Genomic DNA, 41,774 nt, shown 5'->3' on the forward strand with positions numbered 1-41,774 from the left:
TCGGCCGGGTGTCGCTAACGCACCTAGCCCTAGTTTTACCGTCCCGAACGGAGCGTTCGCGACACGCGCCCCGGGCCCACCGCATGCCGTGAAGGCCCCCTTCACCGCGCTCAACGCCGCGAAGGACCCCTTCACCACACCATCAAGCCCCGGGGAAAAGACCCACCAGCAAAGCCGCACCTCCGCACCTACCGAGAAAACCTCATTAGGGCGCATGAGCCACCCGCGGCCAGTAGCGTCGGGTCCTGACCCTATCCGGCGAACTCGCCCGGATCTTGAGCCGCGAATGCGGTTCTACAGCTTGAGTTTTCGCGCATGTGCGGAAATGGCTTCACTGCTGAAGAGTTCGGGACTTGTCCCCGCGCAGACGGCGTAGCACGCTCACGTGTGAGCCCGATCACCAGCGTGTGTGGCCGGACTTGGCCGTTCCCGAACCGGCCCGCCAGCCTCGCGCCCCGGCGGGCATTTTCTCTTGGAGGCCTGATGCGCATCACCGTCCATGTCGACGGCACGAGCTACACCGACGACGTCGAGCCACGCACCCTGCTCGTACATCACCTGCGTGAACGGCTCGGCAAGGTAGGGACCGTGGTCGGCTGCGACACCAGCAACTGCGGCGCCTGCACCGTCCATCTCGACGGGCACAGCGTGAAGTCCTGTTCGGTGCTCGCGGTCCAGGCGGACGGCTGCGAGGTCACCACCATCGAAGGACTGGCCCGTGACGGGCAGCTGCACCCGGTCCAGCAGGCGTTCCACGACAACCACGCCCTGCAGTGCGGGTTCTGCACGCCCGGCATGATCATGCAGTCGATCGACCTGCTCGCCGACAATCCCGACCCCGACGAGAAAGCCGTCCGCGAAGGCCTCGAAGGCAACCTCTGCCGTTGCACCGGTTACCAGAACATCGTCCGCGCGGTCCGCGACGCCGCCCACCACATGCGGCCCGGTGCCGGGCCGGAGGCCGAGCAGATCGCCGACGAGGCCGCACAGAGCGAAAAGTCCGCTCCGCACGTCGGCGTCGGTGGTGAATGATGACCGCCACGATCGAACCCGAGGTAGGAAAAGCGCGCCGCCGCAAGGAGGACGAGCGGCTCATCACCGGACGTACCCGCTGGACCGACAACATCACGCTGCCCGGCCTGCTGCACCTCGCCGTGCTGCGCAGCCCGCTGGCTCACGCGAGGATCGTCTCCATCGACACGTCCGAGGCGAAGAACTCTTCGGGCGTCATCGCCGTGTACACCGCGAAGGACCTGGACCCGGACGGCACGATCGGCATGCCCTGCGCGTGGCCGATCACCCCGGACATGGCCACTCCGCGGCGTCCGGTCCTGGCCGATGGCCAGGTGAACTTCGCCGGTGAAGGCGTCGCGGTCGTCGTCGCGCGCAGCGCCGCCGAAGCACGCGACGCGCTCGAGAAGATCGACGTCGACTACGACGAATTACCGGTCGTGCTCGACATGGAGGCCGCGCTCGCCGAGGGCGCTCCGCTCGTCCACGAGGATCTCGGCAGCAACCGCAACGCCGTCTGGGTCTTCGACTCGGCCGAGGCCGGCACCGGTGGCGACGTCGAGGAAGCACTGTCCACTTCGGACGTCGTGCTGAAGCGCCGGTTCCGCCAGCAACGCCTCGTCCCGGCGTTCATGGAACCCCGCGCGTGCGTGGTCGACCCGACCGGCCCGCACATCACGATGTGGTCGGCGACCCAGATCCCGCACATCCTCAAGACGATGTCGGCGCTGACGCTGGGCTTGCCCGAGCACAAGCTGCGGGTCATCGCCCCCGACGTCGGCGGCGGGTTCGGCGGCAAGATCGGCGTGCTGCCCGAAGAGATGATGGCCCTGCTCATCGCGAACAAGCTCGGGAAACCGGTGAAGTGGAACGAAACCCGGTCCGAGACGATGCTGGCCGCGCACCACGGCCGCGACCAGATCCAGGACATCACGATCAGCGCGAAGTCCGACGGCACCGTCACCGGGCTCAAGGTCGAGCTGCTCGCCGATCTCGGCGCGTACAACGGGCTCGTCGGGCCCGGCGTGCCGATCCTCGGCGCGTTCATGTTCAACGCGATCTACAAGATCCCGGCCTACCACTTCGCCTGCACCAACGTGTACACGAACACGACGCTGACCGACGCCTACCGCGGTGCCGGGCGGCCGGAGGCGACCTTCGCCATCGAGCGGATGATGGACGAGCTGGCCGCCGAACTGCGCATGGATCCCCTCGCCATCAGGGAAAAGAACTGGATCACCCACGAGGAGTTCCCGTACACCACGGTCGCCGGGCTGACCTACGATTCCGGTGACTACGAGGCCGCCACCGCGAAGGCGAAGGAGCTGTTCGACTACGACGGCCTGCGCGCCGAGCAGGAAAAGCGCCGTGCGGCAGGGGAAACCGTGCAGCTCGGCATCGGGATCTCGACGTTCACCGAGATGTGCGGGCTCGCGCCGTCCCGGGTGCTCGGCTCGCTGTCCTACGGGGCGGGCGGCTGGGAGCACGCGGCCATCCGGATGCTGCCCACCGGCAAGGTCGAGGTCATCACCGGCGCGTCCGCGCACGGCCAGGGGCACGAGACGGCGTGGAGCCAGATCGTCGCCGACCAGCTGGGCGTGGCGTTCGAGGACGTCGAGGTCGTGCACGGGGACACCCAGTCCTCGCACAAGGGTCTCGACACCTACGGTTCGCGGTCGCTGGTCGTCGGCGGGATCGCGATCGTCAAGGCCGCCGAGAAGGTGATCGCCAAGGCCCGGCCGGTCGCGGCGCACCTGCTCGAATGCGCCGAGGACGACCTCGAGTTCGCCGCGGGCAAGTTCACCGTGAAGGGCACGGACACCTCGACGTCCATTCAGGACATCGCGCTCGCCGTGTTCGCCGCGCACAATCTGCCCGACGGTATGGAACCTTCGCTCGACGCGGACGCGACGTTCGATCCGGAGAACTTCTCGTTCCCGCACGGGACCCACCTGTGCGCGGCCGAGGTGGACACCGAGACCGGGCAGGTCCGGCTGCGTTCCTACGTCTGCGTCGACGACGTCGGCGTCGCGGTCAACCCGCTGATCGTCGAAGGCCAGGTGCACGGCGGGCTCGCGCAGGGCATCGCCCAGGCGCTGTTCGAGGAGGCCGTGCACGACGAGGGCGGCACGCTCACCACCGGCACGTTCGCCGACTACCTGCTGCCATCGGCGGCGGACCTGCCCTCGTTCACCACCGCGCGGACCGAAACACCGTCGACGACGAATCCCTTGGGCGCCAAGGGGGTCGGCGAGGCGGGCACGATCGCCTCGACCCCGGCGGTGGTCAACGCCGTGGTCGACGCGGTGCGCCACCTCGGAGTGACCGACGTCGAAATGCCCATGAGCCCGATGCGGGTGTGGAGTGCCATCCAGGGAGGTGCCCAGTGATCCCGGCCCCGTTCGACTACGTCGCTCCGTCCACTGTGGATGAAGCGATCCGTGCCCTGTCCGAAGCGGGCGAGGACGCCAAGGTGCTGGCGGGCGGGCAGAGCCTGCTGCCGGTGCTGCGGATGCGGCTGGCCGCACCGTCCACAGTGGTCGATCTCGGGAAGATCGCCGAGCTCCGGGGAGTCCGTGAGGACGGCGGCTCACTCGTGGTCGGCGCCATGACCACGCACTACGACGTGCAGCGCGATCACCTGATCGCCGAGCACGCCGCGCTGGTCAAGGCCGCGACCGACACCGTCGCCGATCCGCAGATCCGGCACCGCGGCACGTTCGGCGGCGCGATCGCGCACGCCGATCCGGCGGGGGACCTGCTCGCCCCGGTGCTCGCGCTGGACTGCGAACTCGTCATCGCCGGTCCGAACGGGCGGCGGACGGTGCCCGCGGGCGAGTTCTTCCAGGACCTGTTCACCACCGCGCTGGCCCCGGACGAACTGCTCGTCGAGGTCCGCGTGCCCAAGCACACCGGCTGGCACGCGCACTACGCGAAGTTCAACCGGGTCGCGCAGGCCTGGTCGATGGTCGCGGTGGCGGTCACCGTCCGTGTCGACGGCGGCGGCATCGCCGAGGCCAGGGTGGCGCTCACCAACATGGGCGCGACCCCGGTGCGGGCCACCGCGGTCGAAGCGGCGCTCGTCGGCTCTCCGGCGACCGCCGACACGTTCCGGGCGGCGGCCGAGCACGCGGCCGAAGGCACGAACCCGGCATCGGACGGCAACGCCGACGCCGAGTTCCGGCGGCATCTCGCCCGCGTCCTGACCGGCCGGGCACTGGCCGCCGCGGTCGGCTGATGACGCACGTCGGGGCCACCTGCCCGTAAGGTGGCCTCGACGGCTCATCACAGCGGAACACGCAGAAGGAGGTCGGCTCGTGCGGCTCGACCACGAGTTCACCGTCCCGGCACCGATCGGGGAGGTCTGGCAGGCGGTCGTCGACCCGGAGCGGGTCGCCCCGTGCATGCCCGGCGCGACGCTCACGAAGGTCGAAGGGGACACCTTCAGCGGCACGGTGAAGGTCAAGCTCGGCCCGATCTCCTTGCTGTACAAGGGGACCGGCGAGTTCCTGGAGAAGGACGAGGCCGCGCGCAAGGTGGTCATCAAGGCCTCCGGCAAGGACTCCCGCGGCGCGGGCACGGCGGCCGCGACGGTCACGCTCACCCTCACCGAGGCCGAGGGCGGCACACACGGCGCCGTCGCCACCGACCTGGCCATCACCGGGAAGCCCGCGCAGTTCGGCCGCGGCATGATCGCCGAGGTCGGCGGCAAGATCCTGGACACCTTCGCCGGTTGTCTCGCGGAGAAGCTGGCCCCGGCCGCCGGGGACGCGGCCGAGAAGCCCGAAATCAAGGCCGTCCCCGATCCGGTGGCCGACCCCAAGACCGACGGCGCCAAGGCGGAGGCGCCGAAATCCGAGGCCCCGAAGGCCGCCACGGCCACCGCCGAGAAGCCGAAGCTGCACAGCGTCCCGCCCGCCGCCGAGACCGAGGCCATCGACCTGCTCGACTACGCGGGCCAGTCGGTGCTGAAGCGGCTCGCGCCGGTGCTCGCGGCCGTGGTGGCGTTCGTCGGGGTGTTCGCGATCGTGCGGCGCCTGCGGCGAAAGTCATCGTCTCGGTAGGTCTATACCCGCCGCCGATTCGGACACTTCACCCGTACCGGCGACGCTCCCGACATCGACCGGCTACGCTGGGCGACCTCGCCGGCCTATCTTGCGCAGGGGGAGCGTCGCGATGCAGGGAGCCGTCTCCCAGGGAACGCGGTCCGCGTGGCCCGGCTGGCCAGGCCGGTGGGCGATGTGGTCGGCCGCGCGGCCCCGCTGGATCGCCTACGCGGTGACCTGCGAAACCGTGGCCGCGGGCGCGATGGTGCTCGCGCTGGTGACCGGATTCGGCGGTGCGGTCCGGCCGGTGTGGTTCGCGGCGCTGGTGGCGCTCGGGATCGCGCAGGCGGAGATGTCCCGCCGGATCGAGCGGCTGCGCCGGTGGATGAGCGGCCAGACGCACATCAACGTGACCTCCGTCTGGTACCTCGCCGGCGCGGTACTGCTCCCGCCCGGCTGGGTCGCGTTGCTGGCCGTGGCGCTGTACGTGCACTTGTGGCTGCGGGTGTGGCGGCACGTACGCAGCCGCCCGGCGCATCGGTTCGCGGCCAGCACGGCGTGGGCGATGCTGTCGTGCTTCGCCGCCTCCGCCTCGTTGACGGTGACCGGACTCGACAGCGCACCGCTGGAAACCTGGCGAGGCGTCGGCGCGCTCGTGCTCGCGGCCGTGGTGTTCGAGCTCGTCAACATCGCGCTGGTGGCGGCGGGCATCTACCTCTACACCAGCAAACCGTCGCTGGCCGATCTCATCGGCACTCGCGAGGACAACGCCTTCGAGCTCGCGACGCTGTGCCTCGGCGGGCTCGTCGCGCTCGCGCTCGTCGTGCAGCCCGTGCTGATCGTGTGCGCCATCGCCCCGCTGCTGTTGCTGCACCGGTATCTGCTGCTCAAACAACAGCTTCAGGTCGCCGCGGTCACCGACGAGAAGACCGGCCTGCTGAACACGGCGGGCTGGCACAAACGTGCCACCCGTGAGTTCGCCAGGGCCCGGCGGCGCGGGGCGAGCGGGGGTTTCGCGGTCCTCATGATCGATCTGGACCACTTCAAACGGATCAACGACACCTACGGCCACCTCACCGGGGACGACGTCCTCGCCGAGGTGGCCGTCGCGATCACGGGATCGGTGCGGGCGAGCGACACCGTCGGCCGTTTCGGTGGCGAGGAGTTCGTCGTGTTGCTGCCCGCGGTCGGCGGCGTCGACGTGCTCGGCATCGCCGAACGGATACGGGCCACCATTGGCGCGCTGAACGTGGTGATCTCCAGCGGCGCCGGGACGATCCACATCGGCGAGCTGTCCGTCTCCGTCGGCGTCGCCTACTATCCCGGCGCCGGGGACACGCTCGACTGCGTCCTCCGCGCCGCCGACGAAGCGCTCTACCGGGCCAAAGACGCGGGCCGCAACCGCGTCGCCCTCTGACCGCCGGTGTGACCCCCGACTCGAAATACCGCGCGATCCCGGCCGTTGAACCGGATATGACGGAGCACGAGACGGACGTGGTGGTCATCGGGGCCGGACAGGCCGGGCTTTCCGCCGCGTATCACCTCCATCGCTCCGGATTCCGCAACGAGAGCGGGTTCGTCGTCCTCGACCACGGCGACCGCGCGGGCGGTGCCTGGCAGTACCGCTGGCCGTCGCTCGTTCTCGGCAAGGTGCACGGCCTCTACGACCTGCCGGGCATGACGCTCGGCGTCCCGGATCGCTCGCGGCCCGCGTCCGAGGTCGTGTCCGAGTACTTCGAGCGTTTCGAGAAGACCTTCGATCTGCCCGTGCGGCGCCCCGTCGACGTCCAGTCGGTGACCCGGGACCGCGAACGGCTCGTCGTCGCCAGTGCCACCGAGACCTGGGCCGCCCGTGCCGTCATCAACGCGACCGGCACCTGGGACAAGCCGTTCTGGCCGCACTATCCGGGCCAGGAGACGTTCGCCGGGCGTCAGCTGCACACCGCGGACTACACCGGCGCCGAGGACTTCCGTGGCAAGCGGGCGCTCGTCGTCGGCGGTGGGGCCTCGGCCGTCCAGCTGCTCATGGAGATCGCCCCGGTCGCCGCCGCGACGCGCTGGGTTACGCGGCGTCCGCCAGTGTGGCGGGACGAACCGTTCAGCGAGGATTGGGGCCGCAACGCCGTTGCCAAGGTCGAACACCGCGTGCGGGCCGGGTTGCCACCGGAGAGCGTCGTCAGCGTGACCGACCTGGCGCTCACCCCCGAGGTCCGCCAGGCGCAGGCTGACGGAATCCTCGACCGGCATCCGATGTTCGACCATCTCACGCCCGGCGGCGCGGTCTGGGCGGACGGCACCCGCTTCGACGCCGACGTCATCCTCTGGGCCACCGGTTTCCGTGCCGCGCTCGACCATCTCGCCCCGTTGCACCTGCGTGCGCCCGGCGGCGGGATCGAGGTCGAGGGCACCCGCGTGGTCGTGGAACCGCGGCTGCATCTGGTCGGGTACGGGCCGTCGGCGAGCACCGTCGGGGCCAACCGCGCGGGCCGCGCGGCTGTCCGCGAAGTGCGGGCGTTACTCGGCCAATCAGCGGTGCCGTCGTTGACACGCAGTGCGTGAAGCTGCGCGAAGACCACCCGTAATGGTCTGTTCCACTCACTGCATTCGGTGTTAACTGGCTCACACAACGTCGTCGATCGACGCATAGGGGGCCAGATGCCGTCCTTCAGATGGGTTATCAGACTCTTTCCGGTGACATCGCTCGCGGTGGCTGCCGCGATGGTCGTGCCCACCCCGGCGGGCGCCGCCGGGGCCGCCGCGGGCCTGGCGAAGGTGTGGCCGACTCCCCAGCAGGTGACGTCGCGGCCGGGCCAGGTCACCATCCCGCGCACCGTCGTCGAGGTCACCGGCCGGGACACCGATCCTTCCGCGCTCGCGGTGGTGGAACAGGTGCTCCGCTCGGCGGGCGCGAGCACCTTCGTCAAGATCACCGACGGTGACCAGGCCGCCCAGACGGCACGCGAGCGCGGCGGGCTCGTGGTGTTCGTCGGCGGTCCCACCGAGAGCAAGGCGACCGCGCAGGCGCTCGCCGCGCTCAAGGTGGACGGGCCGGAAGGCCTGCCGCGCGGGGGCTACGTCCTCGCCGCGGACCGCGGTGTCATCGCACTGTCCGGTGTGGACACCACTGGAACGTTCTACGCCGCGCAGTCGATGCGTCAGCTCTTCGCCGGTGGCAAGAGCGGCGCGTTCACCATGCGGGACTGGCCGGCGGCGCCACTGCGCGGTGTCATCGAGGGCTTCTACGGCGCGCCGTGGTCGCACAACGATCGCTTGGCACAGCTGGATTTCTACGGCCGCACCAAGCAGAACATCTACGTCTACTCGCCCAAGGACGACCCGTATCTGCGGGCCCGCTGGCGTGACCAGTACCCGCCCGACCAGCTCGCCCTGATCTCGCAGCTGGTCTCCCGCGCCACCGCGAACCACGTCGAGTTCACCTACGCGCTCTCGCCGGGGCTCTCGGTGTGTTACTCCTCGGACGCCGACGCGGCGGCGCTCGTCTCGAAATTCCAGTCCCTGTGGGACATCGGGGTCCGCTCGTTCTCGATCCCGCTCGACGACATCTCCTACACGCGCTGGAACTGCGACGCCGACGCCGCGAAGTTCGGCACCGGCGGCGCGGCCGCGGGCGCCGCGCAGTCGTTCCTGCTCAACCGCGTGCAGAAGGACTTCATCGCCACGCATCCCGGCGTCGAGCGGCTGCAGATGGTCCCGACCGAGTACTACGACGTCGACGACTCGCCGTACAAGACCGCGTTGCGTACCCAGCTCGACCCGGCCGTGCTCGTCGAGTGGACCGGGGTCGGCGTGGTCGCCAGCCAGATCACCGAAAAGCAGGCACAGCAGGCGAAAGCGGTGTTCGGGCACGACATCCTGATCTGGGACAACTACCCGGTCAACGACTACATCACCGAGCGGCTGCTCCTCGGCCCGTACATCGGGCGTGAGCCCGGCGTCGCGAAGCTCATGTCCGGCATCACCGCGAACCCGATGGTGCAGGCGGAGGCCTCGAAGATCGCCGAGTTCACCTCGGGGAACTTCCTGTGGAATCCGGCGAGATACGATCCCGACGCCTCGTGGGCGGCGGCCGTCGCCGATCTCGGCGGAGCGGCGGCACCGGCGCTGAAAGTGTTCGCGGAGAACAACTTCTCGAGCCTGCTGGCCCGTCTCGACACCGGGAAACCGGATCTGGACTCGCCGGTGCTGCGCCCGCTGCTGAGCGCGTTCTGGACGGCGCTGGACAACAAGAACCCGTGGGACGCGGCGGCGAAACTCGACCGCTACCTCGCCCTGATGACGGCCAACCCGGCCGATCTGCGGCGCGGGATGGCGTCGAATCCGAAGTTCCTCGCCGAGGTCGGGCCCTGGCTCGACCAGGTCGGGTTCTACGGCCAGGCAGGGCAGCACGCGGTGAAGATGCTGATGGCGCAGTACGTCGGGGACGGCCAGAAGGCGTGGGCCGAACGCGGCGAGCTGGTCGCGGCGCTGCAGAAGGCGCGGGACATCCGCGTCCAGACCGCGCGCGGCCCGCGGAACCCGAGTTCCTGCACCGCGGTGTGCGTCCCGTTCCTGAACTCCGCGCTGGCCGCCGCGGACCGCTGGTTCGGGCTGCCCGGCGTTCGGCCGCTGCCGGTGACGACGCTCGGTACCTACACCGACAACGGGCCCGAGCGCATGGTCGACGGTGACCCCGACACGTACTACTGGAGTGACGGGCCGCCGGGGCTCAACGACGCGGTCGGCGTCGATCTCGGTGCCGCGCAGCCGGTGTCCCATGTGGACGTTCTGATGGGCAAGCCCACCAGTCCCGCCGACTTCGTCCACAGTGGAGTGCTGGAGTACTCGTCCGACGGTGAGCACTGGACGGTGTTGCAGGTCGTCGCGCAGCCGACGCTCTCGGCCGACTTCCCGGCCGGGGCCAAGGCCCGCTTCGTGCGGGTGCGCTCGACCGGGACGCAGATCAACTGGGTTGTGACCCGGGAGTTCACCGTTTCCGTCCCCGGCACGCCGAAGTACACGGTGTCCGGCACCCCGGCGGGGACGAAACTCGAAGCGGCGGCCGACAACAACGCGGATTCGGTGTACACGGCGGGCTCCGCGCCAGTCGCCGGTGACGCGCTCGTGGTCACCGCCGCCTCGGCGAAACCGCTCGTCAAGGTCGTCGTGCTGGCCGTCGAATCCGGCGCCGGTGCGGACGTGCAGGTCGCCGACGCGGCGGCGCCGGGCGGCTGGCGCACGATCGGCAGGCTCGACGGGCGCTACGCCGAACTGCCCGCCCGTGGTGCCGTGACCGACCGGGTCCGTCTCTTGTGGACACCGGGCACGGTCGCCCCGAAGATCGCGGAGGTGGTTCCCGTCTTCGCACGTTAGCCACTTCTTGGCGCTGCTCCCCGCTCATCGGAACATCGATGGGCGGGGAGTCCTGTATACGGAGCGTATCTGGACCGTTTCACCTTCGTTCGCCGGTTGCCAATGTCCGGTAATGACCATTAAGGTTCCGTTTTAGTTAGGAAACTTTCCTAACAGTAAACGCCGCAGGTCCTATCCGCCCAGCTCGTCCGGTATTCCAGGAGCGCGACGTGTCCTCTTCCCGATCCCGAACCCTGCTCAGGCTGGCGCCCGCGGCTGCCGCGGTCGTGCTCGTGCCCGCCGCCCTGAGCGCCACCACCTCGTCAGCGGCCGCGGCCGACACCCTGCTCACCAAGGGAAAGCCGACAGCCACCTCCACCATCGAGAGTGCGTCGTACTCCGGCGACAAGGCCGTGGACGGCGACACCAAGACCCGGTGGGCGAGCGTCGAGAGCGCCGATCCGCAGTGGCTGCGCATCGACCTCGGTCAGCCGTCCACAGTGCACCGCGTGCGGTTGAACTGGGAGGCCGCGTACGCGAAGAAGTACCGCATCGAGATGTCCGACGACGGTACGAACTTCCGCACCGTGGCCACGATCGACAACGGCGACGGCAAGATCGACGATCTGCCGGGGCTCACCGGGCACGGCCGTTACCTGCGCTTCGTCGGTGTCCAGCGGGCGACCAGCTACGGCTACTCGCTCTGGGAACTCGAGGCCTTCGGCACTCCGGACTCCACCGGTGACACCCAGGCGCCGAGTACCCCGGCCGGGCTGACCGCGGGGGAGGTCACCACCTCCAGTGCGGCGCTGAATTGGACCGCGTCGACCGACAACGTGGGCGTCGCCGGCTACGACATCCTCCGCGACGGCAAGGTCGTCGCCAGCTCGGAGACCACGTCGTACAACGACACCGGCCTGACACCCGACACGTCCTACACCTACTCCGTGCGGGCACGCGACGCCGCGGGCAACACCTCGGCGGCGAGCGCCGGCGTCACGGTGCGGACGAAGACGGGCAGCGCGTCGGGATTCGTCCTCGCCGCGGCGGGCGACATCGCCGAGCAGTGCACCGCGTCGAGTTCGAGCTGTGTGCACCCGAAGACCGCCAAGCTGGTCGAGCAGATGAACCCGGCCGCGGTGATCACCATGGGCGACAACCAGTACGACGACGCGCACCTGTCGGACTTCCAGAACTACTTCGACAAGACCTGGGGCAGGTTCAAGGACAAGATCCACCCGATCCCGGGCAACCACGAGGGCTACGACAGCCCGAAGAACCAGGGCTACAAGGACTACTTCGGCAAGATCGCGACCCCGAACGGCAAGACGTACTACAGCTGGGAAATGGGGAACTGGCACTTCATCGCGCTGGACTCCAACGAGTTCGCCCCGCCGGACGATCTCGCGGCCAACGCGGAGTCCGCGCAGCTGACCTGGCTCAAGCAGGATCTGGCCAAGAACACCAAGGGCTGCGTCGCCGCGTACTACCACCACCCGCGGTTCAGCTCGGGTGACCACGGTGACCAGAAGGGCAGCGCGGAGCTGTGGAAGCTCCTGGCGGCCAACAAGGTCGACCTGGTGCTCAACGGCCACGACCACCACTACGAGCGGTTCAACCCGCAGAACGCGGACGGCAAGGCCGACCCGGCCGGTCCGGTGGAGATCCTCGGCGGCATGGGCGGGGCGCACCTCTACCCGATCCACTCCGCGCACCCGACCACGGCGAAGCTGATCGGCGGCACCTACGGCGTGCTGAAGCTTTCGATGACCGACACCAGCTTCCAGAGCCAGCTTCTTGGCGTGGACGGCAAGGTCCTCGACAGCAGCCCGACCTACACCTGCCACTGATCGGGGCCGCGGATGTACATCGCGACAAGCCGTAGTTCGGACGCCGCTTCGGGTGTCACCGCCGAGGCCGGCCGCACGCCCGCGCTGCGCAGGGTGTCCGCCAACGTGGTGGCGCTCGGCATGGTCAGCCTGGTCACCGACATCTCCTCGGAGATGGTCACCGCGGTGCTGCCGCTGTACCTGGTGCTCGGGCTCGGGCTCAACCCGCTGCAGTTCGGGTTGCTCGACGGCCTCTACGCCGGGGCGACCGCGGTGGTGCGGTTGCTCGGCGGGCACGTCGCCGACCGATGGCGGCGGCTCAAGGCGGTGGCCGGGTTCGGCTACGGCTTGTCCGCGGTGTGCAAGCTCGGCCTGCTGGCGGCCGGTTCGTCGGTGGCCGCGATCGGCGCGGTGCTGGCCGCGGACCGCACCGGCAAGGGCCTGCGGACGGCACCGAGGGACGCGCTGATCTCACTGAGCAGTGACCCGGCGACGCTGGGCCGGTCGTTCGGGGTGCACCGGGCGATGGACACGGTCGGGGCGTTCCTCGGGCCGCTGGTCGCGATGGCGGTGCTGTGGTTGTCGCTCGGCAACTACCAGGCGGTGTTCTTCACCAGCTTCTGCATCGCCGCCATCGCGGTGCTGCTGCTCGGGTTGTTCGTCCGGGATCGGAAGAGCCCGCCCGAGGTACTCCCTACCGCCGAGGGCACATCAGCGCAGTCCGAGCGGGTCCGTACCTCGGTGCGGGCCGCGTTCGGCCTGCTGCGGGACGCGCCGTTCCGGCGGATCTCGATCTGGGCGGCGCTGCTGGGCCTGGTCACGATCGGCGACTCGTTCGTGTACCTGGTCCTGCAGCGCCGGTGGTCGGTCGAGCCGCAGCTGTTCCCATTGCTGCCGCTGGGCACCGCCGGGGTCTTCCTGCTGCTGGCGGTGCCACTGGGCAGGCTCGCCGACCGGGTCGGCCGGTGGGCGGTGTTCCTGGCCGGGCACGTCGCGCTGGGCGCGGCGTTGCTGATCCTCGCCGGGCCGACCGGCGGGATCTGGATCGCCGTGTGCGCGCTCGCCCTGCACGGCGCGTTCTACGCGGCGACCGACGGGGTGCTGATGGCCGCCGCCGGCCCGTTGTTGCCCACCGGGCTGCGGGCGACCGGGATGGCGGTGATCCAGACCGGGCAGGCGGTGGCCAGGATGGCCTCGTCCGTCCTTTTCGGACTGGCGTGGACGGTGTGGGACCTGCGGCCGGCGGTGTTCGTCGCGGCCGGGGTGTTGCTCGTGGCGGTGCTCGCCGCCGCGGTGGTCAAGCCATGGGCGGTGCGCGCGTGAAGAAGATCCTCCTCGCCGTGGTGGGTGTGCTGGTCCTGGCCGGTGCCGCGGTCGTGTTCGTGGTGAACGCCAGGGCGGGCGACGGCGGCACGAACGCCGTGCCGGTGGTGACCGGCCAGCCGATGACGTTGTCGCCGGGACGGCTGTTGTTCCGCAACACCGCGCCCGGCCCCGACTCGGGGAAGCTGGCGTCGGTACCGCTCGCGACGCCGGACGCGCCTCGTCAGGTCGGTGACCTGCGCTGCGACCGCGTCGCCGTGGCGGCGGGGACCGGCGTGTGCCTCGCCGTGCACCCCGACGTGCTCCCGGCGGTGAGCGACGTGATCGTGCTCGACGACAAACTCGGCGTCAAGCACAAGGAGACGCTGCCGGGCACGCCGAGCCGGGCCCGGGTGTCGCCGGACGGCAAGTTCGTCTACTGGACCCTGTTCGTCACCGGTGACTCCTATGCCGCGCAAGGGTTTTCCACCCGCGCCGGGGTGTACGAGGTCGAGACCGGAACCCTGGTGAAGACGATCGAAGAGCTCGCGGTGTTCGTCGGCGGCCAGCGCTATCTCGCCGCGGACGTCAACTACTGGGGCATCACGTTCGCCCCGGACGGGAACCGGTTCTACGCGACGCTCGGATCCAAGGGGCAGACTCACCTGATCGAGGGCGACTACCAGCGCTATCGCGGGAAGTCGTTGCGGGACAACGTCGAATGCCCATCCCTTTCGCCGGACGGTAAGCGGATCGCGTTCAAGAAGAAGGTGTCCGAAGGCGTATGGCGGCTTTCGGTGCTCGACCTCGCGAGCATGCGGGAGACACCGCTGGCCGAAACCCGCAGCGTCGACGACCAGGCGCTGTGGCAGGACTCCTCGACCATCCTTTATGGACTCGCCAAGCCGGACGGCGGTTCGGACATCTGGTCCGTGCCCGCCGACGGCTCGGGCGCGCCCCGGTTGCTGGTGGCGGGCGGGGCCTCGCCCGCCGTGGTGAGCTGACGGCGAACTCGCGTGATCAGCCGCGTATCTCGCGTGATTGCGTGGAGATCTCGCGTGATCAGGGGCGGAGGTAGCGGATCTGGGCGTCCTTGCCGACGTCGCGGGTGGGGCGGCCGGTGAGGTGGGACGGGACGCCGACCTCCCACCAGGCGCCCGCTTCGGTCCATTTCCGTGGCTGGGTCTTGACCACGACGACGGCGGGGCGTTGCCCGGCGACGGCGGCCTCGCGGGCTTTCGCGTAGGCCGAGCGGACGTCGTCGAGCGAGACCGCCGGGAAGACCGCGCAGCCCAGTGCGGCGGCGTGCGCGGCGAAGTCCACTCGCGGTGGTGCCTCGGCCGAAGACCGGCAGTCGGCGTAGAAGTTGTTGAACGGGGCTCCGCCCTGTCCTTCCTGGAGGCGCGCGATGACGGCGTACCCGTCGTTGTCGCAGACGACGGCGACCAGCGGATGGCCCGCGAACGCGGCCGAGAACAGCTCGGAGTTCAGCATCAGGTACGACCCGTCCCCGAGCAGGGTCGTCACCAGCCCGCCGGTGTGCCCGATCGCGGCGCCCCAGGCGCCGGACAGTTCGTAGCCCATGCACGAGAACCCGTATTCGACGTCCATGCTGACGGTGCCGGATCCGCGCCACCCGCCGATCAGCTCGCCCGGTAACCCGCCGGACGCCGTCATCACGTAGTCCGACGGCGCGGACAGCTCGTTCACCGTGCCGACCACCTGGGCGTAGCTCGGCGCGCCGTCGCCGTCCGGAGTTCGCAGCGTGTCGATGTGCGCGTCCCAGCGTGCGCGTTCCTCCGCCGCCCGCGCTGTCCACTGTGGATCGACCTGCCAGCTTTCCAGCTGCGCCGCCAGATCCGCGAGCCCGGCGTCGGCGTCACCGACGACGGCCAGCGCGCCGTGCTTGACCGCGTCGAACCTCGCCGCGTTCACGGTGATCAGCCGGACGTCGGGGGAGAACAACGTCCACGACGCCGTCGTGAAGTCCTGCAACCGGGTACCCACGGCGAGCACGACGTCGGCTTCGGCCGCGAGGGCGTTCGCCGAAGCCGAGCCGGTGATCCCCAGCGGTCCGGCGTGCAGCGGATGATCGTGCGGGACGAGCGTGCGCCCGGCCGTCGTCTCGGTGACGGGAATGCCGTGCCGCTCGGCGAAGTCCAGTGCCCGCTTCCCGGCGCCGGAGTACCGGACGCCGCCGCCCAGCACCAGCAGCGGCCGCCGGGCCGCGCGCAGTGTCGCGGCGGCGGAGGTGAGGGACCGCCGGTCCGGCCGGGGCCGCAGCGGCCGATGGGTGACCGGTTCGAACAGCGCCTCCGGGAAGTCGTAGGTCTCCGCCTGGACGTCCTGCGGCAGCGCGAGCGTCACCGGACCGCAGTCGGCAGGATCGGTGAGGATCCGCGCGACCTGTGGCAGTGTCGAGAGCAACTGTTCGGGCCGGATGATCCGGTCGAAGTACCGGCTCACCGCGCGGAACGCGTCGTTGACGGTCGCCCCGGGATCGCCGAAGTGCTCGACCTGCTGCAGCACCGGGTCCGGGGCGCGGCTGACGAACGTGTCGCCCGGCAGCAGCAGCAACGGCAGCCGGTTGGCGTGCGCGACCCCCGCCGCGGTGACCATGTTCAGTGCCCCCGGCCCGATCGACGACGTCGCGACGCCGACCTGGCGCCGATGCGTCGCCTTCGCGTAGCCGACCGCAGCGAGCGCCATGCCCTGCTCGTTGTGCCCGCGCCAGATGGGGATCTCGTCGCGATGCTCCTCCAGCGCGGTTCCGAGCCCGAGCACGTTGCCGTGCCCGAAGATCGCGAACACGCCGCCGAACAGCGGAACTTCGCGCCCGTCCAGGGTTTCCGAACGTTGCGCGAGCATCCAGCGCACGAGTGCCTGTGCTGTCGTGAGTTTCACCGGACGATCCCTTCGTGGCTCGTCACCGGGCACCGCGGGTCGAGGTCCTGCGCCGCCCAGGTGTCGCGGACCCAGCCGTGCGCCGGGTCGTCGCAGAACGCCATCGACCGCTCCTCGGCCGGGCCCGCCAGGACGTTCAGGTAGTACATCGGATAGCCCGGCGCGGCGACGCAGGGCCCGTGGTAGCCGCGGGGGATGAGGAAGACGTCGCCGTCGCGCACCGCGACGTCCTCGTCCAGCGCACCGTCCGAAGTGTACGTCCGGTGCAGCCCGAACCCTTCCCGCGAAGGAGTGACCCCGTCCCGCCCAGCGATGCGGAAGTAGTAGATCTCCTCGTTCAGGACCTCGCATTCGGTGGCCTCGTCGTGCTTGTGCGGTGGATACGAGGACCAGTTCCCGCCGGGCGTGATCAGTTCGCACGCGTTGAGCTTGTCCGCGTGCTCCCAGACGCCGGGAACGCCGAAGTTGGTGACCTGCCGCGTCGCCTGCCCCGCCCCGCGGACCTCGACCGGTACGTCCTCCGCCGGGCCGTATCGCGGGGTGAGACGCCGGGTGCACCGAGCCATCGGCAGCGCGACCTCCAATCCGTCTACACTGGACAGCCTTACCTCGGCATCCCGTGGTACGTAAGCGAAATCCGTGACGCGGGTGAATACCGAGTCGCGTCCGGCCAGCTCGAACACCTCGCCGTCGACCCGGACCGTGCCCGAGCCCGCCAGCGGGAGGACGAACGCCTCGAACTCACCGGTGTGCACCACGCGTGACTCACCAGGAGCGAGCGCGAGCACGCGCAGCCCGGTATAGGTCCAGCCCGCCGAATCCGGGGTCAGCCGGACCTGGTCGGCGCCGTCCGAGAGGGTCCCCATCCGGCGGTGGAGTTTGCTCACTTCGCGGCCTCCAAGAGTTTCGCGGCGGCCGCCACGGCGGCGCCGACATCACCATCGGGCGGGTAGAGCAGCGTGCGGCCCACGACGAGACCGCGGACGACCTCGTGCCGCACCGTCCGGCCCCAGGCCGCGAGATCCTCGGCAGGGTCGGGCGAGGGCGCGCCGCCGAGCACGACCACCGGCAGCGTCGTCGCGCCGAGCACCGCGGGGTCGTCGGTCGAGGGCAGCTTCAGCCAGGTGTAGGCCGAGGTCACCCCGATCCCGGACGCCACTGTCACCGCGCGGGCCAGCGACGCGGTGTCGGTCTGCAGCACCAGCCTCCCGGTGTCGCTCTGGCTGTAGGGGAGCGGCTCGACCATGGCCATCAGCCCGTAGGCGGCGAGTTCGGTGACCGCCTCGGCGCAGGCCTGCAGTGTCGGCACGGTGCCGCGGTCGGAATCGACGAGGCGCAGCAGCATCTTGCCGCCGTCGAGCCGGGAGTCCATGAGCGACCGCGCGTCGTACCCGGTGAACCGGTCGTCGATCTCCCATTCCGCGCCCGCCAGTCCGCCCCGGTTCATCGAGCCGATCACGATCTTGTCGTGCAGTGCGCCGAGCAGCAGCAGTTCTTCGACGATGTCCGGGGTGCCGAGGATCCCGTCGACCGCCGGGTTCTCGAGCGCGACGAGCAGGCGTTCCAGCAGCGACCGCCGATCGGCCATCGCGGTGGGGTCACCGCCGACGCCGAGCGCACCGCGCGCCGGGTGATCGGCCGCGACCAGGAACAACGTGCCCCGCTCGGACAGCAGGTTCGGCCGTTTCCGCCGGGCCGCGTACGCCTGGCGTACCGCCTCGGGATCGGTGGCCCGCGTCCGCAGCAGCTCACGCCAGCGTTCGTCGGTCAGCACGGACTCCGCCGACGTACTCCCTTCCGCGGAGGCGGCATCAGAAACAGTCACGACAACAACTCCTCGATCTCGTGCGCGGTAGGCATCGCGTCGGCGCAGGCCAGCCGGGAGGCGACCAGCGCGCCCGCCGCGTTGGCGTAGGTCGCGATACGCACCGGATCCCAGCCGGACAGCAGTCCGTGGATCACCGCCCCGCCGAACCCGTCCCCGGCGCCGAGGCCGCACACGACCTCGACTCGCTGGGGCGGCACGGTCCACCGGCCCTCCGCGGTCGCCACCAGAACCCCGTCGGCACCCTTCTTGATCACCGCCAGCGTGACACCCCTGGCCAGCATGCGCGAGGCCGCTTCGTCGGGGTCGGCGGTCCCGACGGCGACCTCGGCCTCGGCGCGGTTCCCGACCGCGACGCTCACGTGGCTCAGCATCCACCCGATCTCGGCCCGCGCGGTTTCGACGTCGGGCCAGAACATCGGCCGGTAGTCCAGATCCAGCACGGTGTGCTCGCGACGCCCGCGGTGCTCCAGCATCTTGCGCTGCGTCGTCCGCGCCGGTTCGGTGGAGACGCCCGTCCCGGTGACCCACAGCAGCGGCACCGACTCGACGACCTCCCAGGGCACCTCGTCCTCGGTGATCGTGAGATCGGGCGCGATCGGGGAACGGTAGAACAGCAGCGGTGGATCGGCGGGCGGGTTCAGTTCGCAGAACACCACCGGTGTCTGCAGTTCCGGCGACGTCCCGACGTACTCGGGTGAGACGCCGAAACCGGACAACGCTTCTCGCACGTAGCCGCCGAAGCCGTCCGGCCCGACCTTGGTGAGCACGGCGGTGCGGCGGCCGAGCCGGGCGGCCGCGACCGCGACGTTGGTCGCGGTGCCGCCGAGCGACTTGGCGAACGTCGACACCCCCGTCAGCGGCACCCCGCTCTGCTCGGGGTAGAGGTCCACCCCGACCCGGCCGACGGTCAGCGCCTCCAGTCTCATGTGGACTCCACCTGCCGCAGTTCGTGTTCCAGCGCTTCGAGTTCCGCGCCGCCCGCCATCTGCCGCGTCAGCTCCGGCAGGGTGATATCGGCTTTTTCGTACGAACCCAGCGCCGCGCCCCGCTTGAGCAGGAGGAACCGATCGCCGACCGGATAGGCGTGGTGCGGGTTGTGCGTGATCAGCACGACGCCGAGGCCGCGGTCCCGTGCCTGCGCGACGTACTTGAGCACGACCCCGGCCTGTTTGACGCCGAGCGCGGCGGTCGGCTCGTCGAGGATCAGGACCTTCGCGCCGAAGTACACCGCACGGGCGATCGCGACGCACTGCCGTTCGCCGCCGGAGAGCGTGCCCACCGGCTGCTCGACGTCCCGCAGATCGATGCCCATGTCGGCCAGCGCCTTCTTCGTCGTCTCGCGGCCCTTCCTCCGGTCCAGCGCCCGGAACGGGCCGAAGCCGACGGTCGGTTCCGAGCCGAGGAAGAAGTTCCGCCAGACGCTCATCAGCGGGACGACGGCGAGGTCCTGGTAGACCGTCGCGATGCCCCGGTCCAGCGCCTCGCGCGGGGAGGCGAACCGGACCGGCCGGCCCTCCACTGTGTACTCGCCGTGGTCGTGCTGGTGCACCCCGGCGAGGATCTTGATCAGCGTCGACTTGCCGGCGCCGTTGTCGCCGAGCACGCAGGTGACCTCGCCCGCATTGACCACAGTGGACACGTCACGCAGCGCGATGACGCTGCCATAGGTCTTGCCGACGTCGGTGACTTTGATGAGATTCATCGCCGTACCCTCTCCGCGCGACGCCGGAAGGCGTTGTTGACCAGGACCGCGGCGAGCAGCATCACGCCGAGGAAGAGCATGAACCAGTCGCTGTCCCAGCGGGCGAACACGATGCCCTGCCGGGCCATGCCGAAGATCAGCGCGCCGATCGCGGCGCCGATCGCCGAGCCGAAGCCGCCGGTGAGCAGGCAGCCACCGATCACCGCGGCGATGATGTACTGGAACTCCAGCCCGATGCCCTGGTTGGCCTGGACGCTGGCGAAGCGCAGGATGTTGATCGAGCCGACCAGCCAGGCCGCGAGCGCGGTGGTCATGAACAACAGGATCTTCGTGCGCACCACGGGCACGCCGACCGCGCGCGCACTGGCCGCCGACCCGCCGACCGCGAAGATCCAGTTCCCGAACCGGGTGCGGACCAGCAGCCACGCGGCCACCAGCGCGAACCCGATCCACCACACGATGGAGATCTGGAACGGTGTACCGCCGATGTCCACAGTGGACGCGAAGACGAAACCGGAGGACGCGTAGCCGTCGGCCGAGCGCATTCCCGACACCTGCACGGTGCCGGTGACCAGCCGGGTCACGCCGAGGTTGAGGCCCTGCAGGGCGAGGAAAGTGCCGAGCGTGACGATGAAGCTCGGCAGGCCGGTCTTCAGCACCAGCCAGCCGTTGAACGCGCCGACGCCGAGCGCGAACACCAGCGAGACCAGCAGTGCGAGCCAGACGTTCCAGCCCGCCTGCGTCGCGAGGATCGCGGTGACCAGCGAGGTGGACGCCGTCATCACGCCCGCGGACAGGTCGAACTCGCCGCCGACCATGAGCAGCGACACCGCGACGGCCATGATGCCGAGCGTCGACGCGTCGTCGAGCCAGGTCGCTACGCCGCTCGCGCTGAAGAACTGGTCCGTGACGAGCGTGAAGAACAGGAAGACGACGACGGCGCCGAGCAGCGCGCCGATCTCCGGGCGGATCACGAGCCGATCCAGCAGACGTGGCCTGGCCACGCGTTCGTCGAGTGTTGTCGTGGTCATCGGGTGCCCCTTTGCACGTACCGGCCGACCTTGTCCACAGTGGATTTGTCGACCAGGTCGGGGCCGGTGAGCACCGGCTTCCCGCCGCCGACGACATTGGCGTTGTCCCGGTACAGCTTCAGGTACGTCACCGGCAGATAGCCCTGTTCGTACTGCTGCTGGTCGACCGCGAACTGGACCTCGCCCGCCTTGATCGCTGCCACCACGTCGGAGTTGAGGTCGAACGTGCCGACCTGCGCCTTCGAGCCCGCCGACTTGATCGCGCTCACCGCGCGGGCCGCGACCTGGGAGTTCAGCGTGAGCACCGCGTCGAGCGCGGAGTCCGTCTGGACCGCGCCACGGATGCGGGATTCGGCGTCGGCCGGGTTGCTGATGTCCACCTGCAACGTCTGGACGTCGCCGCCGAAGCCGGCTTTCGCGCCGTCACAGCGCTGCGCCTGGCCGACGTTGCCCGCCTCGTGGATCACGCACAGCAGCTTCTTCTTGCCGAGCGCCTTGAACTTCTTCCCCGCCTCCTGCCCGGCGATCGCCTCGTTCTGCCCGACGTGCGTCAGCGCGCCGTAGCCCGCGCTCCTGTCCTCGCCGGAGTTGATGGTGATCACCGGGATGCCCGCGCGCACGGCGGCCTCGATGGACGGCTTGAGCGCCTCGGGGTTGGCCATCGATACCACCAGCCCGCCGACGTGCTGGGCGACCGCGTTGTCGATCAGCTTGGCCTGGTTGCCGGGATCGCCGTCGGAGTTGTATTCGACGCCGACGTTCAGGTCCTTGCCCGCCTGCTCGGCGCCGTTCTTGACCACGTTCCAGAACGCGTCGCCCGCGGTGCCGTGCGTGATGACCGCGACGCGCAGCGGCCCGGTGTCGGCGGGCGCGGGCGCGCCTGTGGCGGCCTTGGGCTCGGCCGCCGGGCCGGTGCAGGCCGACAGCAGCAGCAAACCCGCTGCCGCCATCAGTCCCGCGATGAAGCGATGGGACCTCATCGTCTCTCCTCGCTCTGCTGTCTTCGCTATACCGCTGTCCGGCGGCTGATCACCGCACGCAGGTACGCCAGGCTCGTGGCCACGTCCCGTTTCGGAAGATCCACCGGGCTTTCCTCGCTCAACGCGGTGTCCTGTTCCAGGACGTACCACCCGTCGTAGCCCGCCTCGTGAACGAACCCGACCATCGCGTCGATGTCTACGTCTCCTTCACCGAGCGGAACATACAACCCGGCACCGACAGCTTCGGTGTAGCCGACCCGTCCGGCACGCACGTCCTCGGCGAGTTTTCCGTTGACATCCTTGAGATGCAGGTGCCCGACACGGTCCGGATGACGTTTCGCGAGTTTCACCGGATCGGTGCCTCCGATGAGCAGATGCCCGGTGTCCAGGCACAGCGGAAGATCCGAATCGGCGAGGAACCGTTCGACCTCGCGCTCGGTCTCCACCTGAGTGCCGACGTGCGGATGCAACACGGTCGTGAGGCCGTGTTCCGTTGCGACGTCACGGATTTTCGCGGTGGTGTCGATCAGTGTCGCCCACTCGTCGCCGGACAGCGGTGGCCGTTCGTCGTAGCCCTCGAGCCCGGTCGCGGCGGCGAGCACGAGGACTTCCGCGCCACACGCGGCGAACAACGCGGCGGACTCCTCGGCCTCGGCCAGCGCGGCATCGGCGTCCGCGTGCAGGACGACGGCGAGGAACCCGCCGATGAGGTTCAGCTCGTACTCGCAGAGCAGGGCGCGGAGATCGCCGGGTTCACGAGGAAGGTAGCCGGGCGGGCCGAGCTCGGTGGCACGGATGCCCAGCTCCGCCATCTCGCCCAGCACGGTCGGCGCGTCGAGTACCCGGCCCCAGCCGGGCACTTCGCACACGCCCCACGAGATGGGCGCGGCGGCGATGCGGATCCCGGGCGACGTGGCGGGCATGGACGGCACTGTCATCGACTCTCCAGCCGGTCGGGGTTAGAGCGCTCTATTGATTAGAGCGCTCTAATCTTGTAGCGTCCGTCACAGCGAAGTCAAGGGCCGATTCGGAAGGGGGCGCCGATGACCCGGCCGACCATGGAGGACGTTGCCGAGCGGGCGGGTGTCTCGCGCGCTCTCGTCTCGCTCGTGATGCGGAATTCTCCCAAGGTCTCCGATCAGCGCCGTGCCGCCGTGCTCAAGGCGGCCGAGGAGCTGGGATATCAGCCGCACGTGATGGCGCGGTCACTGGCCAGCCGGACCTCGACCGTGGTCGGCGTGATGGTTTCCGATCTCCGCAACGCCTTCTTCGCCGACGTGGTGGAGGGGCTCGACGCCGCGGCGCAGGCGGCGGGCTTCGACCTGATCCTCAACACCGGCGGCCGCAGCCCGTCCCGTGAACGCGCCGCGCTACGTAGTCTTCTCTCCTTTCGTCCGGCCGGTGTCGTGCTGCTTTCGCCGGTCGCGCCCGCGTCCGCGATCGACGCGGCGGCCGGGCAGTGCCCGGTAGTGCTGGTTTCACGCACCTCCCGCGCATCGGGAGTGGACACCGTGAACGACGACGGCGAGGCGGGCGCCGCGATGGCCGTCGAACATCTCGTCGCACTGGGCCACCGGCGGATCGCGCATCTCGACGGCGGGGGCGCGGCGGGTGCCGCGGCCCGGCGCAAGGGATTCGGCCAGGCCATGCGCGCGCACGGCCTGGAGCCGATCGTCGTACGCAGCGAGCACACCGACACCGCGGGTGAGAAGGCGGTACGGGAGCTGTTGTGCCGGTACCCGAGGGCCGAACTGCCGACGGCGTTGCTGGCGGGCAACGACTTCAACGCGGTCGGCGCGATTTCGGCGCTGGAGGAGGCCGGGTTCACCGTACCGGGGGACGTCTCCGTCGTCGGCTACGACAACACTTCACTCGCCGCGCTCCGGCACGTCTCACTGACCACTGTGGACCAGCCGAGAACCGAAATGGGCAGGCTGGCCTTCGAAGCCCTGCTGGAGCGGGTCCGCGGCGAACGCGCCGAACCGGTCCGGCACCAGCTGCATCCCCGCCTGGTGGTCCGGTCGACCACCACGAGCCCGCAAGGAGAAACCCCGTGACCGAACTCGTCCCGCACTGGATCGACGGCGCCCGCACCCCGGGGGTGTCCACCCGCCGCGGCGAGGTCTTCCAGCCCGCGACCGGGGCCGTCGCCCGCCAGGTCGCGCTGGCCGATGTGTCCGATGTGGACACCGCGGTCGCCTCGGCGGTCAAGGCCGCGCAGGACTGGGCGGAGACGTCGCTGACCACGCGGACCCGGATCCTGTTCAAGTTCCGCGAGCTGGTCGACGCGCACCGCGACGAACTGGCCCGTTTGATCACCGCCGAGCACGGCAAGGTGCTCGCCGACGCGGCGGGCGAGGTCCAGCGCGGCCTCGAAGTCGTCGAGTTCGCCTGCGGTATCGCGCATCTGCTCAAGGGCGAGCATTCCGAGCAGGTCTCGCGCGGCGTCGACGCGTACTCGATCCGCCAGCCGCTCGGCGTCGTCGCCGGGATCACGCCGTTCAACTTCCCGGTCATGGTCCCGATGTGGATGTTCCCGATCGCCATCGCGTGCGGGAACACGTTCGTGCTCAAGCCTTCCGACCGCGATCCGTCGGCGTCGCTGCGGCTGGCCGAGTTGTTCACCGAAGCGGGCCTGCCGCCGGGCGTGCTCAACGTCGTCCAAGGCGACGCCGAGGCGGTGAACGCGCTGCTGGCGCACCCGGACATCGCCGGGGTGTCGTTCGTGGGCTCGACACCGATCGCCCGGCACGTCTACGAGACCGGCACGCGCCACGGCAAGCGGGTCCAAGCGCTGGGCGGGGCGAAGAACCACATGATCGTGCTGCCGGACGCGGACATCGCGGGCGCGGCCGACGCGGCGGTGTCGGCGGGTTACGGCAGCGCGGGCGAGCGTTGCATGGCGATCTCCGTCGTGGTCGCGGTGGGGCGCACCGGCGACGAGCTGGTCGAGGCGATCGCCGAACGCACCCGCGCGCTCACCACCGGCCCCGGCGTCGACGAGGATTCGCAGATGGGCCCGGTGGTCACCGGCGCCGCCCGTGACCGCATTCTGTCCTATGTGGACGCCGGGGAACGGGCGGGCGCGGCACTCGTGGTCGACGGCAGGGGCCTCGCACCGGAAGGCCACGAGGACGGCTTCTGGATCGGACCGACGTTGTTCGACCACGTCACCCCGGAGATGTCCGTCTACACCGACGAAATCTTCGGGCCGGTGCTCGCCGTGGTGCGCGCGGAGTCGTTCGAGGCCGCGCTGGAACTGGTCAACGCCAACCCATATGGCAACGGCACCGCGATCTTCACCACTGACGGCCTTGCCGCGCGGGAGTTCGAGCGCCGCGTCACGGCCGGGATGGTCGGCATCAACGTGCCCATCCCGGTTCCCATGGCGTACTACTCCTTCGGCGGCTGGAAGGACTCGCTCTTCGGTGACACGCACGTCCACGGCGCCGAAGGCGTGCGGTTCTACACCCGGGCCAAGGCGGTCACCTCGCGGTGGCCGCGGCAGGCACACGGCGTCGACCTCGGATTCCCCACACACCGCTGAGCAGCGACTTCAGAACAGTGACTTCAAGGAGGGCAGCAATGAAGCTGGGACTGGCGGGCACCGGCCGGATCGGCACGTCGCACGCGGAAACGTTGAAGGGCTTCGACGAGGTCAGTGAGGTCGTCGTCGCCGATGTCGACGCCGGGCGCGCGCGGGCTGCCGCCGCGAAGCTCGGAGTCACCGCTGTGGAGAGCATCGACGCACTCTTCGGGGCCGGGCTCGACGGCTTGGTCGTCACGGCGGCGACCGATGCGCATCCCGCGCTGATCACCCGGGCCGTCGACGCGGGTCTCCCGGTGTTCTGCGAAAAGCCGGTGGCCGTGGACCTCTCGGGCACGCTGGCCGTAATCGAGCACATCACCGGCTCCGATGTACCGGTGCAGATCGGTTTCCAGCGGCGCTTCGACGCGGGGTACACCGCGGCGCGGGCCGCGGTGGCTTCGGGGGAATTGGGCTGGTTGCACACGGTACGGGCGACGACGCTCGACGCCGCGCCTCCGCCCGCGGAGTACGTTCCGCATTCCGGCGGGTTGTTCCGCGACTGCGGGGTGCACGACTTCGACATCATCCGCTGGGTCACCGGCCGCGCGGTGACGGAGGTGTACGCGCGAGGAGCCAACCGGGGCGAGCGGTTCTTCGCCGACGCGGGAGACGTCGACACCGGCGCGGCGACGTTGACGCTGGACGACGGCACGCTCGTCACGGTGTCGCTGAGCCGGTACAACGGCGCGGGCCACGACGTGCGGCTCGAAGTGCTGGGCTCGGTGGCGAACGTCGTGGTCGGGCTGGACGACCGGGTGCCGTTGCGCTCGGTCGAACCCGGCGTGCCCGCGCTGCCGGGCCCGGTCTATCCGGGGTTCATGGAGCGCTTCCGGCCCGCGTACACCAGCGAGCTGAAGACATTCCTCGACGTCGTCGCACGGCGCGCCGAAAGCCCGTGCGGGGTCCTCGACGCGTTGGAGGCGTTCTACATCGCCGAAGCCTGCGAGCTTTCGCGTCGCGAACGCCGTCCGGTCACCGTGGCCGAAGTCCGCCGTTAGCCTCCCGCGGCGGACGCCGGACTGACAGACTCGGGTGCTGCCGTTCGAGCACTGTCAAGGAGGACCCGGTTTGACGTTCGCCGTGGGCATTTTCGACCTGTTCCTCTACGCGGTCCCCGGCGCGTGCCAGCTCGCGTTCCTGGTCTATCTGGGAGCGCGGCTGCACGTCGTCGACGTCGCCCGCCTGTCCTCGCTGCCCGCCGTGCTGCTGCTGGTGGCCGTCGTGGTCGTCAGTTACGTCCTGGGGCACCTCGTCAACGCGCTGTGGGCGGTGGTGAGCCGGGTGCTGCCGATGCGGAGCGGGCGGCAGACGGCCAAGGAGTCCTTCCTCGCGCGGAACCCGCAGGTCCGGGAGCGTGCCTACATCCACGCCGACCCGGCGTTGCTGCGGCAGGGGGTGGCGGTGCAGGACAAGGAGGCCGCCGCGCAGATCGACCGGCTGATGTCCCAGGGCCTGATGGTGCGGAACCTGACCCTGCCGCTCTCGTTCGGGTTCGTGGCCGCCGTGGTCGAGCTGATCGCCGGCGGGCACCGGATCCTGGCCGCCTGCTGCGCGGTGCTGCTGGCGGCCGCGGTGGCCGGGGCGTACCGGGAAGGGCGCAAACTGGTGCGCTGGGCCGATCTGCGGACCTGGGAGACCTGTTTCTGGATGCCGGAGCTGGACACCGTGCTCGATCCCGCCGACGACGCGAGCTAGGGCCGGAGCAGCTTGCGGACAGTGCGGGCGACGAGATCGGCCGCACGCGGCGGGGGAGTGCGGCCGGCGGACAGATAACGGTGGACCACGGCGCGCGGAATTTCGACCAGCGCCAGCACCACCTCCTCGTCACTGCTTCCGGTGATCCCTGGCAGTTTCGACGTCGCCTTTTTCAACGCCGCCTTGAGTTCTTCGTCCGCCTTGACGGTTTCGGCGACGGCGGTCGCCGACCAGTCCGCCGGGCCGAAGGTGTGCTTGCCCGCGTCCAGCACCCGCGCGGCCGCCGGGTTCTTGCGGCACCACAGGACGACGCCCGAGGCCGCTTCGGCTGCTGCGTCCACGGACTCCGCGTCGCCGAGCGCGGTGACGAACGTGCTCTGGAAGTCGCGCAGCGTGCGGAGCCAGAGTTCGGACAGCAGGGCCGGGCGGTCGGGGAACCGGTGGTAGACCGAGCCGCTCGGCGCGCCGGTGGCCTTCGCGACGGCCGCCATGGTCACCGCGCGGACACCCCCTTCGGCGAACAACGCCGCCGCGGCGTCGAGGAACTGCGCGCTGGTGTGAGTCGGGGGCCTGCCCATGTTGTAGAGACTATGCTCTAATACGTTCTAGAGGAAAGTCTCTAGAACGGAGTTTGCTGCCATGGCGGTCTACAACGTGCATTCCCGGCGGTTCGACGTCCCCGCGGCCCGGGCGGGGAAGCTGCTGGACACCCTGGCCTCCGCGGACGACCGGCTGTGGCCGATCGAGGACTGGCCGCCGATCCGGTTCGACGGCCCGCTCGTGCCCGGGGCGAGGGGTGGGCATTCGTCGGTCCGGTACTTCGTGGAGTCGGCCGTTCCGGGCAGCGCCGTGCGGTTCCGGTTCACCGCGCCACGGGGACTCGACGGCTTCCACGAGTTCGTCGTCCTGCCCCGTGGTGAGGATGCCTGCGAACTGCGGCACGTCCTCGCCGGACGGCTTTCCGGCTCGGCGCTGGTGACCTGGCCGCTGTTCTGGCGCCCGATGCACGACGCCGTTCTGGAGCAGTTGCTGGACAACGCCGAACGGGCGCTGACCGGCGGGATCGCGCGCCCGTCGGTGTGGTCGCCCTACGTCCGCTTCCTGCGGTCGCTCGCGCGCGCGGCTCAAATCCGTTCGCCGCGTTCTTCGCCGGATGCGAAGCTCGGGGTGTGACCGACGTACGCCTGACCCCGCTGGACGAGGAGTCCCTCGCGAGGCTGCTCGACGCGGCCGTGACCGACGCGGACCCGCTGGAGGTGATGTCGCCGATCGAGGGCCCGCCCGGGTGGACCGCCGAGCGGCGTGCCGCGTTCCTCGCCTTCCACCGGCGACGGTCCCTCGACCCGGCCACCGCCGTGGAGACCACCTGGGTGATCGATGTCGACGGCCGCGCCGTGGGGGCCGCCCGGCTGGAGCCGGCGGGCGACGCCGTCGAAGCCGGGATCTGGCTGGGCCGATCAGCCCGGGGCCAGGGCGTCGGACGGCAGGTTGTGACCGCACTGCTCGACGCCGCGCGTACCGGTGGCGCTACCCGCTTCGTCGCCTCGACGACCACGGGCAACGCCGCCGCGCGGCGCCTCCTCACGAACGCGGGCGCCGACCTCGCCGTCCACGGCGGCGACGTCGATGCCACGTTGGACCTCTAGAGCCGGGGAATGACCTCGGCGCGGACATACTCGTCGGCGTCCCGGTCGCCGATGTGCGGGCCCTGGACGATGGTGACGCCCTTGGCGTTTGCGGCGGCCAGCAGCTTCTCTCGCGAGGGCGGTTCGACGCCGCCGCCGAGGATGAGCGCCGAGACATCACCCTCGGCGATGCGGGCCAGCGCGGCCTCGTCGGTGGTCATTCCCTCGGCGGAGTGACCGGCGGCCGAGATCGCCGCCACCACCTTGGTCACGATCCGCGGGTTCCGGCCGAGCAGCAGTACGGTCATGGTTGCCTCCTCTCTACCAGTCTGGGACCTCGAGTTATCTGGAGGTCAAGTCCGGCGCCGCGGGTGCGCTGGTGGCCGCGGGCGTCAGGCGAATCCTTCGTCGCGCATGCGGATCGTGCTGGTGGGGCCGTCGGGGCCGTGGACGCCGAAGTACCACCAGTGTCCGGCGGGCGCGGGTGGGTACTTCCTCTGGATGATCTTCACCAGCGCCTCACCGAGGGTGATGATCGGTGTGGTGCTCAGCTGTTCATGACCGCGCCAGATCACCGTGCGGCCGTCGAGCAGGCGCCGGCCTGATGCTTCCTCGGCGGTGACTGCCATCCGCGCGGCCAGTCGTTCGCAAGCCTTCTCGATCAGGCTGATGAACTCGTTCTCGTGCCCGTCGGCCCACTCGTCGAGGGGAAGCCCGTGCTCGGCTCCGACTATCGCGTGGATGCGCAACTCGCGTGTGAGCGCCGTCAGCCAGCTGTCCGTGTCCTGCGGGGCCGGCTCTTCGGCGGCCTTGGCCATCTCGGCGAGCAGAATCGAAGAACTGACGTCGCAGGCCCAGAAATCGAAGCCGTTGTACTCACCGGCCACTGTGCTGCTCATGCGAACACCTTCTCAGGTGAGCACTCCGACTGTCATCTGAGTTGGGGATCTCATCTTCGGGAGTATTCGGCTTAGGTTCGTAGGTGGATGGTGTTGCGGCGTGGTGTGCGGGTGGCGTCCAGCCAGGTGGGCGGTACGAACTCGGGTAGTCCGTCGGTGGTGATGCGGACTTCCCATTGGGAGTGGTGGATGAGCTTGTGGTGGATGGAACAGAGGAGGACGAGATTGTCTACTTTGGTCTCGCCGTGGTGTGCCCAGTAGGTCACGTGGTGTGGTGTGCAACGGTAGGTGGGGGCATCGCAGCCGGGGAAGGCGCAGCCGCCGTCGCGGCGGGTGAGGGCGCGGCGGATGGCGGGGGTGGCGAGGCGTTGGGCTCGGCCGACGTCGAGGGGTTCGCCGTGCGTGCCCAGGACCATGGGGATGATTTTGGCGTCGCAGGCGAGGCGTCGTGCTTCGGATGCGGTGATCTCGCCGAGCAGATCAAGAGTGGCCTGTCCGATCCCGGTTCGTAGTTCTTTGAGTCCGATGGTGACGACGATGTGGGTGGCTTCTCCGGCCTGCGTGGGCAGGTCGGGATGTTCGGCCCACATCCGCACCAGCTCCGAGAACGCGCACCCGCGTCGTTCCCACTGGGTTCGGGTATCGCGCCCCTCCTCTTCGGTAGCCGGACGGGGTTTCGCCAGGGGATCCAGCATCGCCTGAAGCCGGGCGGAGGTCTCGTCGTCCACCCGGGCCTTGATCTGATGCCCGCCATCCCGATGTGGAGCGATCGAGAACTCCGGCTGGAAGGGTTTCGGTTCCCGGGTTTTGGGTTCGCGTCCGTCGGGATCGAGTTGGGCGAGCAGGCGTCGTCCGGCGGCACGGATTTCTCGGGGTCCGGCGGCGCGGGCGAGTTCGGCGAGGATCTTCTCGGCCTGCTCCCGCTGATCCGCCGGGGCTGTTTTGGGGAGTTTGTCGAGGACGCGGAGGATTTCGTCGATCTGGGCGGCGCCGATCGCGCCCTCGGCGGCGGCCTGCGCAGTGGCAGGCGCGTCAGGTGGCTGTTCGCCGGTGGTGAGATCGCGGGTGCCGTTCAACGCGAGCGCCCGTGCTGCGCGTGCTTTCGCTTCGGCGTAGGGGATGTTCAGCGTCTCCTGCAACAGTCGCACCAGACTCCCGTACCCGGTGGTGTCGCGGATACCGCGTCGTTCCAGCTCGGCCATCACCTCACCCTGCACAGCAGCCTCGCGCCGCTGCACCGACTCGGACTCCAAGAGCCGTGTCAGCAGGCAGCCGACATCGACGCGCCACCACTCGGTGCGCGTTGCGGAGATGTTGCTGTCGACTGCCACAACATCAACGATACGCCGCCCGATCGAACATGTGTGCTATCGATCGGGTGAACCTGTGGGATGTTGTTTTCTTTGTGCAGCAACGAAAACAAGCGATACTCGCTGTGAGCTAACACTGACGCTTCGATCGCGGTGAACATGCGGGTGCCGTGCGCGCCGCATTCTTCGAGATGCGTCGAAGGTAGTGAAGGGAGGGGCCCTTGAGGGCGCTGAGCCCTGAACACGCCGATCGGGGACACGTCCGGAGGGCGTTCTTCGTGCATAGCGAGTCGAAAGTTGGATCCAGGCTGAGTGTTGTGAAGGTTCCCTCGAGGGCCTTCGGCCAACTCGGAATGTGGTGCTCACGGGCTCGCTGTGATGTGGGAGCTGTGGCGGTGACAAGGCGGTAGCGCCGTGATGGATCAGTGTCCATAGAGGACAAACGAGCCCGCCCGGCGCGAAGAAGCCGCTGGGGCGGACATTCCCGCGCTTCGCCTTCGGCGTAAGGCGGCCAACGGCGGCGGCGCAAAGATTCGTGGGTGTCTCCTTGAGGGGCCCAGAGTCCCTCAAGGAGACACCCACGGACCGTCAGCCCCTCAGGAAGCCTGGATTTCCGGGCGATACATGTCGATCCAGTGATACAGGTCGAGCGTGCGGTCGACACCGGCGCGTACGGCCGGGTCCATCGTCGCCGCGTCCAGTTCGGACACTCGCCGCAGCCAGCCGCGGTCCACCAGGTCGAACACCTGGTGTCCCGGCTCGGCGAGCACCTCCTTGGCCTGCTGCTGCAACGCGATCGCGTAGCCGGGGTCCTGTGTGGACGGATACGGGCTCTTCACCCTGTCCCGCACCGAATCCGGCAGGACGTGCTTGGTCGCGTGCCGCAGCAGGCTCTTTTCCCTGCCGTCGAAGGTCTTGAGCGACCACGGCGTGTTGTAGACGTACTCGACCAGCCGGTGGTCGCAGAACGGGACGCGGACCTCCAGCCCGACGGCCATCGACGCGCGGTCCTTGCGGTCGAGCAGCAGTCGCACGAAGCGGGTCAGGTGCAGATGGCAGATCGTGCGCATCCGCGCTTCCTGCTCCGTCTCGCCGTCGAGGTGCTCGACGTTCCCGACCGCGCTCGCGTACTGGTCGGCGATGTAGGCAGGCACGTCCAGTTTCGCCGCGAGGCCCTGATCGAGCATCTGGGTCCGCTCGCTCATCAGCGCGTTCCGGAAGGCCAGCCACGGGAACGTTCCCGACCGTACCGCGGTTTCGTCGTGGAACCAGCGGTAGCCGCCGAACACCTCGTCCGCCGACTCACCGGACAGCGCCACCGTCGACTCGCCGCGGATGGCCTTGAACAACAGGTACAGCGACATGTCGAGGTCGCCCATGCCCGACGGGATGTCCCGCGCGGTGAGCACCGCGCGGCGGATCGCGGGGTCGCTCAGCTCGGCCGGGTTGAGCATGACGTCCTGGTGCGCGGAGCCGACCAGCTTGGCGACATCCCGGATGAAGGGCGAGTCCGGGGTGTCGCGCATCTCGTCCGGCTTGAAGTTCTCCTCCTGGCCGAAGAAGTCGACCGAGAACGTCCGCAGCTGCTCGCCCTGTTCGGCCAGCCGGGCGGCGGCCAGACCGGTGACGGCGCTGGAGTCGAGCCCGCCGGACAGCAGCACGCAGCGCGGGACGTCCGCGACGAGCTGCCGGTTGACGATGTCGGTCATCAGCTCCCGTACGCGGGCGACCGTGGTCTCCTGGTCGTCGGTGTGCGGCCTCGCGTCGAGCTTCCAATACGTCCGCGTGCGCACGCCCTCACGGGAAACCGTGACGATCGTGCCCGGTTCGACCTCGCTCATGCCCTTCCACAGCGACCAGCCGGGTTGCTTGGTGACGCCCATCAGCTCGCGCAGGCCGTCGAGGTCGACGACGCGCGCTGCCAGCGAGTTCGCCAGGATCGCCTTCGGCTCGGAGCCGAACAGCACGCCGTCGCGGGTGGGGTAGAAGTAGAACGGCTTGATGCCCATCCGGTCGCGGATCATCACGAGCTTGTCGTCGCGTTCGTCCCAGATCGCGAAGGCGTACATGCCGTTGAGGTGCTCGGCCACCGCGTCGCCCCACTGCAGGTAGCCGTGCAGGACGACCTCGGTGTCGCTGTCGGTCTCGAAGGTGTGGCCGAGTCCGCTCAGTTCCTCGCGCAGTTCGGTGAAGTTGTAGGCCTCACCGCTGTACACCATGGCCACCGTGCCGTTCGGGGTGGCGACGCTCATCGGCTGCTTCCCGCCGGGGAGGTCGATGATCGCCAGCCGCCGGTGCCCCAGCGCGACGTGCGTGCGGACCCAGGTGCCGGAGTCGTCCGGACCCCGGCAGGACATGGTCTCGGTCATGGCGTCGATGTCGGCCTGGCGCCGGGTCAGGTCGGCGTCGTAGGCGACCCAGCCAGCGATACCGCACATGTGCTACCTCCTACAGTTGCTTAGTAAAGACAACTATTCGTAATGTCGTTGTAACACCCCTCGTGCCGCTTGTCTGCCCGTTATGTCCGCACCGCTGAGAGATCACTCGGTTGCTGACCGTCACTTCGGCTCGTGGCGGCCGTCACGAGCCGTCAAGGGCGCGTAAATGCCCACTTCCGGGGCGTCAAGGAGGCGTCAGGCGGTGTCGATTACCTCCCGCGACGGCCGCACAGTTGCGGCGTCCACTGGTCACCCGCTGGGTGACCTGTCCTGAGAGGTGCCTCGTGGCCGACTTGCTCTACGCCCTTCTGCTGATCGGCGTTTTCGGAGTGCTCGCGCTGACCCTGCGCGGTTTGGAGAAGCTGTGAACGGCGTGGGCGTGGCCGCCAACGTGATCGGCGGGGTGCTCGCACTGGGGTTGATCGTTTATCTCTTCATCGCGCTGATCAAGCCGGAGAAGTTCTGATGCGCTTCGTCGCACGTTGTCCCGCGGAGGAGCGGAATGAGTGACACAGCGGCCGGCTTCCTGCAAGTCGGCCTTCTTCTTGTCGCCTTGGCAGTGGTCTACAAACCACTCGGCGACTACATGGCCAAGGTCTTCTCGACGGAGAAGCACCTGAAGGTCGAAAAAGGCCTCTACAAGGTGGCCCGCGTCGACCCGGACACCGAGCAGCACTGGAAGACCTACGCCTCGGGCGTGCTCGGGTTCTCGTTCGTCGCGATCATCCTGCTGTACCTGCTGCAGCGGCTGCAGTCGATCCTGCCGTGGAACTTCGACCGGGGCGCGGTGTCGCCCGGCGTCGCGTTCAACACGGCCATCAGCTTCGTCACCAACACGAACTGGCAGTCCTACACGCCCGAGTCGACCATGGGCCACTTCGTCCAGATGGCCGGGCTCACGGTGCAGAACTTCCTGTCCGCCGCGGTCGGCCTCGCCGTCGCGATCGCGGTGACCCGCGGGTTCATCCGCTCGAAGACCGATCGGATCGGCAACTTCTGGGTGGACCTGACCCGCGGTACCGTCCGGATCCTGCTGCCGATGGCGTTCGTCTTCGCGATCGTGCTGATCGCACTCGGCGTGGTGCAGAGCCTCAAGTCCGGCATCGACGTCGTCAACCCGGACGGCAGCTCCAGCAGGATCGCGCTGGCCCCGGCCGCGAGCCAGGAGGTCATCAAGGAACTCGGCACCAACGGTGGCGGTGTCTTCAACGGCAACTCCGCGCACCCGTTCGAGAACCCCAACGCGTGGACCAACCTGATCGAGATCTTCCTGATCCTGGTCATCCCGGTCTCGCTGACCCGCACCTTCGGCAAGCTCGTCGGCAAGACGAAGCAGGGCTACGTCCTGCTGAGCGTCATGGGCGCGCTGTGGGGCCTGATGCTCGTCGGGATCTGGTGCGCCGAGGCCTTCACGAAGAGCCCGGCCGCGCTGGCCGCCGGAGCGAACATGGAGGGCAAGGAACAGCGCTTCGGGATCGGCCTGACGTCGATCTTCGCGGACACCACCACCGGGACGTCCACCGGCGCGGTCAACGGCATGCACGACAGCCTGTCCGGCGCGGGCGGCGGTGGCACGTTGCTGAACATGCTGCTCGGCGAGGTCTCGCCGGGTGGTGTCGGCACCGGCCTCTACGGCATCCTGGTGATGGCCGTCATCGCGATGTTCCTGGCCGGGTTGATGGTCGGCCGGACCCCGGAGTACCTGGGCAAGAAGCTCGGCAAGCGCGAGGTCACCTGCGCGGCGATCTCCATGCTGGCGATGCCGACCGTGATGTTGCTCGGCTCGGCGATCGCCCTGCTGCTGCCCGGAACGTCGGGCGCGATGTCCAACAGCGGCCCGCACGGGCTGTCGGAGGTCCTCTACGCCTACGCGTCGGCGAGCAACAACAACGGAAGCGCTTTCGGCGGTCTCACCGTGACCAACGACTGGTTCCAGGCCTCGCTGGGCGTGTGCATGACCCTCGGCAGGTTCATCCCGATCGTCGCCGTGCTGTGCCTGGCCGGATCCCTTGCCGCGCAACGGAAGGTGCCCGAGACCGCGGGCACGCTGCCCACCACCGGGCCGCTCTTCGGCACGATGCTGGCCGGCACCATCGTCCTCGTCGCGGCCCTCACGTTCATCCCGGCGCTCGCGCTCGGGCCCATCGCGGAGGCGTTGGCATGACCACCACAACGGAAACACCCCGGCGGACCCCGGAGGAGGAGACCCAGCACCACGTCGAGAACGCGGGCCGGGTCGGCGCCGGGATCTTCAACCCGCGCCAGCTCTGGACGTCCCTGCCGGACGCCCTGCGCAAGCTGAACCCGAAGCACCAGCTCCGCAACCCGGTGATGTTCGTGGTGTGGGTGGGCTCGGTGCTGGTCACCGTGTTCGCCATCACCGATCCGAGCGTGTTCACCATCCTCATCGCGATCTGGCTGTGGTTCACGGTCCTGTTCGCGAACCTCGCCGAGGCGGTGGCCGAGGGCCGCGGCAAGGCGCAGGCGGAAACGCTGCGCAAGGCCAAGAAGGAAACCGTCGCGCGGCGCCTGAACGAGGACGGCTCCGAGGAGTCCGTCCCCGGCGTGGAGCTGCGCATCGGCGACCTCGTCGTGGTCGAGGCCGGACAGGTGATCCCCGGCGACGGCGACGTCGTCGAGGGCATCGCGACGGTCGACGAATCGGCCATCACCGGTGAGTCGGCCCCGGTCATCCGCGAGTCGGGTGGCGACCGGTGCGCGGTCACCGGCGGCACCACGGTGCTGAGCGACCGGATCGTCGTCAAGGTCACGACCAAGCCCGGCGAGTCCTTTGTGGACCGCATGATCGCGTTGGTGGAAGGCGCTTCCCGGCAGAAGACGCCGAACGAGATCGCGCTGACGATCCTGCTCTCGACGCTGACCATCATCTTCCTGCTCGCCGTCGTGGCGCTGCAGCCGATGGCGGGTTACTCGGGCAGCCAGCAGTCGGTGATCGTGCTGACGGCGTTGCTCGTCTGCCTGATCCCGACGACGATCGGCGCGCTGCTCTCGGCGATCGGTATCGCCGGTATGGACCGGCTGGTGCAGCGCAACGTGCTGGCCACCTCCGGCCGCGCGGTCGAAGCGGCGGGCGACGTCAGCACCCTGCTGCTGGACAAGACCGGCACGATCACCTTCGGCAACCGGCGCGCGACCGAGCTGATCCCGGTCGGTGAATCCACTGTGGACGATCTGGCCGCGGCGGCCCGGCTCTCCAGTCTCGCCGACGGAACGCCCGAGGGACGCAGCATTCTCGAACTCATCGAGGAACGGCACGGGCTCCCGCAGGTCGCGAACGAGGACGAGAAGCTCGGCGAGTTCGTCCCCTTCACCGCGCAGACCCGGATGAGCGGCATCACCTTCGGCGAGCGCGAGGTTCGCAAGGGCGCCACCGGTTCGGTGCGCGAATGGGTGCGCGAGCGCGGCGGCGACATGCCGGACGAGACCGAACGCGTCGTCGACGAGATCTCCCAGCAGGGCGGGACCCCGCTGGTGGTCGCGGAGACGACGGGCGGGAAAGCGTTCGTGCGCGGTGTGATCCGGCTGTCCGATGTGGTCAAGCCGGGGATGAAGGAGCGCTTCGAAGAGCTGCGCGCGATGGGCATCAAGACGGTGATGATCACCGGCGACAACCCGCTCACCGCGAAGGCCATCGCAGAGGACGCGGGCGTCGACGACTACCTCGCCGAGGCCAAGCCCGAGGACAAGATGGCGCTCATCAAGAAGGAGCAGGAGGGCGGTCGCCTGGTCGCGATGACCGGTGACGGCACCAACGACGCTCCCGCACTGGCGCAGTCCGACGTCGGCGTCGCGATGAACACCGGTACCTCCGCCGCGAAGGAGGCGGGGAACATGGTGGACCTCGACTCCGACCCGACGAAGCTGATCGAGATCGTGGAGATCGGCAAGCAGCTGCTGATCACCCGCGGCGCGCTGACGACGTTCAGCGTCGCCAACGACCTCGCGAAGTACTTCGCCATCCTGCCCGCGATGTTCACCGGCATCTTCGCGCAGCTGGGCGCGCTCAACATCATGCACCTGGCGACACCGAAGTCGGCGATCCTCTCGGCGGTCATCTTCAACGCGCTCGTCATCGTCGCGCTGATCCCGCTGGCGCTGCGCGGCGTCCGGTACCGCCCGTCCACCGCGTCCGCGCTGCTGCGGCGCAACCTGCTGATCTACGGCCTCGGCGGCATCGTCACCCCGTTCCTCGGGATCTGGGTGATCGACCTGCTGGTGCGGCTCATTCCCGGGATTGGTTGATTGTCATGAAGGCTCTTCTCAAGCAGACCGGTGCCGGGCTGCGCGTCCTGATCGTGATGACGGTGCTGCTCGGCGTCATCTACCCGCTCGCGGTGTGGGCGGTGTCCCGGATCCCGGGGCTGCAGGACAACGCCGAAGGCTCGGTCGTCACGCAGAACGGCCAGGCGGTCGGCTCCTCGCTCATCGGGATCGACCCGGTGGCCAAGGATCCGGCGAACGACCCGTGGTTCCACACCCGGCCGTCGGCCACCGCGAAGGACGTGCTCGGCCCCGGCGACCCGTCGACCTCCGGCGCGTCCAACAAGGGCCCGTACAACCAGGACCTGGTGGACGCGATCACCAAGCGGAAGGACCTCATCGCCCAGCGAGAGGGCGTCAAACCCGATCAGGTGCCCGCCGACGCGGTGACCGCGGACGCCGCCGGTGTCGACCCGACGATCAGCGTCGCCTACGCGGACCTGCAGATCGCCAGGGTGGCGCGGGTTACAAGGCTGCCCGAGGCGAAGGTCCGCGAGCTGGTCGAACAGAACACCGGCGGTGCCGGGATCGGCGTCCCCGGGGTCAATGTGCTGAAGGTCAACCTGGCCGTGCGGGCCGCGGCCGGAGGGGCACACTGACAGTCGTGGACAACGACAGCACACGCCCGAAGCCGCGCCGGGGAGAACTGCGGATCTACCTCGGCGCGGCGCCGGGCGTCGGCAAGACCTTCGCGATGCTCGGCGAGGCGCGACGGCGGCTCGACCGCGGCACCGACGTCGTCATCGGGCTGGTGGAAACCCACGGCCGCAAGAAGACCGCGGAGCTGATCGAAGGACTGGAACTCGTGCCGCGGCGGCGGTTCACCCACCGCGGGCACGAGTTCACCGAGATGGACGTCGACACGTTGCTGGCGCGCAAGCCCGAGGTCGCCGTCGTCGACGAACTCGCGCACACCAACGTGCCCGGTTCGCGCAACGAGAAGCGCTGGCAGGACATCGAGGAACTCCTCGAGGCCGGGATCGACGTGCTGTCCACGGTCAACGTGCAGCATCTGCAGAGCCTCAACGACGTCGTCCAGCGCATCACCGGCGTGCCCCAGCAGGAAACCGTGCCGGACGAGGTGGTGCGGCGCGCCGAGCAGCTCGAACTGGTCGACATCACGCCCGAGGCGCTGCGACGCCGTCTTGCGCACGGGAACATCTACTCGGCCGAGCGGATCGACGCGGCGCTGGGCAACTACTTCCGGCCGGGCAACCTCACCGCGCTGCGCGAGCTGGCCCTGCTGTGGGTCGCCGACCAGGTCGACGTCGCGCTCCAGCGCTACCGCGCCGAGCAGCGGATCACCGACACCTGGGAAACCCGCGAACGGGTGGTCGTGTCGATCACCGGTGGCCCGGAGAGCGAGACGCTGATCCGGCGCGCGAGCCGGATCGCCACCCGCGCCGGTGCCGAACTCCAGGTCGTGCACATCCTGCGCGGGGACGGGCTGCGCGGGATCAGCCCGACCGCGATGGCCCGCTGCCGCAAGCTGACCGAGGAGGTCGGCGCCACCTTCCACACTGTCGTCGGCGACGACGTGCCGGACGCGCTGCTCGACTTCGCGCGCGGCGTCAACGCCACGCAGCTCGTGATCGGCACGTCCCGGCGATCGCGGGTGGCGCGGCTGTTCGACGAGGGCATCGGCGCCGCGGTGGTCCGGGATTCCGGGCCGATCGACGTGCACATGGTCACGCACGAGGAGGCGGGCGGGAAGCTGCCCGCGCGGCTGGGCAAGAGCCCGCTCAGGCCGACCCGCCGCGTCATGGGCTGGGTGCTTTCGGTGCTCCTGCCCGCGGTCGTGACCTTCGCCGGCGTCCAGTTCCAGCAGGCGCTGGAGTATCCCACGAACGTGATGGACTACGTGCTCGCCACGGTCGTCGTCGCGCTGGTCGGCGGGCTCGGTCCGGCGCTCGTGGCCGCGGTGCTCGGCGCCGGGCTGCTCAACTTCTTCTTCACCCCGCCGCTGTACACGCTCAACGTGCACACGCCGGAAAACGTGGTGACGCTCATTTCGATGATGGTCGTCGCGGTGCTGGTCGCGATCGTCGTCGACTCGGCCGCGCGCCGGGCCACGCAGGCGGCGCAGGCTCGGACCGAGGCGTCGCTGCTCGCCTCGTACGCGCGCACCGTGATGACCCATGCGAACCCGATCGAGCGACTGCTGGAGAAGGTGAAGGAGAACTTCGGCCTGACGTCGGTGACGCTGCTGGAGAAGCAGAAGGGGGAGTGGACGAAGGTCGCGTGCTCGGGCGGCGATCCGTGCAAGGACCCCGACGACGCCGACATCGACATCGCGGTCACCGCGGACGTCCACCTGACGCTGGTGGGCCGGGTGCTGCCCGCCTCGGACCGCCGGGTGCTGGAGGCCGTGGCGGGGCAGTCGCTGCTCGCGCTGCGCCAGCAGCGGACGGCGGCCGCGGCGGCCAAGGCCGAGCGCAAGGCGGCCGCGACCGAGCTGCGCACGACGTTGCTCTCGGCGGTCGGGCACGATCTGCGGACCCCGCTCACCTCGATCAAGGCGTCCATCGGCAGCCTTCGCGCGCCAGACCTGTCACTGTCCGAAGAGGACAACGCGGAGCTGCTGGAGACCATCGAGGAGTCGGCGGACCGGCTGGCCGGGCTGATCGACAACCTGCTCGACTCGTCCCGGCTGGCCACCGGCGCGGTGCGTCCGCATCTGCGGCCGGTCGGCTTCGACGAGGTCGTCAGCCACGCACTGACCAATGTGGACGGTTCGGGCTCGGTGGTCGTCGCTGTCGACGACGCGCGGCTGCCGTCGGTGCTCGCCGATCCGGGGCTGCTGGAGCGGGTAGTGGCGAACGTGCTGGACAACGCGTTGCGCCATGGCGCGAATCCTGCCGGGGAACCGGTCGCGGCCCGGGCCAGCGCGCATTCCGATCACGTCGAGCTGCGCATCGTCGACCACGGCAGGGGGCTGCGGAAGGGCACGGCCGAGTCCGCGTTCGCACCCTTCCAGCGGCTCGGCGGCGACCGTGATTCCACGCCGGGCGTGGGGCTGGGACTGTCGGTGGCGAAGGGGTTCACCGAGGCGATGGGCGGCTCGATCCGCGCCGAGGACACCCCGGGCGGCGGGCTGACCGTGATCATTTCCCTGCCCGCCTACCGCGGACAGGATCCGGAGAAGGACCTCCTCGCACGCGATCATGAGCTCGAGGACGACGACAGGGAGACGGTGCGATGAGCCCGGACAACGCGACGGTGCTGGTCGTCGACGACGAGCCGCAGATCGTGCGGGCGCTGCGGATCAACCTGTCCGCGCGCGGCTACAAGGTGATCACCGCGCACGACGGCACCGCCGCGCTCAAGGCGGTCGCCGAGACGAAACCGGACGTCGTCGTGCTCGACCTCGGCCTGCCGGACCTGGACGGCACCGAGGTGATCGCCGGGCTGCGCGGCTGGACGACGGTGCCGATCATCGTGCTGTCCGCGCGCTCCGACTCGGCCGACAAGGTGCACGCGCTGGACGCCGGCGCCGACGACTACGTCACCAAGCCGTTCGGGATGGACGAGCTGCTCGCGCGGCTGCGTGCCGCCGTCCGGCGTTCCGCCGTGTCCGGTGTGGACGGTGTGGAAGCCGTGGTGGACACCGGTTCCTTCACCATCGACCTCGCGGCGAAGAAGGTGCGGCGCGAGGGCAAGGAAGTCCATCTCACCAAGACGGAGTGGGGCGTGCTGGAGCTGCTGGTGCGCAACCGGGGGCGGCTGGTGGCGCAGAAGCAGCTGCTGCACGAGGTGTGGGGCCCGTCGTACGAGACGGAATCGCACTACCTGCGCGTGTATCTCGCGCAGCTGCGGCGGAAGCTGGAGCCGGAACCCTCGCGCCCGCGCCACCTGCTCACCGAACCGGGCATGGGCTACCGCTTCGAGGTCTGAGCCACGCACTTGCCGTTAAGGCCACCTTACGGGCGTCAGACGCCCGTAAGGTGGCCTTAAC

Annotated in this window: 35 protein-coding genes; 22 read left to right on the forward strand and 13 right to left on the reverse strand. The window is 69.4% G+C overall.

Going from position 1 to position 41,774, the window contains the following annotated elements; all coding sequences use genetic code 11:
• Positions 1-483 precede the first annotated feature (483 nt).
• The 10 genes from ACFW0G_RS31680 (at position 484) to ACFW0G_RS31725 (ending at position 14,541) form a co-directional block, all read left to right on the forward strand.
• Positions 484-1,032 carry a (2Fe-2S)-binding protein gene (locus ACFW0G_RS31680; protein WP_378329108.1) on the forward strand — a complete coding sequence of 183 codons (549 nt, stop codon included), beginning with the start codon at positions 484-486 and terminating at the stop codon, positions 1,030-1,032.
• Positions 1,032-3,401, forward strand: coding sequence for a xanthine dehydrogenase family protein molybdopterin-binding subunit (locus tag ACFW0G_RS31685; protein WP_378329109.1), 2,370 nt, complete (start codon positions 1,032-1,034; stop codon positions 3,399-3,401). Before ACFW0G_RS31680 ends, ACFW0G_RS31685 begins: the two co-directional genes overlap by 1 nt.
• Entirely contained in the window at positions 3,398-4,249 is an 852-nt protein-coding gene (locus ACFW0G_RS31690; RefSeq protein ID WP_378329110.1) for an FAD binding domain-containing protein, read from the forward strand. Before ACFW0G_RS31685 ends, ACFW0G_RS31690 begins: the two co-directional genes overlap by 4 nt.
• Before the next feature lie 79 nt (positions 4,250-4,328).
• Entirely contained in the window at positions 4,329-5,075 is a 747-nt protein-coding gene (locus ACFW0G_RS31695; protein ID WP_378329111.1) for an SRPBCC domain-containing protein, read from the forward strand.
• A gap of 175 nt (positions 5,076-5,250) precedes the next feature.
• On the forward strand, positions 5,251-6,474 hold the full coding sequence (locus ACFW0G_RS31700; protein WP_378329142.1) for a diguanylate cyclase: 1,224 nt from the start codon (positions 5,251-5,253) through the stop codon (positions 6,472-6,474).
• Positions 6,475-6,530: 56 nt separating this feature from the next.
• The gene (locus ACFW0G_RS31705) at positions 6,531-7,616 is read left to right on the forward strand and encodes an NAD(P)-binding domain-containing protein (RefSeq protein ID WP_378329112.1); all 1,086 of its coding nucleotides are present in this window, start codon (positions 6,531-6,533) and stop codon (positions 7,614-7,616) included.
• A 132-nt stretch (positions 7,617-7,748) separates the two neighbouring features.
• On the forward strand, positions 7,749-10,427 hold the full coding sequence (locus tag ACFW0G_RS31710) for a beta-N-acetylglucosaminidase domain-containing protein (protein WP_378329113.1): 2,679 nt from the start codon (positions 7,749-7,751) through the stop codon (positions 10,425-10,427).
• Between the two features lie 209 nt (positions 10,428-10,636).
• Positions 10,637-12,256 (forward strand): discoidin domain-containing protein, encoded by a 1,620-nt coding sequence (locus ACFW0G_RS31715; RefSeq protein WP_378329114.1) that lies wholly within the window; start codon positions 10,637-10,639, stop codon positions 12,254-12,256.
• Between the two features lie 12 nt (positions 12,257-12,268).
• Positions 12,269-13,558: an MFS transporter gene (locus ACFW0G_RS31720; protein ID WP_378329115.1), complete on the forward strand. Its 1,290-nt coding sequence runs from the start codon at positions 12,269-12,271 to the stop codon at positions 13,556-13,558.
• Positions 13,555-14,541: a hypothetical protein gene (locus ACFW0G_RS31725; protein ID WP_378329116.1), complete on the forward strand. Its 987-nt coding sequence runs from the start codon at positions 13,555-13,557 to the stop codon at positions 14,539-14,541. The genes ACFW0G_RS31720 and ACFW0G_RS31725 overlap by 4 nt, the downstream gene beginning before the upstream one ends.
• 58 nt (positions 14,542-14,599) lie before the next feature.
• Here ACFW0G_RS31725 and iolD read toward each other — a convergent pair whose 3' ends face one another.
• From iolD to ACFW0G_RS31765, 8 genes are read right to left on the reverse strand one after another with little or no spacing between them, the layout of a single operon-like run.
• Positions 14,600-16,441 (reverse strand): 3D-(3,5/4)-trihydroxycyclohexane-1,2-dione acylhydrolase (decyclizing), encoded by a 1,842-nt coding sequence (gene iolD, locus ACFW0G_RS31730; RefSeq protein ID WP_378329117.1) that lies wholly within the window; start codon positions 16,439-16,441, stop codon positions 14,600-14,602.
• Complete coding sequence (gene iolB, locus ACFW0G_RS31735) at positions 16,438-17,328, reverse strand: 5-deoxy-glucuronate isomerase (RefSeq protein ID WP_378329118.1); 891 nt, start codon at positions 17,326-17,328, stop codon at positions 16,438-16,440. Before iolB ends, iolD begins: the two co-directional genes overlap by 4 nt.
• Positions 17,325-18,215, reverse strand: coding sequence for an aldolase (locus tag ACFW0G_RS31740; protein ID WP_378329143.1), 891 nt, complete (start codon positions 18,213-18,215; stop codon positions 17,325-17,327). The genes iolB and ACFW0G_RS31740 overlap by 4 nt, the downstream gene beginning before the upstream one ends.
• 47 nt (positions 18,216-18,262) lie before the next feature.
• A complete protein-coding gene (gene iolC, locus ACFW0G_RS31745) occupies positions 18,263-19,195 on the reverse strand; it encodes a 5-dehydro-2-deoxygluconokinase (RefSeq protein WP_378329119.1) in 933 nt (310 codons plus the stop codon).
• The gene (locus tag ACFW0G_RS31750; RefSeq protein ID WP_378329120.1) at positions 19,192-19,971 is read right to left on the reverse strand and encodes an ATP-binding cassette domain-containing protein; all 780 of its coding nucleotides are present in this window, start codon (positions 19,969-19,971) and stop codon (positions 19,192-19,194) included. The genes iolC and ACFW0G_RS31750 overlap by 4 nt, the downstream gene beginning before the upstream one ends.
• Positions 19,968-21,002 (reverse strand): ABC transporter permease, encoded by a 1,035-nt coding sequence (locus ACFW0G_RS31755; protein ID WP_378329121.1) that lies wholly within the window; start codon positions 21,000-21,002, stop codon positions 19,968-19,970. Before ACFW0G_RS31755 ends, ACFW0G_RS31750 begins: the two co-directional genes overlap by 4 nt.
• Positions 20,999-21,982, reverse strand: a complete 984-nt coding sequence (locus ACFW0G_RS31760; RefSeq protein WP_378329122.1) for a substrate-binding domain-containing protein — start codon at positions 21,980-21,982, stop codon at positions 20,999-21,001. The genes ACFW0G_RS31755 and ACFW0G_RS31760 overlap by 4 nt, the downstream gene beginning before the upstream one ends.
• Positions 21,983-22,008: 26 nt before the next feature.
• A complete protein-coding gene (locus tag ACFW0G_RS31765; protein ID WP_378329123.1) occupies positions 22,009-22,920 on the reverse strand; it encodes a sugar phosphate isomerase/epimerase family protein in 912 nt (303 codons plus the stop codon).
• 105 nt (positions 22,921-23,025) lie between these two features.
• Here ACFW0G_RS31765 and ACFW0G_RS31770 point away from each other — a divergent pair, with 105 nt between their 5' ends.
• From ACFW0G_RS31770 to ACFW0G_RS31785, 4 genes are all read left to right on the forward strand, one after another.
• Complete coding sequence (locus ACFW0G_RS31770) at positions 23,026-24,039, forward strand: LacI family DNA-binding transcriptional regulator (protein WP_378329124.1); 1,014 nt, start codon at positions 23,026-23,028, stop codon at positions 24,037-24,039.
• The gene (locus ACFW0G_RS31775; protein WP_378329125.1) at positions 24,036-25,529 is read left to right on the forward strand and encodes a CoA-acylating methylmalonate-semialdehyde dehydrogenase; all 1,494 of its coding nucleotides are present in this window, start codon (positions 24,036-24,038) and stop codon (positions 25,527-25,529) included. The genes ACFW0G_RS31770 and ACFW0G_RS31775 overlap by 4 nt, the downstream gene beginning before the upstream one ends.
• A gap of 38 nt (positions 25,530-25,567) precedes the next feature.
• Positions 25,568-26,569 (forward strand): Gfo/Idh/MocA family oxidoreductase, encoded by a 1,002-nt coding sequence (locus ACFW0G_RS31780; protein ID WP_378329126.1) that lies wholly within the window; start codon positions 25,568-25,570, stop codon positions 26,567-26,569.
• A 70-nt stretch (positions 26,570-26,639) separates the two neighbouring features.
• Complete coding sequence (locus ACFW0G_RS31785; RefSeq protein WP_378329127.1) at positions 26,640-27,266, forward strand: hypothetical protein; 627 nt, start codon at positions 26,640-26,642, stop codon at positions 27,264-27,266.
• On the opposite strand, the gene ACFW0G_RS31790 is transcribed toward ACFW0G_RS31785, so the two are convergent.
• A complete protein-coding gene (locus tag ACFW0G_RS31790; RefSeq protein WP_378329128.1) occupies positions 27,263-27,844 on the reverse strand; it encodes a TetR/AcrR family transcriptional regulator in 582 nt (193 codons plus the stop codon). The two genes, ACFW0G_RS31785 and ACFW0G_RS31790, sit on opposite strands and share 4 nt — an antisense overlap.
• Before the next feature lie 61 nt (positions 27,845-27,905).
• Here ACFW0G_RS31790 and ACFW0G_RS31795 point away from each other — a divergent pair, with 61 nt between their 5' ends.
• Together ACFW0G_RS31795 and ACFW0G_RS31800 are read left to right on the forward strand one after the other, a co-directional pair.
• Complete coding sequence (locus ACFW0G_RS31795) at positions 27,906-28,439, forward strand: SRPBCC family protein (RefSeq protein ID WP_378329129.1); 534 nt, start codon at positions 27,906-27,908, stop codon at positions 28,437-28,439.
• Positions 28,436-28,912, forward strand: a complete 477-nt coding sequence (locus tag ACFW0G_RS31800) for a GNAT family N-acetyltransferase (RefSeq protein WP_378329131.1) — start codon at positions 28,436-28,438, stop codon at positions 28,910-28,912. Before ACFW0G_RS31795 ends, ACFW0G_RS31800 begins: the two co-directional genes overlap by 4 nt.
• On the opposite strand, the gene ACFW0G_RS31805 is transcribed toward ACFW0G_RS31800, so the two are convergent.
• From ACFW0G_RS31805 to asnB, 4 genes are all read right to left on the reverse strand, one after another.
• Entirely contained in the window at positions 28,909-29,199 is a 291-nt protein-coding gene (locus tag ACFW0G_RS31805) for a hypothetical protein (protein ID WP_378329132.1), read from the reverse strand. The two genes, ACFW0G_RS31800 and ACFW0G_RS31805, sit on opposite strands and share 4 nt — an antisense overlap.
• An 84-nt stretch (positions 29,200-29,283) precedes the next feature.
• Complete coding sequence (locus ACFW0G_RS31810; RefSeq protein ID WP_378329133.1) at positions 29,284-29,790, reverse strand: hypothetical protein; 507 nt, start codon at positions 29,788-29,790, stop codon at positions 29,284-29,286.
• A gap of 71 nt (positions 29,791-29,861) precedes the next feature.
• The gene (locus ACFW0G_RS31815; protein WP_378329134.1) at positions 29,862-31,121 is read right to left on the reverse strand and encodes a DUF222 domain-containing protein; all 1,260 of its coding nucleotides are present in this window, start codon (positions 31,119-31,121) and stop codon (positions 29,862-29,864) included.
• A gap of 575 nt (positions 31,122-31,696) precedes the next feature.
• Positions 31,697-33,538: an asparagine synthase (glutamine-hydrolyzing) gene (asnB, locus tag ACFW0G_RS31820; protein WP_378329135.1), complete on the reverse strand. Its 1,842-nt coding sequence runs from the start codon at positions 33,536-33,538 to the stop codon at positions 31,697-31,699.
• A 364-nt stretch (positions 33,539-33,902) separates the two neighbouring features.
• On the opposite strand from asnB, the gene kdpF reads away from it, so the two are divergent.
• From kdpF to ACFW0G_RS31850, 6 genes are read left to right on the forward strand one after another with little or no spacing between them, the layout of a single operon-like run.
• The gene (kdpF, locus tag ACFW0G_RS31825; protein ID WP_345389302.1) at positions 33,903-34,004 is read left to right on the forward strand and encodes a K(+)-transporting ATPase subunit F; all 102 of its coding nucleotides are present in this window, start codon (positions 33,903-33,905) and stop codon (positions 34,002-34,004) included.
• Between the two features lie 36 nt (positions 34,005-34,040).
• Positions 34,041-35,702, forward strand: coding sequence for a potassium-transporting ATPase subunit KdpA (kdpA, locus tag ACFW0G_RS31830; RefSeq protein ID WP_378329136.1), 1,662 nt, complete (start codon positions 34,041-34,043; stop codon positions 35,700-35,702).
• A complete protein-coding gene (kdpB, locus tag ACFW0G_RS31835; RefSeq protein ID WP_378329137.1) occupies positions 35,699-37,801 on the forward strand; it encodes a potassium-transporting ATPase subunit KdpB in 2,103 nt (700 codons plus the stop codon). The genes kdpA and kdpB overlap by 4 nt, the downstream gene beginning before the upstream one ends.
• A 5-nt stretch (positions 37,802-37,806) precedes the next feature.
• Complete coding sequence (locus ACFW0G_RS31840; RefSeq protein ID WP_378329138.1) at positions 37,807-38,418, forward strand: potassium-transporting ATPase subunit C; 612 nt, start codon at positions 37,807-37,809, stop codon at positions 38,416-38,418.
• Positions 38,419-38,423: 5 nt separating this feature from the next.
• Positions 38,424-41,021, forward strand: coding sequence for a DUF4118 domain-containing protein (locus ACFW0G_RS31845; RefSeq protein ID WP_378329139.1), 2,598 nt, complete (start codon positions 38,424-38,426; stop codon positions 41,019-41,021).
• Positions 41,018-41,713 carry a response regulator gene (locus ACFW0G_RS31850; RefSeq protein ID WP_378329140.1) on the forward strand — a complete coding sequence of 232 codons (696 nt, stop codon included), beginning with the start codon at positions 41,018-41,020 and terminating at the stop codon, positions 41,711-41,713. The genes ACFW0G_RS31845 and ACFW0G_RS31850 overlap by 4 nt, the downstream gene beginning before the upstream one ends.
• Positions 41,714-41,774: the final 61 nt, after the last annotated feature.

The sequence above is a fragment of the Amycolatopsis sp. NPDC058986 genome, assembly GCF_042741125.1.
Classification (GTDB): Bacteria; Actinomycetota; Actinomycetes; order Mycobacteriales; family Pseudonocardiaceae; genus Amycolatopsis.

Bases quoted from the DNA above. Each gene is read 5' to 3' on its own strand.
- ACFW0G_RS31680 (WP_378329108.1), top strand. From the start codon at position 484: ATGCGCATCACCGTCCATGTCGACGGCACGAGCTACACCGACGACGTC.
- ACFW0G_RS31685 (WP_378329109.1), top strand. From the start codon at position 1,032: ATGACCGCCACGATCGAACCCGAGGTAGGAAAAGCGCGCCGCCGCAAG.
- ACFW0G_RS31700 (WP_378329142.1), top strand. From the start codon at position 5,251: ATGTGGTCGGCCGCGCGGCCCCGCTGGATCGCCTACGCGGTGACCTGC.
- ACFW0G_RS31705 (WP_378329112.1), top strand. From the start codon at position 6,531: ATGACGGAGCACGAGACGGACGTGGTGGTCATCGGGGCCGGACAGGCC.
- ACFW0G_RS31720 (WP_378329115.1), top strand. From the start codon at position 12,269: ATGTACATCGCGACAAGCCGTAGTTCGGACGCCGCTTCGGGTGTCACC.
- iolC (WP_378329119.1), bottom strand. From the start codon at position 19,195: ATGAGACTGGAGGCGCTGACCGTCGGCCGGGTCGGGGTGGACCTCTAC.
- ACFW0G_RS31750 (WP_378329120.1), bottom strand. From the start codon at position 19,971: ATGAATCTCATCAAAGTCACCGACGTCGGCAAGACCTATGGCAGCGTC.
- ACFW0G_RS31755 (WP_378329121.1), bottom strand. From the start codon at position 21,002: ATGACCACGACAACACTCGACGAACGCGTGGCCAGGCCACGTCTGCTG.
- ACFW0G_RS31760 (WP_378329122.1), bottom strand. From the start codon at position 21,982: ATGAGGTCCCATCGCTTCATCGCGGGACTGATGGCGGCAGCGGGTTTG.
- ACFW0G_RS31765 (WP_378329123.1), bottom strand. From the start codon at position 22,920: ATGACAGTGCCGTCCATGCCCGCCACGTCGCCCGGGATCCGCATCGCC.
- ACFW0G_RS31770 (WP_378329124.1), top strand. From the start codon at position 23,026: ATGACCCGGCCGACCATGGAGGACGTTGCCGAGCGGGCGGGTGTCTCG.
- ACFW0G_RS31780 (WP_378329126.1), top strand. From the start codon at position 25,568: ATGAAGCTGGGACTGGCGGGCACCGGCCGGATCGGCACGTCGCACGCG.
- ACFW0G_RS31790 (WP_378329128.1), bottom strand. From the start codon at position 27,844: ATGGGCAGGCCCCCGACTCACACCAGCGCGCAGTTCCTCGACGCCGCG.
- ACFW0G_RS31795 (WP_378329129.1), top strand. From the start codon at position 27,906: ATGGCGGTCTACAACGTGCATTCCCGGCGGTTCGACGTCCCCGCGGCC.
- ACFW0G_RS31805 (WP_378329132.1), bottom strand. From the start codon at position 29,199: ATGACCGTACTGCTGCTCGGCCGGAACCCGCGGATCGTGACCAAGGTG.
- ACFW0G_RS31810 (WP_378329133.1), bottom strand. From the start codon at position 29,790: ATGAGCAGCACAGTGGCCGGTGAGTACAACGGCTTCGATTTCTGGGCC.
- asnB (WP_378329135.1), bottom strand. From the start codon at position 33,538: ATGTGCGGTATCGCTGGCTGGGTCGCCTACGACGCCGACCTGACCCGG.
- kdpA (WP_378329136.1), top strand. From the start codon at position 34,041: ATGAGTGACACAGCGGCCGGCTTCCTGCAAGTCGGCCTTCTTCTTGTC.
- kdpB (WP_378329137.1), top strand. From the start codon at position 35,699: ATGACCACCACAACGGAAACACCCCGGCGGACCCCGGAGGAGGAGACC.
- ACFW0G_RS31840 (WP_378329138.1), top strand. From the start codon at position 37,807: ATGAAGGCTCTTCTCAAGCAGACCGGTGCCGGGCTGCGCGTCCTGATC.
- ACFW0G_RS31850 (WP_378329140.1), top strand. From the start codon at position 41,018: ATGAGCCCGGACAACGCGACGGTGCTGGTCGTCGACGACGAGCCGCAG.